Source organism: Roseomonas sp. SRI_022, from assembly GCF_057586215.1.
This window is the reverse complement of the sequence record NZ_JBYCZL010000034.1, coordinates 1-53,903: the sequence shown is the minus strand read 5'-3', so window position 1 is coordinate 53,903 and position 53,903 is coordinate 1. Positions and strand designations below refer to the sequence as shown.

Annotated in this window: 62 protein-coding genes and 3 tRNA genes (1 of these 65 running past the window's edge); 49 read left to right on the top strand and 16 right to left on the bottom strand. The window is 68.4% G+C overall.

All coding sequences use genetic code 11. The features are described 5' to 3' along the window. Positions 1–208: part of a TonB family protein coding region (locus tag AC2YHJ_RS24570; RefSeq protein ID WP_487398815.1), annotated on the top strand (this coding region is incomplete at its 5' end). The annotated region extends 500 nt beyond the left edge of the window; the window shows 208 of its 708 annotated nt. A 15-nt stretch (positions 209–223) separates the two neighbouring features. Here the strand turns inward: AC2YHJ_RS24570 and AC2YHJ_RS24565 are convergent. Further along, on the bottom strand, positions 224–472 hold the full coding sequence (locus tag AC2YHJ_RS24565) for a hypothetical protein (protein WP_487398814.1): 249 nt from the start codon (positions 470–472) through the stop codon (positions 224–226). A gap of 181 nt (positions 473–653) precedes the next feature. Here AC2YHJ_RS24565 and AC2YHJ_RS24560 point away from each other — a divergent pair, with 181 nt between their 5' ends. Beyond that, positions 654–938, top strand: coding sequence for a hypothetical protein (locus AC2YHJ_RS24560; protein WP_487398813.1), 285 nt, complete (start codon positions 654–656; stop codon positions 936–938). Between the two features lie 175 nt (positions 939–1,113). Then, on the top strand, positions 1,114–1,731 hold the full coding sequence (locus tag AC2YHJ_RS24555; protein WP_487398812.1) for a hypothetical protein: 618 nt from the start codon (positions 1,114–1,116) through the stop codon (positions 1,729–1,731). A 100-nt stretch (positions 1,732–1,831) separates the two neighbouring features. Here AC2YHJ_RS24555 and AC2YHJ_RS24550 read toward each other — a convergent pair whose 3' ends face one another. From AC2YHJ_RS24550 to AC2YHJ_RS24535, 4 genes are all read right to left on the bottom strand, one after another. Further along, on the bottom strand, positions 1,832–3,220 hold the full coding sequence (locus AC2YHJ_RS24550; RefSeq protein ID WP_487398811.1) for an L-serine ammonia-lyase: 1,389 nt from the start codon (positions 3,218–3,220) through the stop codon (positions 1,832–1,834). Positions 3,221–3,547: 327 nt separating this feature from the next. Further along, positions 3,548–4,315 (bottom strand): 2-keto-4-pentenoate hydratase, encoded by a 768-nt coding sequence (locus AC2YHJ_RS24545; RefSeq protein ID WP_487398810.1) that lies wholly within the window; start codon positions 4,313–4,315, stop codon positions 3,548–3,550. Positions 4,316–4,338: 23 nt separating this feature from the next. Then, on the bottom strand, positions 4,339–5,133 hold the full coding sequence (gene rlmB / locus AC2YHJ_RS24540) for a 23S rRNA (guanosine(2251)-2'-O)-methyltransferase RlmB (RefSeq protein WP_487398817.1): 795 nt from the start codon (positions 5,131–5,133) through the stop codon (positions 4,339–4,341). Between the two features lie 470 nt (positions 5,134–5,603). Further along, positions 5,604–8,336, bottom strand: coding sequence for a beta strand repeat-containing protein (locus AC2YHJ_RS24535; protein WP_487398809.1), 2,733 nt, complete (start codon positions 8,334–8,336; stop codon positions 5,604–5,606). 253 nt (positions 8,337–8,589) lie between these two features. Between AC2YHJ_RS24535 and AC2YHJ_RS24530 the strand changes: the two genes are divergently transcribed. The 3 genes from AC2YHJ_RS24530 (at position 8,590) to tuf (AC2YHJ_RS24520) (ending at position 10,060) form a co-directional block, all read left to right on the top strand. Continuing rightward, positions 8,590–8,672, top strand: a tRNA-Tyr gene (locus AC2YHJ_RS24530). Between the two features lie 78 nt (positions 8,673–8,750). After that, a tRNA-Gly gene (locus AC2YHJ_RS24525) sits at positions 8,751–8,824 on the top strand. 48 nt (positions 8,825–8,872) lie between these two features. Continuing rightward, on the top strand, positions 8,873–10,060 hold the full coding sequence (gene tuf / locus AC2YHJ_RS24520) for an elongation factor Tu (protein ID WP_487398793.1): 1,188 nt from the start codon (positions 8,873–8,875) through the stop codon (positions 10,058–10,060). Between the two features lie 81 nt (positions 10,061–10,141). On the opposite strand, the gene AC2YHJ_RS24515 is transcribed toward tuf (AC2YHJ_RS24520), so the two are convergent. Next, positions 10,142–11,134: a YihY/virulence factor BrkB family protein gene (locus AC2YHJ_RS24515; RefSeq protein WP_487398808.1), complete on the bottom strand. Its 993-nt coding sequence runs from the start codon at positions 11,132–11,134 to the stop codon at positions 10,142–10,144. Between the two features lie 130 nt (positions 11,135–11,264). Between AC2YHJ_RS24515 and AC2YHJ_RS24510 the strand changes: the two genes are divergently transcribed. The 3 genes from AC2YHJ_RS24510 (at position 11,265) to nusG (ending at position 12,168) form a co-directional block, all read left to right on the top strand. Then, positions 11,265–11,341, top strand: a tRNA-Trp gene (locus AC2YHJ_RS24510). 81 nt (positions 11,342–11,422) lie between these two features. Beyond that, the gene (secE, locus tag AC2YHJ_RS24505) at positions 11,423–11,617 is read left to right on the top strand and encodes a preprotein translocase subunit SecE (RefSeq protein ID WP_487398807.1); all 195 of its coding nucleotides are present in this window, start codon (positions 11,423–11,425) and stop codon (positions 11,615–11,617) included. Between the two features lie 14 nt (positions 11,618–11,631). After that, a complete protein-coding gene (nusG, locus tag AC2YHJ_RS24500; protein ID WP_487398806.1) occupies positions 11,632–12,168 on the top strand; it encodes a transcription termination/antitermination protein NusG in 537 nt (178 codons plus the stop codon). Positions 12,169–12,361: 193 nt separating this feature from the next. On the opposite strand, the gene AC2YHJ_RS24495 is transcribed toward nusG, so the two are convergent. Both AC2YHJ_RS24495 and AC2YHJ_RS24490 read right to left on the bottom strand, forming a co-directional pair. Beyond that, complete coding sequence (locus AC2YHJ_RS24495; RefSeq protein ID WP_487398805.1) at positions 12,362–12,571, bottom strand: hypothetical protein; 210 nt, start codon at positions 12,569–12,571, stop codon at positions 12,362–12,364. Positions 12,572–12,618: 47 nt separating this feature from the next. Continuing rightward, a complete protein-coding gene (locus tag AC2YHJ_RS24490) occupies positions 12,619–13,362 on the bottom strand; it encodes a TSUP family transporter (protein WP_487398804.1) in 744 nt (247 codons plus the stop codon). An 83-nt stretch (positions 13,363–13,445) separates the two neighbouring features. On the opposite strand from AC2YHJ_RS24490, the gene AC2YHJ_RS24485 reads away from it, so the two are divergent. Further along, entirely contained in the window at positions 13,446–14,324 is an 879-nt protein-coding gene (locus AC2YHJ_RS24485) for a LysR substrate-binding domain-containing protein (RefSeq protein WP_487398803.1), read from the top strand. A 13-nt stretch (positions 14,325–14,337) separates the two neighbouring features. On the opposite strand, the gene AC2YHJ_RS24480 is transcribed toward AC2YHJ_RS24485, so the two are convergent. Further along, positions 14,338–15,912: a calcium-binding protein gene (locus AC2YHJ_RS24480; RefSeq protein ID WP_487398802.1), complete on the bottom strand. Its 1,575-nt coding sequence runs from the start codon at positions 15,910–15,912 to the stop codon at positions 14,338–14,340. Positions 15,913–16,188: 276 nt separating this feature from the next. Next, positions 16,189–17,028, bottom strand: coding sequence for a protein-methionine-sulfoxide reductase heme-binding subunit MsrQ (locus AC2YHJ_RS24475; RefSeq protein ID WP_487398801.1), 840 nt, complete (start codon positions 17,026–17,028; stop codon positions 16,189–16,191). A 244-nt stretch (positions 17,029–17,272) separates the two neighbouring features. Between AC2YHJ_RS24475 and rplK the strand changes: the two genes are divergently transcribed. From rplK to rplQ, 36 genes are all read left to right on the top strand, one after another. Further along, positions 17,273–17,707: a 50S ribosomal protein L11 gene (rplK, locus tag AC2YHJ_RS24470; RefSeq protein ID WP_487398800.1), complete on the top strand. Its 435-nt coding sequence runs from the start codon at positions 17,273–17,275 to the stop codon at positions 17,705–17,707. A gap of 4 nt (positions 17,708–17,711) precedes the next feature. Beyond that, positions 17,712–18,413: a 50S ribosomal protein L1 gene (gene rplA, locus AC2YHJ_RS24465; RefSeq protein WP_487398799.1), complete on the top strand. Its 702-nt coding sequence runs from the start codon at positions 17,712–17,714 to the stop codon at positions 18,411–18,413. Between the two features lie 290 nt (positions 18,414–18,703). Continuing rightward, positions 18,704–19,228: a 50S ribosomal protein L10 gene (gene rplJ, locus AC2YHJ_RS24460; protein ID WP_487398798.1), complete on the top strand. Its 525-nt coding sequence runs from the start codon at positions 18,704–18,706 to the stop codon at positions 19,226–19,228. A gap of 112 nt (positions 19,229–19,340) precedes the next feature. Next, the gene (gene rplL, locus AC2YHJ_RS24455) at positions 19,341–19,718 is read left to right on the top strand and encodes a 50S ribosomal protein L7/L12 (RefSeq protein ID WP_487398797.1); all 378 of its coding nucleotides are present in this window, start codon (positions 19,341–19,343) and stop codon (positions 19,716–19,718) included. A 184-nt stretch (positions 19,719–19,902) separates the two neighbouring features. Then, positions 19,903–24,087: a DNA-directed RNA polymerase subunit beta gene (gene rpoB / locus AC2YHJ_RS24450; protein WP_487398796.1), complete on the top strand. Its 4,185-nt coding sequence runs from the start codon at positions 19,903–19,905 to the stop codon at positions 24,085–24,087. A gap of 79 nt (positions 24,088–24,166) precedes the next feature. Continuing rightward, positions 24,167–28,339 carry a DNA-directed RNA polymerase subunit beta' gene (gene rpoC, locus AC2YHJ_RS24445; RefSeq protein ID WP_487398795.1) on the top strand — a complete coding sequence of 1,391 codons (4,173 nt, stop codon included), beginning with the start codon at positions 24,167–24,169 and terminating at the stop codon, positions 28,337–28,339. 350 nt (positions 28,340–28,689) lie between these two features. Continuing rightward, positions 28,690–29,061, top strand: a complete 372-nt coding sequence (rpsL, locus tag AC2YHJ_RS24440; protein WP_211870923.1) for a 30S ribosomal protein S12 — start codon at positions 28,690–28,692, stop codon at positions 29,059–29,061. An 11-nt stretch (positions 29,062–29,072) separates the two neighbouring features. Next, positions 29,073–29,549, top strand: coding sequence for a 30S ribosomal protein S7 (gene rpsG / locus AC2YHJ_RS24435; protein WP_487398794.1), 477 nt, complete (start codon positions 29,073–29,075; stop codon positions 29,547–29,549). 27 nt (positions 29,550–29,576) lie between these two features. Beyond that, positions 29,577–30,764 carry an elongation factor Tu gene (tuf, locus tag AC2YHJ_RS24430; protein ID WP_487398793.1) on the top strand — a complete coding sequence of 396 codons (1,188 nt, stop codon included), beginning with the start codon at positions 29,577–29,579 and terminating at the stop codon, positions 30,762–30,764. A gap of 25 nt (positions 30,765–30,789) precedes the next feature. Further along, complete coding sequence (gene rpsJ, locus AC2YHJ_RS24425; RefSeq protein ID WP_137127378.1) at positions 30,790–31,098, top strand: 30S ribosomal protein S10; 309 nt, start codon at positions 30,790–30,792, stop codon at positions 31,096–31,098. A gap of 20 nt (positions 31,099–31,118) precedes the next feature. Then, positions 31,119–31,805, top strand: coding sequence for a 50S ribosomal protein L3 (rplC, locus tag AC2YHJ_RS24420; protein ID WP_487398792.1), 687 nt, complete (start codon positions 31,119–31,121; stop codon positions 31,803–31,805). An 11-nt stretch (positions 31,806–31,816) separates the two neighbouring features. Continuing rightward, a complete protein-coding gene (gene rplD, locus AC2YHJ_RS24415; protein WP_487398791.1) occupies positions 31,817–32,437 on the top strand; it encodes a 50S ribosomal protein L4 in 621 nt (206 codons plus the stop codon). Between the two features lie 29 nt (positions 32,438–32,466). Then, positions 32,467–32,763, top strand: a complete 297-nt coding sequence (locus AC2YHJ_RS24410; RefSeq protein WP_487398816.1) for a 50S ribosomal protein L23 — start codon at positions 32,467–32,469, stop codon at positions 32,761–32,763. Between the two features lie 3 nt (positions 32,764–32,766). Next, the gene (gene rplB, locus AC2YHJ_RS24405; protein ID WP_487398790.1) at positions 32,767–33,603 is read left to right on the top strand and encodes a 50S ribosomal protein L2; all 837 of its coding nucleotides are present in this window, start codon (positions 32,767–32,769) and stop codon (positions 33,601–33,603) included. 5 nt (positions 33,604–33,608) lie between these two features. Beyond that, on the top strand, positions 33,609–33,887 hold the full coding sequence (rpsS, locus tag AC2YHJ_RS24400) for a 30S ribosomal protein S19 (protein ID WP_198370885.1): 279 nt from the start codon (positions 33,609–33,611) through the stop codon (positions 33,885–33,887). A 4-nt stretch (positions 33,888–33,891) separates the two neighbouring features. After that, on the top strand, positions 33,892–34,293 hold the full coding sequence (gene rplV / locus AC2YHJ_RS24395; RefSeq protein ID WP_487398789.1) for a 50S ribosomal protein L22: 402 nt from the start codon (positions 33,892–33,894) through the stop codon (positions 34,291–34,293). A gap of 1 nt (position 34,294) precedes the next feature. Beyond that, positions 34,295–34,972, top strand: a complete 678-nt coding sequence (gene rpsC / locus AC2YHJ_RS24390) for a 30S ribosomal protein S3 (RefSeq protein WP_487398788.1) — start codon at positions 34,295–34,297, stop codon at positions 34,970–34,972. A gap of 12 nt (positions 34,973–34,984) precedes the next feature. Continuing rightward, positions 34,985–35,404, top strand: a complete 420-nt coding sequence (rplP, locus tag AC2YHJ_RS24385; protein WP_487398787.1) for a 50S ribosomal protein L16 — start codon at positions 34,985–34,987, stop codon at positions 35,402–35,404. A 1-nt stretch (position 35,405) separates the two neighbouring features. Further along, on the top strand, positions 35,406–35,621 hold the full coding sequence (gene rpmC, locus AC2YHJ_RS24380) for a 50S ribosomal protein L29 (protein ID WP_487398786.1): 216 nt from the start codon (positions 35,406–35,408) through the stop codon (positions 35,619–35,621). A gap of 16 nt (positions 35,622–35,637) precedes the next feature. Beyond that, a complete protein-coding gene (gene rpsQ / locus AC2YHJ_RS24375; protein ID WP_487398785.1) occupies positions 35,638–35,919 on the top strand; it encodes a 30S ribosomal protein S17 in 282 nt (93 codons plus the stop codon). A 3-nt stretch (positions 35,920–35,922) separates the two neighbouring features. Next, positions 35,923–36,291, top strand: coding sequence for a 50S ribosomal protein L14 (rplN, locus tag AC2YHJ_RS24370; protein ID WP_347545893.1), 369 nt, complete (start codon positions 35,923–35,925; stop codon positions 36,289–36,291). A gap of 2 nt (positions 36,292–36,293) precedes the next feature. Further along, positions 36,294–36,614, top strand: a complete 321-nt coding sequence (rplX, locus tag AC2YHJ_RS24365) for a 50S ribosomal protein L24 (protein WP_487398784.1) — start codon at positions 36,294–36,296, stop codon at positions 36,612–36,614. Further along, the gene (rplE, locus tag AC2YHJ_RS24360) at positions 36,611–37,171 is read left to right on the top strand and encodes a 50S ribosomal protein L5 (RefSeq protein ID WP_487398783.1); all 561 of its coding nucleotides are present in this window, start codon (positions 36,611–36,613) and stop codon (positions 37,169–37,171) included. The genes rplX and rplE overlap by 4 nt, the downstream gene beginning before the upstream one ends. Positions 37,172–37,225: 54 nt before the next feature. Beyond that, complete coding sequence (gene rpsN, locus AC2YHJ_RS24355; RefSeq protein WP_244408363.1) at positions 37,226–37,531, top strand: 30S ribosomal protein S14; 306 nt, start codon at positions 37,226–37,228, stop codon at positions 37,529–37,531. A gap of 13 nt (positions 37,532–37,544) precedes the next feature. After that, positions 37,545–37,943 carry a 30S ribosomal protein S8 gene (rpsH, locus tag AC2YHJ_RS24350; RefSeq protein WP_487398782.1) on the top strand — a complete coding sequence of 133 codons (399 nt, stop codon included), beginning with the start codon at positions 37,545–37,547 and terminating at the stop codon, positions 37,941–37,943. Positions 37,944–37,957: 14 nt separating this feature from the next. Continuing rightward, a complete protein-coding gene (rplF, locus tag AC2YHJ_RS24345; RefSeq protein ID WP_487398781.1) occupies positions 37,958–38,491 on the top strand; it encodes a 50S ribosomal protein L6 in 534 nt (177 codons plus the stop codon). After that, positions 38,491–38,853: a 50S ribosomal protein L18 gene (gene rplR / locus AC2YHJ_RS24340; RefSeq protein WP_487398780.1), complete on the top strand. Its 363-nt coding sequence runs from the start codon at positions 38,491–38,493 to the stop codon at positions 38,851–38,853. Before rplF ends, rplR begins: the two co-directional genes overlap by 1 nt. A 13-nt stretch (positions 38,854–38,866) precedes the next feature. Continuing rightward, positions 38,867–39,499, top strand: coding sequence for a 30S ribosomal protein S5 (gene rpsE, locus AC2YHJ_RS24335; protein ID WP_487398779.1), 633 nt, complete (start codon positions 38,867–38,869; stop codon positions 39,497–39,499). Then, the gene (gene rpmD, locus AC2YHJ_RS24330) at positions 39,492–39,680 is read left to right on the top strand and encodes a 50S ribosomal protein L30 (protein WP_487398778.1); all 189 of its coding nucleotides are present in this window, start codon (positions 39,492–39,494) and stop codon (positions 39,678–39,680) included. Before rpsE ends, rpmD begins: the two co-directional genes overlap by 8 nt. Before the next feature lie 3 nt (positions 39,681–39,683). After that, entirely contained in the window at positions 39,684–40,172 is a 489-nt protein-coding gene (rplO, locus tag AC2YHJ_RS24325) for a 50S ribosomal protein L15 (protein WP_487398777.1), read from the top strand. A gap of 97 nt (positions 40,173–40,269) precedes the next feature. Continuing rightward, the gene (gene secY / locus AC2YHJ_RS24320) at positions 40,270–41,628 is read left to right on the top strand and encodes a preprotein translocase subunit SecY (RefSeq protein WP_487398776.1); all 1,359 of its coding nucleotides are present in this window, start codon (positions 40,270–40,272) and stop codon (positions 41,626–41,628) included. Between the two features lie 17 nt (positions 41,629–41,645). Next, positions 41,646–42,299: an adenylate kinase gene (locus AC2YHJ_RS24315; protein ID WP_487398775.1), complete on the top strand. Its 654-nt coding sequence runs from the start codon at positions 41,646–41,648 to the stop codon at positions 42,297–42,299. Positions 42,300–42,445: 146 nt separating this feature from the next. Continuing rightward, the gene (gene rpsM / locus AC2YHJ_RS24310) at positions 42,446–42,823 is read left to right on the top strand and encodes a 30S ribosomal protein S13 (protein WP_487398774.1); all 378 of its coding nucleotides are present in this window, start codon (positions 42,446–42,448) and stop codon (positions 42,821–42,823) included. A 1-nt stretch (position 42,824) separates the two neighbouring features. After that, the gene (gene rpsK / locus AC2YHJ_RS24305) at positions 42,825–43,229 is read left to right on the top strand and encodes a 30S ribosomal protein S11 (protein WP_487398773.1); all 405 of its coding nucleotides are present in this window, start codon (positions 42,825–42,827) and stop codon (positions 43,227–43,229) included. 46 nt (positions 43,230–43,275) lie between these two features. Further along, positions 43,276–44,289: a DNA-directed RNA polymerase subunit alpha gene (locus AC2YHJ_RS24300; RefSeq protein ID WP_487398772.1), complete on the top strand. Its 1,014-nt coding sequence runs from the start codon at positions 43,276–43,278 to the stop codon at positions 44,287–44,289. Between the two features lie 26 nt (positions 44,290–44,315). Continuing rightward, positions 44,316–44,738 carry a 50S ribosomal protein L17 gene (gene rplQ, locus AC2YHJ_RS24295; protein ID WP_487398771.1) on the top strand — a complete coding sequence of 141 codons (423 nt, stop codon included), beginning with the start codon at positions 44,316–44,318 and terminating at the stop codon, positions 44,736–44,738. Positions 44,739–44,820: 82 nt separating this feature from the next. Here the strand turns inward: rplQ and AC2YHJ_RS24290 are convergent, their stop codons facing one another. From AC2YHJ_RS24290 to AC2YHJ_RS24280, 3 genes are read right to left on the bottom strand one after another with little or no spacing between them, the layout of a single operon-like run. Further along, positions 44,821–45,291: an Ivy family c-type lysozyme inhibitor gene (locus tag AC2YHJ_RS24290; RefSeq protein WP_487398770.1), complete on the bottom strand. Its 471-nt coding sequence runs from the start codon at positions 45,289–45,291 to the stop codon at positions 44,821–44,823. 2 nt (positions 45,292–45,293) lie between these two features. Continuing rightward, positions 45,294–45,923 (bottom strand): hypothetical protein, encoded by a 630-nt coding sequence (locus AC2YHJ_RS24285; protein ID WP_487398769.1) that lies wholly within the window; start codon positions 45,921–45,923, stop codon positions 45,294–45,296. A gap of 6 nt (positions 45,924–45,929) precedes the next feature. Then, entirely contained in the window at positions 45,930–46,898 is a 969-nt protein-coding gene (locus AC2YHJ_RS24280; RefSeq protein WP_487398768.1) for a Bug family tripartite tricarboxylate transporter substrate binding protein, read from the bottom strand. Between the two features lie 145 nt (positions 46,899–47,043). Here AC2YHJ_RS24280 and AC2YHJ_RS24275 point away from each other — a divergent pair, with 145 nt between their 5' ends. Together AC2YHJ_RS24275 and AC2YHJ_RS24270 are read left to right on the top strand one after the other, a co-directional pair. Next, positions 47,044–47,766, top strand: coding sequence for a carbonic anhydrase (locus tag AC2YHJ_RS24275; protein ID WP_487398767.1), 723 nt, complete (start codon positions 47,044–47,046; stop codon positions 47,764–47,766). 31 nt (positions 47,767–47,797) lie between these two features. Continuing rightward, positions 47,798–48,784, top strand: coding sequence for a cyclase family protein (locus AC2YHJ_RS24270; protein WP_487398766.1), 987 nt, complete (start codon positions 47,798–47,800; stop codon positions 48,782–48,784). A 6-nt stretch (positions 48,785–48,790) separates the two neighbouring features. Here the strand turns inward: AC2YHJ_RS24270 and AC2YHJ_RS24265 are convergent, their stop codons facing one another. The 3 genes from AC2YHJ_RS24265 to AC2YHJ_RS24255 are packed head-to-tail and all read right to left on the bottom strand — an operon-like array spanning position 48,791 to position 52,226. Beyond that, positions 48,791–49,528 (bottom strand): TSUP family transporter, encoded by a 738-nt coding sequence (locus AC2YHJ_RS24265; protein ID WP_487398765.1) that lies wholly within the window; start codon positions 49,526–49,528, stop codon positions 48,791–48,793. Further along, positions 49,492–50,886 (bottom strand): hypothetical protein, encoded by a 1,395-nt coding sequence (locus AC2YHJ_RS24260; protein ID WP_487398764.1) that lies wholly within the window; start codon positions 50,884–50,886, stop codon positions 49,492–49,494. The genes AC2YHJ_RS24265 and AC2YHJ_RS24260 overlap by 37 nt, the downstream gene beginning before the upstream one ends. Further along, positions 50,883–52,226, bottom strand: coding sequence for a hypothetical protein (locus AC2YHJ_RS24255; protein ID WP_487398763.1), 1,344 nt, complete (start codon positions 52,224–52,226; stop codon positions 50,883–50,885). Before AC2YHJ_RS24255 ends, AC2YHJ_RS24260 begins: the two co-directional genes overlap by 4 nt. Before the next feature lie 231 nt (positions 52,227–52,457). Here AC2YHJ_RS24255 and AC2YHJ_RS24250 point away from each other — a divergent pair. Next, positions 52,458–53,903: DUF3300 domain-containing protein (locus AC2YHJ_RS24250; protein ID WP_487398762.1), on the top strand; the 1,446-nt coding region annotated here is incomplete at its 3' end.

The following is a 53,903-nucleotide window of genomic DNA, read 5'->3' as shown; positions in this document are numbered from 1 at the left end:
ACAGGGGCCCGTCACGGTGCGCATCAATACCGGCCCGGATGGGCGCGTGCGCGGCGTGGAACTGCGCTCCGCGTCGCGGTCCATCTACCTGAACTTCTATTCGCAGAACGTGTTCCGCGGCGCGCAGCTGCCGCCCTTCCCGCCGGGTTCGGCGCAGGAACAGGTCACCATCGACCTGACGATCAACTACATCCTGTACGGGCGGTAGCGGCGCGGCACCGCGTCAGGCGTGCCCGACCTCACCGAACGCGTCGCGGTTGGTGCTGCGCACCACCGCCGCGAACAGGCGCAGCGCATCGGGCCCGCCGCGGTCGAGCAGGGCGCCATCCTCCATCTCCCGCGCCAGGATCTCGGCGTGGTCGGCGAGGGTTTCCGCCGCGCGGCGCAGGGCCTCTCGCGACAGGGTCAGTTGCAGGTCGTCGCTCAGGGTGTTCCAGCCGGCCGGCCGCATGGCGTTTCCCATCCGGGTCATCCGCCGTCCTGGCGATGGTCTCGGCTCCTCGTGCCGCACCGGCAGAATGCCCGCGACGGGTTAACCGCGCATGACGACCCGGCATCCGGCACCAGGTCCCGGCATTCCAAACGGCACGGCCTTGGGCGGGGTGGTCTGGAGGGCCCGGACCTTTCCATCCCGCGCCCGCCTTGGATCGGCGATGCCGGCATGGCGAAGTTGGCCGGTCGGCGTGCCCTGTTCGCAGAACGACGGCTTCAGGATGCGCGCCGCGAGCCCCGACGCCGCGATCACGCCGCGCACCAGGTGGCTGGTCCTGAACGTCCCGAGCAACCCGACCGCCCTGCCGCCGGGGAAGCAGGTGGCAGCAGTGCAGGGTTCCGCCTATGGCACGAGCCCCTGCTTTCGCGTTTCGTATGCGGCGGATACGGCGAACCTGCGCGAGGCCTGCGGACGGATGCAGCATTTCTGCAGCGAACCGTCCTGAGCAGGTCGAACATCCGAAGGCATCAGCGATGCCGGTGCGGCATGGGCGAGGTTCCCCTGCCGGCGAAGGCCCGCTGCCGATCTCCAGGCGGGGGCGGACGCGCAATCGAGCAATGCATGGTCCGTGCTTTGGGCTGTAGGGTTCGAAAACAAGCACCGTTCGGGAGGGCCGCGTCATGCACATCAACCTGCGTCGCTATCCGACCCTAGGCGTCGACCGCACCACGATCGAGGAGGCGGTGGAGAAGGAGCTCCTCCCCAGCCTGCAATCCGATCCGGGATTCGAGGCGTATTTCGCATTCTGGGACGAAGCAGGCGCGGGCGTCAGCGTGAGCAGCTTCGCGGACGCGGACGCAGCGCACGGTTCGACCAGCGTGGCGCGCCGCTGGCTGGCGAGCCACATGGACTTTTTCCCTGCGCGAGGCGAGGAGTTCTCGGGCGAGTGCTTCGTCCATCAGCAAGCACGGCGTGCGGCAGGCGCCGGAAGCCTTCCTTACGTTCTGATCCGCCTGCTCACCGGCGTCCCGGCGACGCAAGACACGCGGGCCTTTGTGGAGCAGCGGACGCTTCCGTTGATTGAGCGTTCGCCGGGCTTCCGTGCCGTCTGGATGGCGCGGAGTGATCGGGAGACCGGCGACGCCGCCGTCGCGACGTTCTTCGACAGCCCGAACGACGCCATGGCCTGCCACGAGGCGGCGGTGGCGCTGCTGCGCGAAGGCCTTCCCGGCGTATCGGTGACGCAGGTCGTGCAGGGCCGCGCGGTGATCGCCGGCGGTCCCAAGAAGGCAACTTGAAGACTCGCGGTTCTGCTGGTCGTCTCGCGACTTCAGAGCCAACGGCCGGGTGCGCGGAGACTGCCGCGCCGCGGTCGATCCGCCGCGCGCATCCGTCGCATCAACAGGCGATGACGTTCACCGCCAACCCGCCGAGGGATGTTTCCTTGTACTTGTGCGACATGTCGAGCCCAGTCTGCCGCATCGTGGCCACGGCCTGATCGAGGCTCACGAGGTGCCGGCCGTCGCCATGCAGCGCAAGGCGGGCCGCGTTGATCGCCTTCACCGCGCCAATGGCGTTGCGTTCGATGCACGGCACCTGGACGAGGCCGGCAACCGGATCGCAGGTCAGTCCAAGATTGTGCTCGAGCCCGATTTCCGCGGCGTTCTCGATCTGCGCGTTGCTGCCGCCCAAGGCGGCGGCCAGGCCCGCGGCCGCCATCGCACAGGCGGAACCGACCTCGCCCTGGCAGCCGACCTCGGCGCCGGAGATCGATGCGTTTCGCTTGATGATCGCGCCAATCGCGGCTGCGGTGAGCAGGAAGGTCTCCACCCCTGCCGCATCTGCGCCGGGCACGAAGCGTTCGTAGTATTGGAGAACGGCGGGGACGATGCCGGCCGCGCCATTGGTAGGCGCGGTGACGACACGGCCGCCAGCGGCGTTCTCCTCATTCACGGCCAGGGCCCAGAGGTTGACCCAATCCATCGCCTCGAGCGGATCGGCCTGATTGCGCTGCGCCTTTTCCTCGAGCCTGCGAAGCAGTGCGGGGGCGCGCCGTCGCACGCGCAGGCCTCCAGGGAGTTCCCCTGCGCCACGCAGGCCGCGTGCGATGCAGGCATGCATCGCCGCGCGGATCCGCGCGATGCCGTCAGAGAGATCGACCGCGCTGCGCAGGCTGGTCTCATTCGCGCGCATGAGGCCAGCGATGGACAGGCCCGCCGCGCCAGCGCGTTCGAGCAATTCCGCTCCGTCCCCGAAGGGGAAGGGCACTGCCGGCCGGCCCTCTTGCGCCGCGCCCGCCAGAGGCTCGCCGTTCTCGTCCACGACGAAACCGCCGCCGACCGAGTAGTAGATCCGGGTGAAATCGTCCTGCCCCATTGCCCTGGCCGACAGGCGTAGCGCGTTGGGATGGAACGGCAGCATCTCACGTGGCCGAAAGATGATGTCGACCGCCGGGTCGAAGGCGACGCGCCGTCCCGAGGGCAGGCTCAGTCTGCGAAGACGCCGAACCTGCTCGACGAGGATCGCCGCATCATCCGGGTCGACGGTATCGGGCTTGGCGCCGGCGAGGCCGAGAATGACTGCGGCGTCGGTGCCATGCCCCTTTCCTGTCAGGGCCAGCGATCCAAAGAGTTCCACGACCAAGCTGTCGGGCGGAAACAAGAGCTCCACCTGCTCCGCGAAATGCGCCGCGGCCAGCATGGGACCCACCGTGTGGGAACTCGAGGGACCAATCCCGATCCTGAACAGATCGAACAAACCGATCCAATGTGGCGCAGGTGGTGTCATGCGTCGAAGGCATCCGCGGCCGGTGGAGACGGCTGTGACGTGCATCTATCGGGAGACTGGTCCCCCGACACAATACTTCGTTGCCGGCACCCCATCGAGCGCCAGGCAAGCAGGTTTGGCAACGACATCAACCGCGACAAGGCGCCTCGGTTCTCACCTGATCACCGCAATCCCGCCAAGGACAGCCGGGTTGCGCGCGCACGGTGCGGAAAGAGCCATGAGAACATCCGTCTGGTGCGGCGGCGCCGGCCAGTGGCGATGGTCCTGGAGGCCCCGCGCGTCGACCGATGCTGCCGGGAACCGCGGCGCCCCTTCGTCCTGTCACGATCAGGTGAGCGTCAGTTCCACCCGCCCCAGCCTGTCGAACTCCACCACCGCCGTGCAGGGGCCATCGAGCCAGATCGGCGGCGTGACGGAACCAAGGAACACCACCTGCCCCGCCCGCAGCCCGCCAAAGGCCGCCGCGCAGGGCGACGCGGCGAGCCAGGCCAGCGCCTCGAAGGGGTGGCCGAGCAGGTCGGCGCCGACGCCTTCCCCGCGCACCTGCCCGTTCACCGACAGCCGCCCGCGCGTGGCGGCGAGATCGACCGCCCGCCAATCGGCGACCGACGTGCCGAGCACGCCCCCCGCATGGAACACCTGGTCGGCGATCAGCGTCGGCGTCCCGAGCACCGCGAGGTCGCCATAGCGGCGGTCCACGATCTCCATCGCCGCGAAGACCTCGCCGACCGCCTCTGCCGCCTGGTCGCGCGTGCAGGGGCCGGGGGCGATGTCGCGCGCGAGCCGCAGCCCGACCTCGCACTCCACGCCGGGGTCCACGTAGTCGGCATGGCGCGCGGTGGCCGAGCCGGTGCGGAGGCCGGCCTTCGGCACGAAGCCGCCGGCCGGCCCGGACAGGCCGAGATAGGTCTGCATCTGCTTCGTCGTCGCGCCGATCTTGAAGCCGGCCGGCGGGAGCCCGCCGAGGCGCAGCGCGATCTCCTTCTGCAGGGCGTAGCCGGCTTCCGTCGTCCGCGGTGCGATTGCGCCCAGCGGGGCCAGGATGCGCCGCGCGCGGCGCGCCTCGAGAATCGCCTCGGCGGCGTCGGATGCCATGGGTGTTTCCTTCCCTGCCTCGTTCAGCGGCGGATGATCTCGTAGAGCGCGACGGCCGCCGCCGCCGAGACGTTGAGGCTCTCCACGCCCTCGGCCATCGGCAGGCGCACCAGCTCGTCGCAGGTCTCGCGCTGCAGCCGGCGCAGGCCGGCATCCTCGGCGCCCAGCACAAGGGCGACCCGGCGGTCGCGCGGCACCGCCTCGGCGAGCGTCCGCTTCGCCTCGCCGGCCAGGCCCAGCACCCAGAAGCCGTGCTTCTGCAGCGTGGCGATGGCGCGGGACAGGTTCACCTCCCGCACCACGGGCACGATGTCGAGCGTGCCGGACGCGGCGCGGGCAAGCGTGCCGGTCTCATGCGGGGCGTGGCGGTCCTGCATGACCACCGCCGCCGCACCGAAGGCCGCCGCCGCGCGCAGCGCCGCGCCGACATTGCGCGGATCGGTCACCTGGTCGAGCAGTAGCACCGGCCCGTCGGACGCCTCGATCGCGTCCTCCAGGTCGACGGATTCGAGCGGTTCGGCGAGCAGCGCGATGCCCTGGTGCACCGCGTCCTCGGTCAGGAAGGTCTGGAAGCGGGCGCGGTCGGCGCGTTCGGGGGTGACGCGCCAGGGGCCGTCGAAATGGTCGCGCAACGCAATTTCAGCGTCGGTGGTGCAGAGCAGCCGGCGCGGCTTGCGGCGCGGATTGGACAGCGCCGCGAGCACCGCGTGCTGGCCATAGATCCAGTAGGCGCCGGACCCGGCACCGGCCCCGGGGCGCGGCGGCTCGGGGGTGGGATCGGGCAGGGGCGCCGGTTCCGGGCGGCCGCGGGCGGGCAGGCGTGGTTCCTCGCCCCGGCGGTCGGGGCGGTGGCCCTTCTTGGGCGCCGCGGCGCCCCGTTCGGGGTGCGACCGGCCGTGCTTCTGGTGCGGTTCGCCCATGCGCTCGGCCCGGCCGCGGGCCGGCTTGCGAGCGGCGTCGCCGGTCCGGGCGGCCTCACCGACATGCTCGGCGCGGCCGCGCGCCGGCCGGCGCGGTTCCTCGGCGTCGCGTTCGCCGCGTGCACGGGCGGGCTTGCGGGCGTCTTCGCGCTCGGCGCGCGGATGGCGTTCGCCCTCCGCGCGTGGGGTGCGGCCACGGGCTGGCGGGGTGCCGGAACTGCGGGCGGGGGGGCGGCCTGCGGGCCGCTTCGGGGGGCGTGGCATGGCGCGCATCCTGCCCGCTACCGCCCCGCAAGGAAACCGGCGGCCGTTGGGGCGGCCGCCGGTCGGTCGTTCCGGCCGGGGTTTGCCCGGCCGGTATCGGCGCGTCAGCCGAAGATGACGATGTTGTCGCCCGTCCCGCCATTGAGGACGTCCAGGCCGCCCCCGCCGATCAGGACGTCGTCGCCATTGCCGCCCAGCAGCACGTCGGCGCCGATGCTGCCGATCAGGACGTCGTCGCCATCCCCGCCATCGGCGGTGAGCTGCAGCAGCCCCGCGATGAGGCCGGAGGCCTCCACCACGTCGGCACCGCCCAGCCCGTTGATGACCAGCCGGTCGCCGGCATCGAAGTTGAAGATATGCACCTCTGCCGAAAGGCCGAGGACCGTCACGCCGCCATTGTTGTCCCCCACGACGAGGATGACGTCGTCGCCGCCGGTCGCATCGATGGTGATGGTGTCGGCCGCGCCGTCCCCGGCCGTGCCGCCGATCGTGCCGGCGAGGTTGATCCGCACGTCATGCACGTCGGTGCCGGAGAGGTCGCCGATGGTGATGTTGTCGGTGCCACCCAGGGCGTTGAAGTCGATGGCCTCGACCTCATTGAGGTCCATCGACACGCTGGCGATGTCGCGGGTGAAGAGGGCCCGCTCGCCATTGGCCGAGATGTTGATCCGCTCGGCGATGTTGGCGCCGTTGAACAGCATGGTGTCAGTGCCGGCCTGGCCCTCGAGGACGTCATTGTCGTCGCCGGGGTTCCAGACGAAGGTATCGTCACCCGCACCCATCACCGCCAGGTCGTTGCCGTCGCCGCCGTTGATGAGGTCGTCGCCGGCGGACCCATGGAAAGTGTCGGCGCCGAAGCCGCCATTCATGGTCAGCTTGACCACGCCGGCAGCGAGACCCGACGCATCGAGCACATCGTCGCCGCCGAGACCGTTGACCGTCAGGGCGTCATTCACCCCTTCGGCCCCGGTGATCTTGATCGCCGCCGCTGTCCCGGTGATGTCGACATTGCCGGCGCTGCCGGTCACCGACACCGTGTCCGCGCCGTTCGTGGCGTTGACGGTCACGCTGTCCGCCGCGCCATCGCCTTGCGGCGCGCCCGGGCCGGCAAGGTCGAGGATCACCGTCTTGACGTCGGTGCCGCTGAGATCGCCGACCACGATATTGTCGGCCCCGCCGAGCGCGTTGAACTCGATCGTCTCGACGTCGTCGAGGTCCATCGACACGCTGGCGACGTCGCGCGTGAAGAGGGCGTGGCCGCCATTGGCGAAGATGTTGATGGCCTCGCTGATGTTCGAGCCGTTGAAGAGCATCGTGTCGAGGCCGTCGCCGCCCTCGATGATGTCGTTGCCGTCGCCCGGGTCCCACTGGAAGGTATCGTTGCCCGCGCCGAGTTGGGCGACGTCGTTGCCGTTGTCGCCGAAGACGCTGTCGTTGCCGTCGCCGCCGAGCAGCGAGTCCGCGCCCTGCGAGCCGAGGATGGTGTCGTCACCCGCGCCGCCATCCAGCGTGAGCCTGGTGACGCCGGCCGGCAGCGTCGTGGCGGTCATGCGGTCGTTGCCGCCGAGGCCGCGGACCACGAGCTGATCGTTCGCACCCTCCGAATTCGTGACGGAGACGAGGGCGGGCAGCCCGATCACGGAGAGGCTGCTGCCCGCGCCCACCACGTCGATGACGTCATTGCCGTTGGTCGCGTTGACGCTGACCGTATCGGCGGCCGCGTCGCCGGTCGTCCCGCCGATCGTGCCGGCGAGGTTGATCTTCACCTCCTGGATGTCGGTCCCGGAGAGGTCGTTGACGACGACCGCGTCGGTGCCGCCGAGGGCGTTCAGATCGATCACCTCGACGTCGTTGAGGTCCATCACGATGCTGGCGATGTTGCGGGTGAAGAGAACGCGCTGGCCATTGGCCGAAACCTCGAAGGCCTCGTTGCCGGCCGAGCCGTTGAACAGCATGGTGTCGGTGCCGTCCTGGCCTTCGACCACGTCGTTGCCGTCGCCCGGGTCCCATTGGAAGACGTCGTTGCCCGCGCCGAGGAACGCCACGTCGCTGCCCTGCTGGCCGTCGATGAAGTCGTTGCCATCGCCACCCAGCAGGGTGTCGTTGCCGTTGGAGCCGAGGATGGTGTCGTTGCCGGCGCCGCCATCGACGATGAGCTTGATCAGCGGGGCGAGGTTGCCGGTGGCGCTGAACCGGTCGTCGCCGCCGTTCATGTTGACGACGGCATTCTCGGTGGTGCCGATATCGAGGGCGAAGGGCGCGGGGTCGAGCCGGTCGAAGCGGACGCGCGTGCCATTGGCCGTGACCGTGAAGATCTCGGTGCCGTTGCCGCCATTGACCTCGGCGGTGTCGGTGCCGGCGCCGCCCTCGAACAGGTCGGTGTCATCGCCGGGGTTCCAGATCAGGCGATCGTCGCCGCCCTCGCCGAACATCTGGTCGTCGCCGTCGCCACCGGTGATGATGTCGTTGCCGGCCCCGCCGAAGAGGAAGTCGGCGCCGCCCTTGCCGAGCAGCACGTCATTGCCGTCCTGGCCAAAGAGCATGTCGCCGCCCGAACCGCCGGTGATGGTGTCGTTGCCGCCGCCCCCGAACATGTTGGCCCGCGGCAGGGCGCCATTCGCCTCGTTCAGGGTCAGGACGTCGTTGCCGCCTTGGCCGAAGACCTGGATCAGCGCCGTGTTGGCGACGGTCGGCTTGCCGCCCTTGACGGCGACGGCGCCGCCATTGACGAGGATTTCGCCCGCCGCGTTGCGGCTGATGTCGATCGAATTGTTCAGGGCATCCCCGAAGGTGCTGAGGATCTGCGATCCGGGGATGAAGGTTGCGGTGACGGCCATGGACCTGCTCCGTGTCTGGTGGATGGCCGGACGCTATGGGCTCGTTATCTCATCGGAATGTCACCGGGCGGGCATTCAGGCCTCGTCCATGTCGCGGGGCGGGGGGAATGTTGCGTCCGTGTCGCGGGATGGGGGGGGAATGTTGCGTTCAGGCCGCGGCGCAGCGCCCGGGCCTGCCGTCTCCGTTGACAGTCGCGGTCCCATGCGGTTAACCCGCCGCGCTCCCGTCAGCCCTGATGGGGCGAGCGGCTGCGGAGGGGTGCCCGAGTGGCTAAAGGGGACGGACTGTAAATCCGTTGGCTTGCGCCTACGTTGGTTCGAATCCAACCCCCTCCATATCCGCCTGCCGCGGTCAGCGCGGCGTCACTCCCCCGGCCAGGCGGCGGGGACTTGGTTGGTTCGGCGCTTCGCGGCGCGGGTGTAGCTCAATGGTAGAGCCCCAGCCTTCCAAGCTGGTTGTGCGGGTTCGATTCCCGTCACCCGCTCCAGCGATGCGCGGGTGGCGTCAACAGGTCACGAGATAGCGGGACAGGACCATGGCGAAGGCGAAATTTGAGCGGAACAAGCCGCACTGCAACATTGGCACGATCGGGCACGTGGACCATGGCAAGACGTCGCTGACGGCGGCGATCACCAAGGTCCTGGCGAAGACGGGCGGTGCGTCGTTCACGGCGTATGACCAGATCGACAAGGCGCCGGAGGAGCGGGCGCGCGGCATCACGATCTCGACGGCGCATGTCGAGTACGAGACGCCGAACCGGCACTATGCGCATGTCGATTGCCCGGGCCATGCCGACTACGTGAAGAACATGATCACGGGTGCGGCGCAGATGGACGGCGCGATCCTGGTGGTGTCGGCGGCCGACGGCCCGATGCCGCAGACGCGCGAGCACATCCTGCTGGCGCGCCAGGTCGGTGTTCCGGCGCTGGTGGTGTTCCTGAACAAGTGCGACATGGCCGATCCCGACCTGCTGGAGCTGGTCGAGATGGAAGTGCGCGAGCTGCTGAGCAGCTACCAGTTCCCGGGCGATGACATTCCGATCATCAAGGGCTCGGCCCTGATGGCGCTGGAAGACAAGTCGCCGGAGCTGGGCGAGCAGGCGATCCTGCAGCTGATGGAGGCGGTGGACGCCTACATTCCGCAGCCGGCGCGCGAGGTCGACAAGCCGTTCCTGATGCCGGTCGAGGACGTGTTCTCGATCTCGGGCCGTGGCACGGTGGTGACGGGCCGCGTTGAGCGCGGGATCATCAAGGTGGGCGAGGAAGTCGAGATCGTTGGCCTGAAGGCGACGGTGAAGACGACGGTCACCGGGGTTGAGATGTTCCGCAAGCTGCTGGACCAGGGCCAGGCGGGCGACAACATCGGCGCGCTGCTGCGCGGCACGAAGCGTGAGGACGTGGAGCGCGGGCAGGTGCTGGCGGCTCCGGGTTCGATCACGCCGCACACGAAGTTCAAGGCGGAGGCGTATGTGCTGACGAAGGAGGAGGGTGGCCGTCACACGCCGTTCTTCACGAACTATCGTCCGCAGTTCTACTTCCGCACGACGGACGTGACGGGTGTGGTCTCCCTGCCGGAAGGCGTGGAGATGGTGATGCCGGGCGACAACGTGTCGATGGACGTGGAGCTGATTGCGCCGATCGCGATGGACGAGGGCCTGCGCTTCGCCATCCGCGAAGGCGGCCGCACCGTCGGCGCCGGCGTCGTCGCCAAGATCACGCAGTAAGGCTCTCGTCCCGCGAGGGACGGCTTGAAGGGCGGCGTCCGGGAGACCGGGCGCCGCCTTTTTGCGTTGGTGCGCCCCGAGTCAGGCCCGTGGCGAACGTCGTCGCAGCAGCAGCAGGCCGGCCACCGCGGCGAGCGTCCCGGCGACGGCCCCGAGCGGCGAGGGGGCCGGCTTCTCCACTACCACGATGCGCGGCGGTGGCGGCGGGGCCTTCGCGGGAACTGGCCTGGCCTGCCGCGACCCCTCGCGATTCGCCCAGGCGCGGGTGACCTCCGCCCCCAGCAGGAAGATCAGGGAGGAGTAGTAGATCCACACCAGCACCGCCGCGAGCGAGCCGGCCGCGCCGAAGCTGCCCGCGATGCCGGCCCCGCCGATGTACAGCCCGATCGCCGATTTCCCGACGGTGAACAGCATGGCGGTGATCAGCGCGCCCACTGCGACGTCGCCCCAGGCGATGCGCCGGTCCGGCAGGACCTTGTAGATCGCCCCGAACAGCACCGCGACCAGCAGCAGGGAGACCACCGCGTTCACCGCCTCGATCACCGCCGCACTGCCTGGCAGGCGGTCTTGCATCCAGGTGCCGGCCGCCGCGATCGCGGCGCTGGCGACCAGCGAGGTCAGCAGCAGGAAGCCGGTGGCCGCGACCAGCCCCATGGCGGCGGCCTTCGCCCGGAGCAACCGGGAGACGGTGCCGGTCCAGGGGACCTCGGTCTTCCACACGGCGTTCAAGGCGGATTGGATCTCCCCGAAGGTGCCGCTGGCAGTCAGCAGCAGCATCGCGACGCCGAACACCCCGGCGAGCGTGCCCGTGCCGACATCGGAGGCGCCGCGGATGGCAGCCTCGATCGCCGTGGCCGCATCCTGGCCCAGCAGGCCGCGCAGCTGGCCCTGCACCGCCCCGCGCGCCGCGTCCTCCCCGAAGACCGCGCCGGCCATGGCGACCGCGATGACCAGCAGGGGCGACAGCGAGAACAGCGTGAAGTAGGCGATGGAGGCCGCGCGGCTGAGGCATTCATCCGCGATGAAGCCGCGCAGCGCATCGAAGAACAGGGCCCGCAGGCGCCGGCCGGTCATGTCCGTCCCCATCCTGGTCCGTTACCGGCGTCAACGCCGGCCAGGGGGCGTGGTTTCTGTTGGCCGGCGAGCCTCGACAGGGCGGCACGGGTCAATTATAGACCGCCCCCTCCGCCGCGCGAGCGCGTCGAGGGGCGTAGCTCAATTGGCTAGAGCGCCGGTCTCCAAAACCGGAGGTTGGGGGTTCGAGACCCTCCGCCCCTGCCACGCATCGCGACGGCAGACCCGTCGCGGTGGAGGGTGGCCCTGCAGGGGCTGCGCTCCGCCATCGTTCCTGAGGAATCTGACTTGGCCAAGCTCGATCCGGCGCAGTTCGCCCGGGAGGTCCGACAGGAGGTTTCCAGGGTCACCTGGCCCTCCCGCAAGGAGACACTCGTCACCACGGGGCTGGTGCTGGGCATGTCCGCGCTCGCGGCGGTCTTCTTCCTGCTGGCGGACCAGCTGATCCAGCTGGTGATGCGCTTCGTGTTCAAGATCGGCTGAGGGGAGACGGCACCGTGGCCGACAAAAAGTGGTACGTCGTTCATGTCTACTCGGGCTTCGAGAAGAAGATCGCCGAGCAGATCAAGCAGCAGGCCGCGCAGAAGGGCCTTGCCGACAAGTTCGATGAAGTGCTGGTGCCGACCGAGCAGATCACCGAGGTCCGCCGCGGCCAGAAGGTCGATACCGACCGCAAGTTCTTCCCCGGCTACGTGCTGGTGAAGATGGAGATGACCGACGACGCGTGGCACCTCGTGAAGGACACGCCGAAGGTCACCGGCTTCCTCGGGTCGCGCAACAAGCCGCAGCCGGTCCCCGCACGGGAGGCCGAGCGCTTGCTGCAGCAGGTGCAGGAAGGTGTCGAGAAGCCGCGCAAGCCCGCCATCCTGTTCGAGGTGGGCGAGCAGGTCCGCGTCGCCGACGGTCCCTTCACGTCGTTCAACGGCGTGGTCGAGGAAGTGGACGAGGAGAAGGGCCGCGTGAAGGTCTCCGTCTCCATCTTCGGGCGCTCCACGCCGGTCGACCTGGAATACGGGCAGGTCGAGAAGCTCTGATCGCAATGGTCGCCAAGGGCGACCATTGCTGAGTCTTGGCTTTGTCCCTCAGACGCCGGGCGGCCCGCATCAGCGGGCCTTGGCTTCGCGCCACGCACTGGCGCATTGGTGGCTTCTGTTGGTCTGGGCGCGGTCGCGCCGTGCGCTCCCGGATCGAGGCACGGCCTCGATCCGCCCTTTGTGGCGGCTGGGTTCAGCGCCGCGCCAGCGCGCGGCGGCCCTCTGCCGTAGCCTCCACGATGCCGTCGCGCAGCGTGACCAGCCCCGCCTCCACCGCATCCTCCCACACCGTCAGGCGCGGGCAGGATGTGCGCCAGGCGTCCAGCACTTCGGCATAGGGGCGCGGCCGTTCCGCCACGAAGGCGACGAGGTCGAGGATCAGCGGTCGCAGCGTCTCGGACATTCCAACCTCCTCCAGACTGTCGTTCAGCGTGCGGTCGCCGCCGCGTGCTATTCCGTCAGCAGCAGCCAGCTTCCCTGGCCGATGTAGAAAGCCCCCAGCACCGTGACGATGCGCCCGGCCCAGAGCCGATAGGTGGTGTCGCTCATCGCATCCAGCAGGCGCTTCGCCAGCATCGTCCCGGTCATGGAGGCCAGTACCGCCATGACCGCCAGCACCGGGTCGATCTGGCCCGGATCGGCCACCATGGCGCCGAAATACAGCAGCTTCAGCGCGTGCCCGACCGTCTGGCAGGCCGCCTTGGTCGCCACGATCTCCCGCCGGTCCATCGCACCGCCGAGGAAATGCCGGTCGAGCAGCGGCCCCGATACCCCGGTCAGCACCATCAGCGACATCGAGATCGCACCGACGATCATACCATGCAGCGGCTTTTCCGGATTTGGGCGGATCCGCGCGGGCAGGGCCTGGGCCAGGAACGGGCTGGCCCCCAGCAGCAGAAGTGCTGCGCCGCGGCCCGGGACCAGCAGCACCAGCGACCAGGCCCCCAGTGCCAGGAGGCAGCCAAGGATGTGCGCGATCACCGGCACGGGCCGAATGCGCCGCCACCACAGCATCGCCCGCCAGCCATTGGAGGCGATCTGCGTCACCGCATGCAGCGCCATCGCATCGGGCACCGGCAGCAGCACCAGCAGCACGCCGACCAGCACAAGGCCCCCGGCCATGCCGAAGACGCCCGAGAGCAAGGATGTGCCGACCATCGTCAGGATCAGCGCGGCGGTGATCAGGGGTGACATTAGCTTGGCCTCCACCGCCCTTCTGCGCCCGTTGCGCGAACCCTGCAAACGGCGTTAGCTGAGCCTGAGGCCAAGTTTTCCTGATGCTCGAACCGCGCCGCCTGCCACCGCTGAACGGGGTCCGTGCCTTCGAGGCCGCGGCGCGCACCGGCGCCTTCACCGCCGCAGCCGCCGAGCTCAACGTCACTCCCGCCGCGGTCAGCCGCCTGGTCCGGCTGTTGGAGCAGCGGCTTGGCGTCGCCCTGTTCGACCGCCACGCCAATCGCCTGACGCCAACCCCGGCCGGGGAGGCCTTCCGCGCCGGGCTGACGCCGCTGCTCGACCGGCTGGCGCGGCTGACGACCGAGGTCGTGGCGGCATCCGGCGCCCAGGTCCTGACCATCGGCGTCGGGCCGAGCTTCGCCGTCCGCTGGCTGATCCCGCGCCTCGCCGATTTCACCCGCCGCCATCCGGGCATCGAGGTGCGGATCGCCACCGGCGGGGCGGCCGCGCCCTTCGCCAAGGGCTGGAGCTGCGGCATCCGCCTGGGCGACGGCGACTGGCCGGGGCTGCTGGCCGAGCCTCTGGTCGCGGCCGACCTGATCCCGGTCTGCACCCCGGCGGTCGCCGCAAGGCTGCGCAGCCCGGCGGAACTGCCCCCCGGGATGCTTCTGCGCGTTGCCCATGCGCCGGGGGACTGGTCGCGCTGGGCGGAGGCGGCGGGCGTGCCGGGGCTGCGCGCCGCCGGCCCGGTCTTCGATTTCTACGGCCAGGCGCAGCAGGCGGCGGCGGATGGCGTCGGCATCGCCATGGGCATCAGGCCCTATGTCGATGACGACCTCGCCGCGGGGCGGCTGGTCGCGCCCTTCGCGCTGTCGGTGCGGAAGGGGGGCGGGTGGTATCTGGTGCACCACCCGGATCGGGCGGGCGATCCGGCTCTGGTCGCCTTCCGCGGCTGGATCCTCGCGGCCGCGGCGGGGTGAAGCGCAAAGCCCGCTACAGGAAGAAGTCGCTCGCGGCGAAGGCCACGAGCCCCATGACCTTGATCTGGAAGTTCGCGCCGTTGACGCCGTCCGTGTCGCCCTCGACGAAGGTGTTGCCGCCCGACTGGAAGGTGCGGAGCTGGCCGGCGACGCCGGTAAAGGAACCGGCGATGAAGCTGAACGCCGTGTTGCCGGCCCCGGCGCCATTCGCATCGATCGTCGCGAGGTCGATGCGGTCGCCTTCCGCCTTGCTGAAGCCGTAGATCGCGTCGCGGCCGGACACCAGGGTCGTGGAATCGCCGATCGCGAGATAGCGGAAGCGGTCCGCGCCGAGGCCCCCGTTCAGGATATCGGCGCCGCCGTCGCCGGCCAGCGTGTCGTTCCCTGCATCACCGAGCATGCGATCGTTGCCTGAGCCGCCCCGCAGGCTGTCATTGCCGCCGCCGCCGAGCATGCGGTTCCCGGCGCCGTCGCCGGTCAGCACGTCGCCAGCGCTGCCGCCGCGCAGCCATTCGAAGCCGCTGAACTGGTCGCCCTCGGCATCGCCGCCGGCGGCATGCCCGGTCTCGAGATCCACCGTGACGGCAACGGCGGCGCCCGCATAATCGAGCATGTCGTTGCCCGCGCCGCCAATGAGCAGATCGGCGCCGGCACCGCCGATGATCCAGTCTTCGCCGTCGCCACCGTCGATCGTGTCTGCGTCAAGAAAGCCATTGAGCCGGTCCGCGCCGCCGTTGCCTTCGATGTAGTCTTCCCCGGTGCCTCCGTTCAGCACATTGGCATCGCGCCCGCCCAGGAGGGTGTCATTCCCCGCGACCCCGCTCACCAAATCGGAGACGATCCCTTCCCGACTATCGAAGTTGTCGTTGCCCTGACTCAGGTCGATTTTGCCAAAAATGGAGCCCGTATTGATAATGAGATCATCCACAGGGGATCCGAGGTATGCGTATTTCGAACTTATGATTGTCCCAGAATTAATTAAAGATAGAGGACTATTGGTTAATGTTGCGGCAATAGCGTATGCGCCGAAAGCGGCGGTTTCCCCAGATCTTCCTTCTATAATTCCGGTGTTTATTATTTGAGCATCCGAGCTGAGAACTTCGATACCAATATTTCCGACAATCATGCCGTCATTTAAAACTGATACTTGAGTGCCTTTCTCAATACGAATTCCGCATCCTGCTGCAGAAATCGTTCCGTCGTTGTGAAGGGACCGTCCGGACACCTCCTCCACCCACACACCGTGATAGCCGGTGACGCGGCCGGAGTTCTGGAAGTATTCCGGCCGGAACAGGTGGATCGCGGCCGATGCGTCGAAGCTGTCGACGGTGCCTGTGGCGCCGATCTCTACGCTATGCCCGCCGCCGGACGACGAGGTGCCCCACAGATTGATCGCGCTCGACTGCTCCGAGGCGACGGCGCCGTAGACCCGCACGATGTTGTTCGCGGCCCAATGCGCACCGTCGAACAACGACTCGATCGCAGAAGACGTTGTTGTCAGGAGGACGCCTTGGCCAACGTAGGCAAATTGGTAGTTTCCAAGGATGATCTGGGAGGTCCAATCAATGGTCAGGAAAGTCGAGGCCATGGCAGTTCCTTCCCCTCGGATCGGCGGAACGACACGCTGAAGCGGTCGCGAGGAACGCGACGCTTGCGATGAATTCATTCACGGGCCGCGACCATCGGAAGTGCCGTCGGATGGGCGACGGTACCGTCGCCGAAGGACCATCCGAATCCAGTGCCGACATTCTCCCGCGACGGGTCCGTCAGGCATCCGGGGAAGCCTAGGCGTCCGCCAAGTCGTTCTGCAATGGCAATCACAAGGCTGCGAGCCGGTGCGGCCGGATCGGGGAAGGGTCGTGCCCTACGCCGCCACCTGCCGCGGTGCCTTGCGGTGCTTGCCGGTCGGCAGCAGCCGGAGCGCCGCGGCGCCAAGCCCTGCAATGCCCACCCAGACCGCAGGCCGCGGCCCGAAGGCAATGTCGAGATTCGCCTCCAACACCCGCCAGGGATCGATCCCGGTGGCGAGGCGATACCAGGCAAACTCGATCCCGGCCGTTGCGGCCGCCGCCCCGGCCGCCAATCCCAGCAGCGCCAGCAACCCTGGCGCGCCGCCCTCCGGCGCGATCAGCCGGTAGCCCATCAGCCAAGTATAAAGCCCGGCCATCAGCATCGGCTCGGTCACATCCGCCTTGGATTGCAAGGTGAAATGCACCAGCGCCAGCACGGTGATCGGGTGGATCCACCAATGCAGCCGCCGCCAGGCGCGGCCACCCATCCACTTCAGCATCCCGTCCGTCGAGGTCGCCGTCAGCGCGGCAAGGCCGAGCAGCGCGACGAAGCCGATGGTCAGGTAGATGCGCCGGATGATCTCACTGGCCACCTTCGCCCAGTCGAAGGCGAGGTCGCCGGCATAGAGCCCGAGATGCAGCACGGCATAGGCGAAGCAAGCCACGCCGATCATCCGGCGCAGCTCGGCGATGCGCGGCTGGCGCAGCACCTGCCGCGCCGGGGTGACGGCCAGCGAGAGCAGCAGCAGCCGGATCGTCCAGGTCCCGATGTCGCGCTCCGCCGCCTGCCAGGGCTTGGGGCCGAGCGAGCCCTGCCAGGCCGCGACGGCCAGGAGGATGGCCGGGACGAACAGCGCGGCGAAGGTCAGGGCCTTGAGCGGGGCGAAGGCGCCGCTGCGGTCACGCCAGGGCATGCGGGTGGGCTCTCCGGTGGTTCCTGTCCTATACGTCGTGACGCGGCGGGAGGTTAGCATCGGGACGAGCATCCGATGGTGCCGGCGCATTCGCCCTGGACAAGTCGGGCCAACCCCGCTACACGCCCGCGCTCGCCGACCGGCCGGGGGTTGTTCCCCGGCCTTCGGCGTTTCAGGGAACGCGGGAGATCCTTCGGGATCGTTCGGACCGCGGGCCTCTGACTAGCAACAGAGGACTGCCACAGTGGCGAAGAAGATCGCAGGCTACATCAAGCTGCAGATCCCGGCCGGCAAGGCGAACCCGTCGCCGCCCGTCGGGCCCGCGCTCGGTCAGCGCGGCCTGAACATCATGCAGTTCGTGAAGGAATTCAACGCGGCGACGCAGCAGATGGAGCCCGGCACCCCGACGCCGGTCGTCATCACCGCGTATACCGACCGCACCTTCTCCTTCATCACGAAGACCCCGCCGAACACCTACTTCCTGCTCAAGGCCGCGAAGCTCGAGAAGGGCTCCACCGCGCCGGGCAAGGCGGCGTCGATCGGGCGCGTGACGAAGTCGCAGCTCGCCGAGATCGCCAAGACCAAGATGCAGCACATGAACGCGAACGACGTGGACGCGGCCGTGCGGATGCTCGCGGGTTCCGCGCGCTCCATGGGCCTCACCGTGGTGGAGGGCTGATCCCATGGCGAAGCAGGGCAAGCGTCTGAAGGCGGTCTATGCCGGTTTCGACCGGGACCAGTCCTATGCGCTGACGGAGGCGGTGAAGATCGCCAAGACCAACGCGAAGGCGAAGTTCGACGAGACGATCGAGATCTCGATGAACCTCGGTATCGACCCGCGCCACGCCGACCAGATGGTCCGCGGCGTGGTCGGCCTGCCGCACGGCACGGGCAAGACGGTGCGCGTGGGCGTCTTCGCCCGCGGCGCGAAGGCCGAGGAAGCCAAGGCCGCCGGAGCGGACGTGGTGGGTGCGGACGACCTCGCCGCGCTGGTGCAGGAAGGCAAGATCGAGTTCGATCGCTGCATCGCGACCCCGGACATGATGGCCCTGGTCGGTCGCCTCGGTAAGGTGCTCGGCCCGCGCGGCCTGATGCCGAACCCGAAGCTCGGCACCGTGACCATGGACGTGAAGGGCGCCGTGACGGCCGCCAAGGCCGGCCAGGTCGAGTTCCGCGCCGAGAAGGCGGGCATCGTGCATGCCGGCATCGGCAAGGCCTCCTTCGGCGAGGACCAGCTGCTGGCCAATGCGCGCGCCTTCGTGGACGCGATCCAGCGCGCCAAGCCCACGGGGGCGAAGGGCACCTATGTGAAGAAGGTGGCCGTCTCCTCCTCCATGGGCCCGGGCGTGAAGGTGGACGTGACCAGCCTTTCGGCTGGCGCCTGACGAGATACGCCTGCCCCTGACCGGGCGGGCGGGCAGGGAGCGGCCCTCGGGCCGGTCCCGAAACCTGTCGGAGACCTCCTGCGGCCCCTCGGGGCCTTGATTCGGCGACAGCCGGGCAGGGGAGAGACGGGGTGCCACAGTGATGTCCCCCAGGGGTACGCCCCTCGGGTGGCTTGACTTGGTGTTCCGGCCTGACAGGCGAACCGGGGTGAGCGGCAACCCGCCGCAAGCCCCCGTGTGAACCGGCCGGAGCCCTTCCAGAAGGTTTCGGCCACCGACGGAGACGTGGAGTGGACCGTACGGAGAAGCGTGAGTTCGTCGCTTCGCTGGCGACCGTCTTCGCAGAGACCTCCTTCGTGCTCGTGGCCCAGAACAAGGGTCTCACGGTCGCGGATGTGAGCGAACTGCGTCGCCGGATGCGCGCGGCGGGTGCGTCGTACAAGGTCGCGAAGAACCGCCTGGCCACCCTCGCCCTCGAAGGCACCCGTTTCGACGGCGTCAAGCCGCTGCTGAAGGGTCCGACGGCCATTGCATGGTCGACGGATCCGGTGGCGGTGGCGAAGACCGCGGTCGAGTTCGCCAAGACGAACGACAAGTTCGTTGTCCTGGGCGGCGCGCTCGGAACCCAGACGCTGAACGCCGAAGGCGTGAAGGCTCTGGCCGAGCTGCCGTCCCTGGAGACGCTGCGGGCGCAGCTGCTGGGTCTCATCCAGACCCCGGCGACGCGCATCGCGGGCATCCTCCAGGCCCCTGGTGGGCAGGTGGCACGGGTCCTTTCGGCTTACGCCAAGAAGGACGAGGCCCAGGCGGCCTGAGGGCCGCAGGAACCCTCCCTCGCAGCCGTTTCGCCTCAGGGTTGAGGAGCAAATGCGGCACGGGGGAGTTGCACAACCGAAGTCAAGCCATTAGATCGAGGAGCATTCAAACATGGCCGATCTCGCGAAGCTGGTGGACGAGCTGTCGTCCCTGACCGTTCTGGAGGCCGCCGAGCTCTCCAAGCTGCTTGAGGAGAAGTGGGGCGTTTCCGCCGCCGCGCCGGTGGCCGTTGCCGCCGCCGCCCCGGCTGCGGCCGCTGCCCCGGCAGCCGAGGCCCAGACCGAGTTCACCGTGATCCTTGCCGCCGCCGGCGACAAGAAGATCAACGTGATCAAGGAGATCCGCACCATCACCGGCCTCGGCCTCAAGGAAGCCAAGGACCTGGTCGAAGGCGCCCCGAAGACCGTCAAGGAAGGCGTGTCCAAGGACGAAGCGGACAAGATCAAGAAGGTGCTGGAAGAGAACGGCGCCAAGGTCGAGGTCAAGTGATCTCGCCCTCCGTCCCCGTCCGGCAACGGGCGGGGATGGGGGACCAGTACGATCGGGTGCGGGTGGGGTTGCCGGAAGGGTTCGGCAATGCCGCCCGTTCCTGCGTTGCCTGACCAGGGCAGCGCGAAGATGACCCCAGCCGGCCGGGGCGTATGGGCCGGGCATGAAGGGAAGCAGGACAGGCATGAACGCTATCACGAAGTCGTTCACGGGGCGCAAGCGGATCCGCAGGAGCTTCGGGCGTCTCCCCGAAGTGGCACCGATGCCGAACCTCATCGACGTGCAGAGGGCGTCCTACGAAGCCTTCCTGCAGATGGAGGTCAGCCCGGACAGCCGGATGCATGCCGGTCTCCAGGAAGTCTTCAAGTCCGTCTTCCCGATCGACGATTTCGCCGGGCGTGGCCGCCTGGAGTTCGTGCAGTACGAGCTCGAAGAGCCGAAGTATGATGTCGAGGAATGCATCCAGCGCGGGCTGACCTTCGCCGCGCCGCTGAAGGTGCGCCTGCGCTTGATCGTGTGGGACGTGGATGAGGACACCGGGTCCCGCTCCGTCCGCGATATCAAGGAGCAGGACGTCTACATGGGCGACATGCCCCTGATGACGGACAACGGCACCTTCATCATCAACGGCACCGAGCGCGTCATCGTCTCCCAGATGCACCGTTCGCCCGGCGTGTTCTTCGACCACGACAAGGGCAAGACCCATTCGTCGGGCAAGTACCTGTTCGCCGCGCGCGTGATCCCCTATCGCGGCTCCTGGCTCGACTTCGAGTTCGACGCCAAGGACATCTGCTACGTCCGCATCGACCGCAAGCGCAAGCTGCCGACCACGACGCTGCTGCTGGCCCTGGACGGCCTGCGCACCGAGGGGCTGCGCGCCGATGCCGTCGCCGCCGGCCGCGAGCTGGAGCCGAGCGAGATCCGCGGCATGGATGCCGAGGAGATCCTGAATTCCTTCTACGGCCAGGTCGTGTTCAGCCGCAGCCCGAAGGGCTGGAGCCGCGCCTTCGACCCCGACGCCTTCCGTGGCGTGAAGCTGATCGAGCCGCTGGTGGACGCCAAGACCGGCCTGGTGGTGGCCGAGAAGGACGCCAAGCTGACCCCGCGCACCGCGCGCAAGATCGCCGAGGCCGGGACGACCGAGGTGCTGGTCGGCCGCGCCGACCTGCTCGGCCGCTTCGTCGCCGAGGACCTGGTGGACACCGCCACCGGCGAGATCTGGGCGGAGGCCGGCGACGAGCTGACCGAGCCGCGCCTTGCGGCGATCGAGGGGGCGGGGCTGGATCGCCTGCCGACGCTCGCCATCGACCAGTCGGTCGGCCCGTGGATCCGCAACACGCTCGCGGTGGACAAGAACACCAACCGCGACGAAGCGCTGATGGACATCTACCGGGTGATGCGCCCGGGCGAGCCGCCGACGCCGGAGACCGCCGAGACCCTGTTCAAGGGCCTGTTCTTCGACGGCGAGCGCTATGACCTGTCCGCGGTCGGCCGCGTGAAGATGAACATGCGCCTCGGCTTCTCCGCCGAGGAAGTACCAGACCACGTCCGCACGCTGCGCAAGCAGGACATCGTGGCGACGCTGCGCGTGCTGCTCGACCTGAAGGACGGGCGCGGCCAGATCGACGACATCGACAATCTCGGCAATCGCCGCGTGCGTTCGGTCGGCGAGCTGATGGAGAACCAGTACCGCGTCGGCCTGCTGCGCATGGAGCGCGCGATCAAGGAGCGCATGGGGTCGGTCGATATCGACACCGTCATGCCGCATGACCTGATCAACGCGAAGCCGGCCGCCGCCGCGGTGCGCGAGTTCTTCGGCTCGTCCCAGCTGTCGCAGTTCATGGACCAGACCAACCCGCTGTCCGAGGTGACGCACAAGCGCCGCCTCTCGGCGCTTGGCCCGGGTGGCCTGACGCGCGAGCGTGCCGGCTTCGAGGTGCGCGACGTGCACCCGACGCATTACGGCCGCATCTGCCCGATCGAGACGCCGGAAGGCCCGAACATCGGCCTGATCAACTCGCTCGCCACCTTCGCCAAGGTGAACAAGTACGGCTTCATCGAGACGCCGTACCGCCTGGTGAAGGACGGCAAGATCGTGGGTGATCCGCGCTACCTCTCCGCCATGGAGGAGGAGCGTCTGGTCGTCGCGCAGGCCGACGCGAATGTGGACGAGGGCGGCGCCTTCAAGGACGAGCTGGTTTCGGTCCGCCAGGGTGGCGACTTCCGCCTGGTGAAGCCGGAGGAAGTGACGGCGATCGACGTGTCGCCGAAGCAGCTCGTCTCCGTCGCCGCGGCGCTGATCCCGTTCCTTGAGAACGACGACGCGAACCGCGCGCTGATGGGCTCGAACATGATGCGTCAGGCGGTGCCGCTGGTCCGCGCCGATGCGCCGCTGGTCGGCACCGGCATGGAAGCCGCGGTGGCGCGTGACTCGGGTGCGACCATCGTCGCCAAGCGCGACGGCGTGATCGACAGCATCGACGGCGCACGCATCGTGGTGCGTGCGTCGGGTGATGACGGCACGACGCGCGGCGTCGACATCTACCGGCTGCGCAAGTTCATGCGCTCCAACCAGTCGACCTGCATCAACCAGCGCCCGCTGGTGAAGGTGGGCGACAAGGTGATCGCCGGCGACATCATCGCCGACGGTCCCTCGACGGAGCTGGGTGAGCTGGCGCTGGGACGGAACGTGCTCGTCGCGTTCATGCCCTGGAACGGCTACAACTTCGAGGACTCGATCCTGATCAGCGAGCGCATCGCGAAGGACGACGTCTTCACCTCGATCCACATCGAGGAATTCGAGGTGATGGCCCGCGACACCAAGCTGGGCCAGGAAGAAATCACCCGCGACATCCCGAATGTCGGTGAGGAGGCGCTGCGCAACCTCGACGAGGCTGGCATCGTCTACATCGGCGCCGAGGTGAACCCGGGCGACATCCTGGTCGGCAAGGTGACGCCGAAGGGCGAAAGCCCGATGACGCCGGAGGAGAAGCTGCTCCGCGCCATCTTCGGCGAGAAGGCGTCCGACGTGCGCGACACCTCGCTGAAGCTGCCGCCGGGTGTGGCGGGGACCATCGTCGACGTTCGCGTCTTCTCCCGCCGCGGCGTGGACAAGGACGAGCGCGCCATGGCGATCGAGCGCGCCGAGATCGAGCGGCTCGCCAAGGACCGCGACGACGAGAAGGCGATCCAGGAGCGTTCCTTCTATTCCCGTCTGCGCGAGCGGATGCTGAACAAGAAGGCCTCGGGCGGCTTCAAGGGCGTGAAGTCCGGCACGCCGATCACCGATGAGGTGCTGGACCAGTTCGCCAAGGCGACCTGGCGCCAGATCGGTGTCGCCGACGATGCGGCGATGGCCGAGATCGAGGCGCTGAAGCGCGAATTCGACGCCGCGGTGGAGAAGTTGCAGAAGCGCTTCGAATCCAAGGTCGAGAAGCTGCAGCGCGGCGACGAGCTGCCGCCCGGCGTGATGAAGATGGTCAAGGTCTTCGTCGCGGTGAAGCGCAAGCTGCAGCCGGGCGACAAGATGGCCGGCCGCCATGGCAACAAGGGTGTCGTGTCCCGCGTCGTGCCGATCGAGGACATGCCGTTCCTCGAGGACGGCAGCCATGTCGACCTGGTGCTGAACCCGCTCGGCGTGCCGTCGCGCATGAATGTCGGCCAGATCCTCGAGACCCATCTGGGTTGGGCCTGCGCGTCGCTCGGCAAGCAGGTCGGCGAGATGGTGGAGGAGTACCGCCATCGTGGTGCCCGGCGTTCGGAGCTCGAGGCCAAGCTGAAGGATGTCTATGGCGAGGAGATCTTCGCCCGCGACATCGCGCCGATGAGCGACGAGCAGCTCGTCGAGCTCGGCGAGAACCTGCGCAAGGGCATCCCCATCGCGACGCCGGTCTTCGACGGCGCGCGCATGGGCGATATCGAGGGCATGCTGACCAAGGCGGGCCTCGACACCTCGGGCCAGGTCTGGCTGCATGACGGGCGCACCGGCGAGAAGTTCGAGCGCAAGGTGACGGTCGGCTACATCTACATGCTGAAGCTGCATCACCTGGTGGACGACAAGATCCACGCGCGTTCGATCGGGCCCTACTCGCTCGTCACCCAGCAGCCGCTGGGCGGCAAGGCGCAGTTCGGTGGTCAGCGCTTCGGCGAAATGGAGGTCTGGGCGCTCGAAGCCTATGGCGCCGCCTACACCCTGCAGGAGATGCTGACGGTGAAGTCGGACGACGTGTCGGGCCGCACCAAGGTCTACGAGGCGATCGTCCGCGACCAGGACAATTTCGAGGCCGGCATTCCGGAATCCTTCAACGTGTTGGTGAAGGAGCTGAAGTCGCTCGGCCTCAACGTCGATCTGGAGAACCGCCCGAGCTGATGCGCGGGCGCTCCACCTTTTTCGAAACGCTCAGCCGCCGTGGGGCGTCCACGGCGGCGGCCTCATTCACGAGGACCGCATGAACGAGCTGATGAAGATCCTGGGCCAGACCGGCCAGGCGATGACCTTCGACCAGATCAAGATCACGATCGCTTCCCCCGAGCAGATCCGGTCTTGGTCCTATGGCGAGATCAAGAAGCCCGAGACCATCAACTACCGCACCTTCAAGCCGGAGCGGGACGGGCTGTTCTGCGCGCGCATCTTTGGTCCGATCAAGGACTACGAGTGCCTGTGCGGCAAGTACAAGCGGATGAAGTTCCGCGGCATCATCTGCGAGAAGTGCGGCGTCGAGGTCACCCTCGCGAAGGTGCGCCGTGAGCGGATGGGCCATATCGAGCTGGCCTCCCCGGTCGCGCATATCTGGTTCCTGAAGTCCCTTCCGAGCCGCGTCGGCCTGATGGTCGATATGACGCTGAAGGAGCTGGAAAAGGTCCTGTACTTCGAGTCCTACGTGGTGCTCGAACCCGGCCTGACGGATCTCAAGCTCCATCAGCTGCTGAACGAGGACCAGTACCAGCAGAAGATGGACGAGTTCGGCGAGGACGCCTTCTCGGTCGGCATCGGCGCTGAAGCGGTCAAGCAGATGCTCGGCGGCATCGACCTCGGCGCCGAGGGCGTGAAGCTGCGCGGCGAGCTGAAGGAGACGACCTCCGAAGCGAAGCGCAAGAAGCTCGTGAAGCGGCTGAAGCTGATCGAGTCCTTTGCCGAGTCCGGTGCGCATCCGCAGTGGATGATCCTCGACGTCGTGCCGGTCATCCCGCCCGAGCTGCGCCCGCTGGTGCCGCTCGACGGTGGCCGCTTCGCGACCTCGGACCTGAACGATCTCTATCGTCGCGTCATCAACCGCAACAACCGCCTGAAGCGGCTGATCGAACTCCGCGCGCCCGACATCATCGTGCGCAACGAGAAGCGCATGCTGCAGGAGTCGGTGGACGCGCTGTTCGACAACGGCCGTCGCGGCCGCGCCATCACGGGTGCCAACAAGCGCCCGCTGAAGTCGCTGTCCGACATGCTGAAGGGCAAGCAGGGCCGCTTCCGCCAGAACCTGCTCGGCAAGCGCGTCGACTATTCCGGCCGTTCGGTGATCGTCGTCGGTCCCGAGCTGAAGCTGCACCAGTGCGGCCTGCCGAAGAAAATGGCGCTCGAGCTGTTCAAGCCGTTCATCTACTCGAAGCTCGAGAAGTACGGTCACGCCACCACCATCAAGGCCGCGAAGCGGATGGTGGAGAAGGAGCGTCCCGAGGTGTGGGACATCCTCGAGGAGGTGATCCGCGAGCACCCGGTCATGCTGAACCGGGCGCCGACGCTGCACCGCCTTGGCATCCAGGCTTTCGAGCCGGTGCTGATCGAAGGCAAGGCGATCCAGCTGCATCCGCTGGTCTGCACCGCCTTCAACGCGGACTTCGACGGCGATCAGATGGCCGTGCACGTCCCGCTGTCGCTTGAAGCGCAGCTGGAAGCGCGCGTGCTGATGATGTCGACCAACAACATCCTCAGCCCCGCGAACGGCAAGCCGATCATCGTGCCGTCGCAGGACATCGTGCTCGGGCTGTACTACCTCAGCCTCGAGACGCCGGAGTTCCTCGTCACCGAGGAGAAGGACACGCCGATCTTCGCCTCGGTGGGTGAGATCGAGCAAGCCCTGGAAGCCGGCGCGATCACGCTGCACAGCAAGATTCGCGCGCGCCGTCGGGTGATGAATGCAGAAGGCGTCGTGATCACCGAACGCCCGGTGACCACTGCCGGTCGCATGATGATCGGCGCCTTGCTGCCGCTGCATCCGCAGCTCCAGTACAGCCTGGTCAACCGGATGCTGACGAAGAAGAACGTCTCCGACGTGATCGACGCGGTGTATCGTCACTGCGGTCAGAAGGAGAGCGTGATCTTCGCCGACCGGCTGATGGGCCTCGGCTTCCGCCAGGCGGCCAAGGCCGGCATCTCCTTCGGCAAGAACGACATGGTCGTGCCCGACACCAAGGCCGCCCTGATCGCCAAGACCAAGGCCGAGGTGAAGGAGTTCGAGCAGCAGTACCTCGACGGCCTCATCACCGCCGGCGAGCGCTACAACAAGGTGGTCGACGCCTGGTCGCGCTGCACCGACGAAGTTGCCGGCGCGATGATGAAGGAGATCCAGAAGCAGGAGATCGGTCGTCCGACCAACTCCGTCTGGATGATGTCGCATTCCGGTGCGCGTGGTTCGCCCGCGCAGATGCGTCAGCTCGCCGGCATGCGCGGCCTGATGGCCAAGCCCTCGGGCGAGATCATCGAGCAGCCGATCATCGCGAACTTCAAGGAAGGCCTGTCCGTCCTTGAGTACTTCAACTCCACCCACGGCGCCCGCAAGGGTCTCGCGGACACGGCGCTGAAGACCGCGAACTCGGGTTACCTCACGCGTCGTCTCGTCGACGTGGCGCAGGACTGCATCATCGTCGAGCAGGATTGCGGCACCGAGCGCGGCCTGACCGTGGGTGCGGCGATGGATGGGGCGGAGGTCGTCTCCTCGCTGTCCGAGCGCATCCTGGGCCGGACCTCGCAGGAAGACGTGGCGGACCCGGCGACGGGCGAGCTCATCGTCGGCCGCAACGAGCTGATCGACGAGGTCGCTGCGGAGCGTGTCGAGAAGTCGGGCGTGGAGCAGGTGAAGATCCGCTCCGTGCTGACCTGCGATGCGCGTCAGGGCGTGTGCGGCCGCTGCTATGGCCGTGACCTCGCGCGCGGCACGCCGGTGAACATCGGTGAGGCTGTCGGCGTCATCGCCGCCCAGTCGATCGGTGAACCCGGCACGCAGCTGACCATGCGTACCTTCCACATCGGCGGTGCGGCGCAGCGTGGCGCCGAGCAGTCGGCGGTCGAGGCCTCGGGCGACGGCACCATCAAGGTGCTGAACCGCGTGGTGGTCACGAACAGCCAGAACCAGCCGATCGTCATGTCGCGTAACTGCGAGATCGTGCTGGTCGATGCGCAGGGCCGCGAGCGTGCCCGCCAGCGTGTGCCCTACGGCGCGCGCCTGATCGGTGAGGACGGCATGACCGTGACCCGCGGCCAGAAGCTGGCCGAATGGGATCCGTTCACCCTGCCGATCATTACCGAGAAGCTGGGCAAGGTCGAATTCGCCGACCTGATCGAGAACGTCACCCTGGTCGATCGCCAGGACGACGTGACCGGTCTCTCCTTCAAGGAGGTCGTCGAGTACAAGGCTCCGGGCAAGGCCGCCGACCTGCGGCCGCGCCTGATCCTGCGCGACGAGAAGAACAACGTCGTCAAGCGCGACAACGGGACGGAGGCGATCTACTTCCTCACCCCCGGCACGATTCTCTCGATCGACAACGGCGCCCAGGTGGCGGCCGGTGACGTGCTCGCCCGCCTGCCGCGCGAATCGTCCAAGACCCGCGACATCACCGGCGGTCTGCCGCGAGTCGCGGAGCTGTTCGAGGCGCGGCGCCCGAAGGACCACGCGATCATCAGCGAGATCGACGGTCGCGTGGAGTTCGGCAAGGACTACAAGGCGAAGCGTCGCATCCTCGTGGTGCCGGAGCAGGTCGGCGACGAGACCCCGGTCGCGCGCGAGTACCTGGTGCCGAAGGGCAAGCACGTGTCCGTGCAGGAAGGCGACTACGTGAAGCGCGGCGACCCGTTGGTCGACGGGCCGCGTGTGCCGCACGACATCCTGCGCGTCCTCGGCGTGGAGAAGCTGGCCGACTACCTCGTCGAGCAGATCCAGGAGGTCTATCGACTCCAGGGCGTGAAGATCAACGACAAGCACATCGAGGTCATCGTCCGGCAGATGCTGCAGAAGGTGGAGGTCACCGACCCCGGCGACACCACCTATCTGATCGGCGAGCAGGTCGACCGCATCGAGTTCGAGATCGAGAACGAGAAGCGGGTCGAGGCCAAGGAACGCCCAGCGGTGGCCGAGCCGGTCCTGCAGGGCATCACCAAGGCCTCGCTGCAGACCACCTCCTTCATCTCCGCCGCCTCCTTCCAGGAGACGACGCGGGTGCTGACGGAGGCCGCCACGGCGGGCAAGGTTGACTACCTGGCGGGCCTCAAGGAGAACGTGATCGTCGGGCGCCTGATCCCGGCTGGCACGGGTTCCGTGATGAACCGCCTGCGGGCGCTCGCGGCGCAGCGGGACAAGGGGCGGCTGCCGTCCAATGCCCCGGCGCTGCCGGAACCGCACGCGGCGGAGTAAAGGCGCAGTCCGCGCAAGCCTTTGGGGGCCGGCCTTCAGAAGGGCCGGCCCTTCGTTTTTGTGGCGGTTTCGCAGGCGCGAAAGACACATGCGTGCGCTTCGCATGAATCGGGTCTTGATGCGCTTGACTCACCGGGGGGTGCCGCGTAGAAGCCCCCCCTCGGCAGGGCCCCGGCAACGGTGCCCTGTCAGGTTTTGGTCCACAACGCTGCGCCGCCGGCGCCGCCCCATTTATCGGGGCTGAGGCCGGCAGCGAGACGTAAGCCTGGAAGGCACGCGAAAGCGTGCCCGCCGGGCGGTCGCTCTTTGCAAGGGCAGGGCTGGGGACAGGAAGGTTTTGAAGGGGCGTCATGCCGACGATCAACCAGCTCATCGCCCAGGGGCGTGAGACCAAGCCGGCCCGGAACAAGGTTCCGGCACTGAAGGGCAGCCCGCAGAAGCGCGGCGTCTGCACGCGCGTCTATACGACCACGCCGAAGAAGCCGAACTCGGCGCTTCGCAAGGTCGCCAAGGTGCGCCTGACCAACGGCTTCGAAGTCGTGAGCTACATCCCTGGCGAGGGCCACAATCTGCAGGAGCACTCGGTCGTTCTGATCCGCGGTGGCCGCGTGAAGGACCTTCCGGGCGTTCGCTACCACATCCTGCGCGGCGTGCTCGACACCCAGGGCATCGCCAAGCGCCGCCAGCGCCGTTCGCTCTACGGCGCGAAGCGTCCGAAGTGAGGCACTGAGAGATGTCCCGTCGCCACAGCGCCGAGAAGCGCGAAGTCCTGCCTGATCCGAAGTTCGGTGACCTCGTGCTGAGCCGTTTCATGAACGTGCTCATGTATGACGGCAAGAAGAGCACCGCCGAGCGGATCGTCTATGCCGCCATGGACACGCTGAAGAAGCGTGGCGGGCCGAACAGCGATCCGCTGCGCCTGTTCCATGAGGCGATGGACAATGTGAAGCCGGCCGTCGAGGTCCGCAGCCGCCGCGTCGGCGGTGCGACCTACCAGGTGCCGGTTGAGGTTCGCCCCGAGCGCCGCCAGGCGCTGGCGATCCGCTGGCTCATCGAGTCCGCCCGCAAGCGTGGCGAGCACACGATGGAAGAACGCCTCTCCGGCGAGCTGATGGACGCGGCGAACAACCGCGGCTCGGCCGTCAAGAAGCGCGAAGACACGCACCGGATGGCCGAAGCCAACAAGGCTTTCAGCCACTACCGCTGGTAACGAAACCCCCGATCGGGAACGACGACGATGGCGAAGGCGAAATTTGAGCGGAACAAGCCGCACTGCAACATTGGCACGATCGGGCACGTGGACCATGGCAAGACGTCGCTGACGGCGGCGATCACCAAGGTCCTGGCGAAGACGGGCGGTGCGTCGTTCACGGCGTATGACCAGATCGACAAGGCGCCGGAGGAGCGGGCGCGCGGCATCACGATCTCGACGGCGCATGTCGAGTACGAGACGCCGAACCGGCACTATGCGCATGTCGATTGCCCGGGCCATGCCGACTACGTGAAGAACATGATCACGGGTGCGGCGCAGATGGACGGCGCGATCCTGGTGGTGTCGGCGGCCGACGGCCCGATGCCGCAGACGCGCGAGCACATCCTGCTGGCGCGCCAGGTCGGTGTTCCGGCGCTGGTGGTGTTCCTGAACAAGTGCGACATGGCCGATCCCGACCTGCTGGAGCTGGTCGAGATGGAAGTGCGCGAGCTGCTGAGCAGCTACCAGTTCCCGGGCGATGACATTCCGATCATCAAGGGCTCGGCCCTGATGGCGCTGGAAGACAAGTCGCCGGAGCTGGGCGAGCAGGCGATCCTGCAGCTGATGGAGGCGGTGGACGCCTACATTCCGCAGCCGGCGCGCGAGGTCGACAAGCCGTTCCTGATGCCGGTCGAGGACGTGTTCTCGATCTCGGGCCGTGGCACGGTGGTGACGGGCCGCGTTGAGCGCGGGATCATCAAGGTGGGCGAGGAAGTCGAGATCGTTGGCCTGAAGGCGACGGTGAAGACGACGGTCACCGGGGTTGAGATGTTCCGCAAGCTGCTGGACCAGGGCCAGGCGGGCGACAACATCGGCGCGCTGCTGCGCGGCACGAAGCGTGAGGACGTGGAGCGCGGGCAGGTGCTGGCGGCTCCGGGTTCGATCACGCCGCACACGAAGTTCAAGGCGGAGGCGTATGTGCTGACGAAGGAGGAGGGTGGCCGTCACACGCCGTTCTTCACGAACTATCGTCCGCAGTTCTACTTCCGCACGACGGACGTGACGGGTGTGGTCTCCCTGCCGGAAGGCGTGGAGATGGTGATGCCGGGCGACAACGTGTCGATGGACGTGGAGCTGATTGCGCCGATCGCGATGGACGAGGGCCTGCGCTTCGCCATCCGCGAAGGCGGCCGCACCGTCGGCGCCGGCGTCGTCGCCAAGATCACGCAGTAAGAACGGCAGGAACGCGGGTCCCACCATGGACAACCAGAACATCCGCATCCGCCTCAAGGCGTTCGATCACCGCGTGCTGGATGGCAGCACGCGGGAGATCGTGAACACCGCGAAGCGGACCGGTGCGCGCGTGCGGGGCCCGATCCCTCTGCCGACGCATATCGAGCGTTTCACGGTGAACCGCTCTCCGCATGTCGACAAGAAGTCGCGCGAGCAGTTCGAGATCCGGACTCATCGTCGTCTTCTCGACATCGTCGATCCGACCCCGCAGACGGTAGACGCGCTGATGAAGCTCGACCTCGCCGCCGGCGTGGACGTCGAGATCAAGATCTAAGGCCAGAGGGAAATAGAGCCATGGCCGCGAAGAAGGGCCGCACCGGCCTGATCGCGAAGAAGCTGGGTATGTCCCGGCTGTTCAACGAGGACGGTTCGACCGTTCCCGTGACGCTGCTCCATGTGGACCAGGTCCGCGTGGTGGCGAAGCGCACCGTGGAGAAGGACGGCTACGACGCCGTCCAGCTCGGCATCGGTATTGCGAAGCCCAAGAACGTCTCCAAGGCGAACAAGGGTCACTTCGCGAAGGCCGGTGTGGAAGCGCCGAGGAAGGTGGTCGAGTTCCGCGTCGGCACCGACGCTGCGCTCGAGCCCGGCACGGTTCTCTCCTCCGCGCATTTCGTGAAGGGCCAGAAGGTCGATGTCACCGGCGTGACGGTCGGCAAGGGCTTCGCCGGCGCGATGAAGCGCTGGAACTTCGCGGGTCTTGAAGCGTCCCACGGCGTGTCCGTCAGCCATCGTTCGCATGGTTCGACCGGCAACCGCCAGGATCCGGGCAAGACCTTCAAGAACAAGAAGATGGCCGGCCATCTCGGCGTCGAGCGTGTGACGACCCAGAACCTGGAAGTCGCCGCCGTCGATGCGGAGAAGGGCCTGCTGCTGATCAAGGGCGCCGTGCCCGGTTCGAAGGGTGGCTACGTGATGATCCGCGACGCTGAGAAGCGCGCGCGTCACGCCGATGCGCCCTTCCCGGCGGCCGTGGCCTGAGGACGTAGAAGATGCAGGTCAACGTCATCACCCTCGACAACGGCGCCGCCGGTGAGATCGAGCTGCCGGAGGCGCTGTTCGGCGCCGCCCCGCGCGCCGACATCATGGCGCGCGTCGTGCACTGGCAGCTCGCCAAGCGCCGCGCCGGCACCCACAAGGCGAAGGGCATGGGCGAGGTCTCCGGGACCACGAAGAAGCCCTATCGCCAGAAGGGCACGGGTAACGCCCGCCAGGGCTCGCTGCGCGCCCCGCAGTACCGCAAGGGCGGCGTGGTGCATGGCCCGGTCGTGCGCGACCACGGCTACAGCCTGAACAAGAAGGTCCGTCGCCTGGGCCTGATCTCCGCGCTCAGCCAGAAGGCGGCCGAGGGCAAGCTCGTGGTGCTCGACACCGCGGCGCTGCCGGCGGATGCCAAGACCGGCGCGGTGGCCAAGCAACTGAAGGCGCTCGGCTGGACCAGCGCGCTGGTGGTGGACGCCGCGGCGGACGAGAACTTCGCCCGCGTCGTGCGCAACCTGCCGAAGGTGCAGGTGCTTCCGACGGTCGGCGCGAATGTGTACGACATCCTCAAGCACGACGTCCTCGCGGTCACCCGCGCCGGCGTCGAGGCGCTGAAGGAGCGGCTGGCATGAGCGACGCCCCGAAGAAGAAGCGCCCGGTCATCGGCCGGGAGCGCATGTACCAGACCATCCTGTCGCCGCTGGTGACGGAGAAGGCGACGCTGAACAGCGAGCGCGGCCAGGTCACCTTCAAGGTGGCGACGGACGCGACGAAGCCGCAGATTAAGGCGGCGGTCGAAGGTCTGTTCGGTGTGACGGTCGTCGCGGTCAACACGATCGTGGTGAAGGGCAAGGCCAAGCAGTTCAAGAACCGCCCTGGCCAGCGCTCGGACTGGAAGAAGGCGATGGTGCGCCTGGCCGAAGGCCAGAGCATCGACCTCACGACGGGGCTCGCGTAAGTCATGGCGTTGAAGAATTTCAACCCGGTCACGCCGTCGCTGCGCGGGACGATCCTCATCGATCGTTCCGAGCTGTGGAAGGGTGCGCCGGTCAAGGGTCTGACCGAGGGCAAGCATTCCTCGGGCGGGCGCAATCAGCACGGCCGCATCACCGTCCGCTTCCGTGGCGGCGGACACAAGCGCGCCTATCGTCTGGTCGACTTCAAGCGTCGCGCGAAGTTCGGCGTGCCGGGCCTCGTCGAGCGCCTGGAATACGATCCGAACCGCACGGCCTTCATCGCGCTGGTGAAGTACCAGGATGGGGAGCTGTCCTACATCCTGGCGCCGCAGCGCCTGAAGGCGGGCGACCCGGTGATCGCGGCCGAGAAGGCCGACATCAAGCCGGGCAACGCGATGCCGATGGCCGCGATCCCGGTGGGCACGATCATCCACAACATCGAGCTGAAGCCCGGTGCTGGTGGGAAGCTCGCGCGTTCGGCCGGAACCTTCGCGCAGCTGGTCGGCAAGGACCAGGGCTACGCGCAGGTGAAGCTGCAGTCCGGCGAACTCCGCCTGATCCGGTCCGAGTGCATGGCCTCGATCGGCGCGGTGTCGAACCCAGACAACAGCAACCAGCAGCTCGGCAAGGCCGGGCGCAATCGCTGGCTGGGCAAGAAGCCGCATAACCGCGGCGTCGTGATGAACCCGGTTGACCATCCGCATGGCGGTGGTGAAGGCCGTACCTCGGGTGGCCGGCATCCGGTCACCCCGTGGGGCAAGCCCACGAAGGGTGCGAAGACCCGTAACAACAAGCGGACCGACGGGCTCATTGTCCGCCGCCGCAACGCGACGAAGGGCTGATCGCGATGTCGCGCAGCGTCTGGAAGGGGCCGTTCGTCGACGGCTACCTGCTGAACAAGGCCGAAGCGGCCCGTGCGTCCACGCGCAACGAGATCATCAAGATCTGGTCGCGTCGCAGCACGATCCTGCCGCAGTTCGTCGGCCTGACCTTCGGCGTCTACAACGGCAAGAAGTTCCTGCCGGTGCAGGTGACGGAGAACATGGTCGGCCACAAGTTCGGCGAGTTCTCGCCGACGCGGACCTTCACCGGTCACGCGGCCGACAAGAAGGCGAAGCGGGGCTGATCCGATGAGCAAGCCGAAGCATCCCCGCCTGCTGGAAGACAGCGAGGCCCAGGCCGTGACGTGGAACATCCGCGTCTCGCCGCGCAAGCTGAACCTGGTTGCCGGCCTGATCCGCGGCAAGCGGGCGCAGGACGCGGTCGCCGAGCTGACCTTCAGCAAGCGCCGCATCGCCGTCACGGTGAAGAAGACGCTCGAGAGCGCGATCGCCAACGCCGAGAACAACCACAGCCTCGATGTCGACCGCCTGGTCGTCTCGAAGGCCGAGGTTGGCCGCGCCTCGGTGATGAAGCGCTTCCATGCGCGTGGCCGCGGCCGCTCCTCCCGCGTGGAGAAGTGGTTCAGCCACCTCAAGATCGTGGTGGCGGAACAGCAGCTGGCTGCCACCGCCGAGCAGGAGGCCGCGTAATATGGGCCACAAAGTCAATCCGATCGGGCTTCGTCTCGGCATCAACCGCACGTGGGACAGCCGCTGGTACGCCGGCGACGACTACGCGAAGCTGTTGCATGAGGATTTCCGCCTGCGCGAGAAGCTGGCCAAGCGCCTCAAGGGTGCGGGCGTGTCGCGCATCGTGATCGAGCGTCCGGCGAAGAAGCCCCGCGTGACGATCCACGCCGCCCGTCCGGGCGTCGTGATCGGCAAGAAGGGCGCGGACATCGAGGTGCTGCGCAAGGATCTGATGAAGATGGCCGGCGCGGAAGTCGCGCTGAACATCGTCGAGATCCGCAAGCCCGAGATCGATGCGACGCTGGTGGCCGAGAACATCGCGCAGCAGCTGGAGCGCCGCGTGGCCTTCCGCCGTGCGATGAAGCGTGCGGTGCAGTCCGCCATGCGCCTCGGCGCCGGCGGCATCCGCATCAACTGCTCCGGCCGTCTGGGCGGCGCCGAGATCGCGCGCATGGAATGGTACCGCGAGGGCCGCGTGCCCCTGCATACCCTCCGTGCCGATATCGACTACGGCGTGGCGACGGCGAAGACCACCTACGGCACCTGCGGTGTGAAGGTGTGGATCTTCAAGGGCGAGATCATGGGGCACGATCCGATGGCGCAGGACAAGCGCGCCGCGGAACAGGCGCCTCAGCGCTGAAGGTGAAGGACAATGCTGCAGCCTAAGCGCACCAAGTTCCGCAAGGCCCATAAGGGCCGCATCCATGGCCTGGCGAAGGGTGGCTTCACGCTGTCCTTCGGCGGGTTCGGCCTGAAGGCCCTCGAGCCGGAGCGCGTGACCGCGCGCCAGATCGAGGCCGCCCGTCGTGCCATCACCCGCGCGATGAAGCGTCAGGGCCGCGTGTGGATCCGCATCTTCCCGGACGTGCCGGTTTCGACCAAGCCGGCGGAAGTCCGCATGGGCTCCGGCAAGGGCGCACCTGAATACTGGGTGGCCCGCGTGAAGCCGGGCCGTGTGATGTTCGAGATCGACGGCGTCACCGCCGAGACGGCGCGCGAAGCGCTGACCCTCGGTGCGGCGAAGCTGCCGATCAAGACCAAGTTCGTCACCCGTCTGGGTGCGGAGGCCTGATATGGCTGCGACCAAGATCGGCGATGTCCGCGCGAAGAGCGCGGACGAGCTGTCCACCATGCTGCTCGACCTGCGCAAAGAGCAGTTCAACCTGCGTTTCCAGCGTGCGACCGGCCAGCTTGAGGCGCTTTCGCGCATCAAGCAGGTCCGCCGCGACATCGCGCGGGTGAAGACCATCATCGGCGAGCGTGCGCGCAGCGCCGCCAACAAGGCCTGAGAGGAGACCGACGGCAATGCCGAAGCGCGTCCTCACCGGGCGGGTCACCAGCGACAAGACGGACAAGACCATCACGGTCCTGGTCGAGCGTCGCGTGATGCATCCGCTCTACAAGAAGTTCATCCGGCGCTCGAAGAAGTATGCCGCGCATGACGACGCCAACCTGTGCAAGGAAGGCGACGTCGTGTCGATCGAGGAGTGCCGCCCGATCTCCAAGTCGAAGTCCTGGGTGGTGATCGAGCGCAATGGCGCCGCGATCGACCGTCCGGCCTTCCTTGCCGTGGCGGCGGAGGCCTGATCCATGATCCAGGTCGAATCCAACCTCGAGGTCGCGGACAATTCCGGCGCGCGGCGCGTCCAGTGCATCAAGGTGCTGGGCGGGTCCAAGCGGAAGACCGCGGGCGTGGGCGACATCATCGTCGTCTCCGTCAAGGAAGCGATTCCGCGCGGCAAGGTGAAGAAGGGGACGGTGGAGCGCGCGGTGATCGTGCGTACCGCCTATCCGGTGCGCCGCGCCGACGGGACGGTGATCCGCTTCGACCGCAACGCGGCCGTGCTGATCAACAAGCAGAATGAGCCGATCGGCACGCGCATCTTCGGGCCGGTGGTCCGTGAGCTGCGCGCCAAGAAGTTCATGAAGATCATCTCCCTGGCTCCGGAGGTGCTGTAATCATGGCTGCGAAGATCCGTAAGGGTGATCGCGTCCAGGTCCTCACGGGCAAGGACAAGGGTCGCCAGGGTGAAGTGCTCCGGGTGAACCCGACCGAAGGCCGCGCCTTCGTGCAGGGCATCAACCTGGCGAAGCGGCATCAGAAGCCGCAGGGCATGGGCCGCCCCGGCGGCATCATCGAGAAGGAGGCGTCGATCGACCTCTCCAACCTCGCCCTGCTGGATCCGAAGTCGGGCAAGCCGACCCGGGTCGGCTTCAAGGTGCTCGAGGACGGCAAGAAGGTCCGGGTGGCGAAGGCCTCCGGCGAGGTGCTCGACGCATGAGCGACGTGAACGAACAGCCGCGGCTGCGCAAGCACTACGATGAGGTGATCCGCAAGGCCCTCGTCGAGGAATTCGGGTACAAGAACCCGATGGAAGTGCCGAAGCTGACGAAGATCGTGATCAACATGGGCGTCGGCGAAGCCGCCGGCGACCAAAAGAAGCTCGACGCCGCTGTCGCCGAGCTGACCGCGATCTCCGGCCAGAAGCCGGTGAAGACGAAGGCGAAGAAGGCCATCGCGGGCTTCAAGATCCGCGAAGGCATGGCGATCGGCACCAAGGTGACGCTCCGCCAGCAGCGGATGTACGAGTTCCTTGACCGGCTCGTCACCATCGCGCTGCCGCGCCAGCGTGACTTCCGTGGCCTGCCGGGCAGCAAGGGCTTCGACGGCCGGGGAAATTTCTCCCTTGGCCTGAAGGAGCAGATCGTGTTCCCCGAGATCAGCTACGACAAGGTGGACGCGATTCGCGGCATGGACATCGTCTTCGTCACGACGGCGAAGACGGACAAGGAAGCGAAGGCCCTGCTCAAGGCCTTCCAGCTTCCCTTCCAGAACTGATTTTTGGAAAACCGCCGGGGGCAGCCCCGGCAGGTTCCGGAGGACCTAGACGGTATGGCCAAGACCTCGTCTGTCGAGAAGAACAAGCGTCGTGAGAAGCTGTCGAAGCTTCACGCGCCGAAGCGCGCCGCCCTGAAGGCCGTGATCATGGATCGCGAGCTGCCGGTGGAGGAGCGCTTCGAGGCGACGCTGAAGCTCGCACAGTTCCCTCGCAACGGCGCGAAGAACCGCGTCCGCCTGCGCTGTGAAGTGACCGGCCGCCCACGCGGCAATTACCGCAAGTTCAAGCTGTGCCGTAACCAGCTGCGGGAACTGGCCTCGAAGGGCCAGATCCCCGGTGTGGTCAAGGCGAGCTGGTAAGGAAGGACCGGCCATGTCCATGTCCGATCCGCTGGGTGATATGCTCACCCGCATCCGCAATGCCCAGTCGGCGCGCCAGTCGCGCTGCAAGGCTCCGGCGTCGAAGCTGCGTGAGAACGTGCTCGAGGTGCTGAAGCGCGAGGGCTACATCCGCGCCTGGCGCACCGAGGAACTTCGTCCCGGTATCCGCTTCATCGATATCGAGCTGAAGTATTCGGAAGGCGAGCCCGCCATCAAGGAGATCACCCGCGTCTCCAAGCCTGGCCGGCGCGTCTATTCGAAGATCGCGGAGCTGCCGAAGTTCTACAACGGGCTCGGCACGTCGATCCTCTCCACGCCGCGCGGCGTGATGAGCGAGAATGAGGCCCGCGCCGCCAATGTCGGCGGCGAAGTCCTCTGCCGCGTGTTCTGACGGGGGCTGCACAGATGTCTCGCGTTGGGAAGTATCCTGTGCCGGTGCCCGCGGGCGTTACGCTCGCGCTGGCCGGCCGCACGCTGACTGCCAAGGGCAAGCTCGGCGAGTTGAAGCTCGACCTCACGGATGACGTGGATGTCGAGATCAAGTCGAACGAGGTCGCCGTCTCTCCCCGTCGCACGGACCGCCGCGCGCGGACCATGTGGGGGACGACGCGCAGCCTGATCAACTCGATGGTGACGGGCGTTTCCGCCGGCTTTTCGAAGTCGATGGAGATCAACGGCACCGGCTACCGCGCCGCGGTGCAGGGTTCCGATCTGGTGCTGAACCTCGGCTACAGCCACGAGATCCGCTACCCGATCCCTCAGGGGATCAAGATCACCTGCGAGAAGCCGACCGCCGTGAAGGTGGAAGGCACGGACAAGCGCCAGGTCGGTCAGGTTGCGGCCGAGATCCGCGCGTATCGTGGCCCCGAGCCCTACAAGGGCAAGGGCGTCAAGTACGACAACGAGACCATCCTCCGGAAGGAGGGTAAGAAGAAGTAATGGCCAGCAAGCTCGATCTCGAGGCGCGCCGCCGGCGTCGCCTCCGCTTCCAGCTCCGGCAGAAGTCCGGCGGGCGCGTGCGTCTGTCGGTGTTCCGCTCGGGCAAGCACATCTACGCGCAGATCATCGACGACAAGCTGGGCCGCACGCTCGCGGCCGCTTCCTCGATCGAGAAGACGATGCGCGAAGGGATGAAGACCGGCGCCGACAAGGACGCGGCGACCGCGGTCGGCAAGCTGGTGGCCGAACGTGCGATCGCGGCCGGGGTGACGGAAGTCGTCTTCGACCGTGGTCCCTACCTGTATCATGGGCGCGTCAAGGCGCTCGCGGACGGCGCCCGCGAGGGCGGGCTGTCGTTCTGAGAGGCTGACACACATGGCATATGCACCGAGGTCCGGTGGCGAAGGTGGCGGCGAGGGCGGTCGCGAGCGCCGTGGCCGTCGCCGCGACGGCGGCGGCGAACAGCGCCAGGAACGCCAGGACGGCGACGAGCTGAAGGACAAGCTCGTCACCATCAACCGCGTCGCCAAGGTGGTGAAGGGTGGCCGTCGCTTCTCCTTCGCCGCGCTGGTCGTGGTTGGCGATGAGAAGGGCCGCGTCGGCTGGGGTGCCGGCAAGGCGCGCGAGGTGCCGGAGGCGATCCGCAAGGCGACGGAACGTGCGAAGCGCACGATGATCCGCGTGCCGATGCGCGAGGGCCGTACCCTGCATCACGACGTGATCGGCGAGTTCGGCGCCGGGCGCGTCATCCTGCGGGCCGCGCCCGCGGGCACCGGCATCATCGCCGGCGGCCCGATGCGCGCGGTGTTCGAGACGCTGGGCATGGGCGACGTCGTCGCGAAGTGCACCGGGTCCGCGAACCCGCACAACATGGTGAAGGCCACCTTCGCGGCGCTGTCGCGCTGCACGTCCCCGCGTGCCGTTGCGGCCCGCCGTGGCAAGAAGGTCGCCGACATGCTCGGCCAGAAGAAGGACGCCGCCGAGGCGACGGAGGCCGCGAATGGCTGACGAGAAGAAGACCGTGAAGGTGACCCAGCTTGGGTCGCCGATCGGCCGCAAGCCTGGCCAGAAGGAGACCCTCATCGGTCTCGGCCTGAACAAGCGTCACCGCTCGCGCGAGCTGGAGGATACTCCGGCCGTGCGTGGCATGATCCGCAAGGTCGCGCACCTGGTGCGCGTCGAGGACTGAGCCATGAAGCTCAATGAAATCCGCGACAACGAGGGCGCTCGCCCGAAGTTCAAGCGCATCGGCCGCGGCATCGGCTCCGGCAAGGGCAAGACCGGCGGCCGCGGCGTGAAGGGCCAGAAGGCGCGCACCGGCGTGTCGCTGAACGGGTTCGAGGGCGGCCAGCTCCCGATCTACCGGCGCGTGCCGAAGCGCGGCTTCGTGAACATCTTCCGCAAGGATTACGCGGTGCTGAACCTCGGCACGCTCGACGCGGCGATCGAGGCGGGCCGCCTTCCGGCCGGCCAGCCGATCGACGAGGCGGCGCTGCGCGCGGCGGGCGTCGTGCGCTCCTCGGCCAAGCTCGCGGGCGTGCGCCTGCTGGCGAAGGGCGAGATCAAGCGCGCCGTGACCATCGCGGTCTCCGGTGCCTCCGCTGCCGCGGTCGCGGCGATCGAGGCCGCCGGCGGTTCCGTCACCGTCACCGCGGCGCCGGCGGAAGCCGCGTCCGAGTGACCCTTGCCCCTGGCCGCCTGCGTGGCTAGGTCAGGGTCCGGTCTTCGCTGCGGCGCGCGGGGGAACCTGTGCGCCGCAGTGCCTTAGGAGGATAGGCATGGCGTCGGCGGCTGAGCAGGCGATGGCGAACCTGAATTTCGGGGTTCTGGCCAAGGCGACCGAGCTCAAGAAGCGCATCTGGTTTACCCTGGGCGCCCTGATTGTCTACCGCATCGGCACCTATATCCCGGTCCCCGGCGTCGATGCCGCGGTGATGGGGGAGATCCTGGCCCAGCATGGGGGCGGGATCCTTGGCATGTTCGACATGTTCACGGGCGGCGCGCTTGGGCGCATGACCGTCTTTGCGCTGAACATCATGCCCTACATCAGCGCATCCATCATCGTACAGCTGATGACCGCGGCGATTCCCTCCTGGGAAGCGCTGAAGAAGGAAGGCGAGGCGGGGCGCAAGAAGCTCAACCAGTATACCCGGTACCTGACCGTGCTGATCGCGGTGTTCCAGGCCTGGGGCATCGCGGTGGGGCTCGAATCGATGCGCGGGCAGTTCGGTGCCGCGGTCTATGACCCCGGGATGTTCTTCCGGCTGTCCTGCGTCATCACGCTGGTCGGCGGCACCATGTTCCTGATGTGGCTGGGCGAGCAGATCACCGCGCGCGGCGTTGGCAACGGCATCAGCCTGATCATCTTCGCGGGCATCGTCGCAAACCTGCCGCATGCGTTGATCACCACGCTGGAACTCGGCCGCACCGGCGCGCTGTCCACCATCTTCATCATCATCTTCCTGTTTGTCGCGCTGGCGGTGATCGCCTTCGTGGTCTTCGTGGAACGTGCCCAGCGGCGCATCCCGGTGCAGTATCCGAAGCGCCAGGTCGGCAACCGCATGTTCAGCGGGGAAGCGACGCATCTGCCGCTCAAGCTGAACACGGCGGGCGTGATCCCGCCGATCTTCGCCTCCTCCCTGCTGCTGCTGCCGGCGACGGTGGCGGGTTTCTCGACTGACCCAACGCAGGAAGGCTGGCTGCAGACGATCACCGGGTTGGTGGCCCATGGGCGCCCGCTCTACATGATCCTGTACATGGCGCTGATCATCTTCTTCGCCTTCTTCTACACCGCCGTCGTGTTCAACCCGACCGAGACGGCGGACAATCTCAAGAAGTATGGCGGCTTCGTGCCGGGTATCCGTCCGGGGCAGAACACGGCGGATTATCTCGACCGGGTGCTGACCAGGCTGACGGTGATCGGTGCGCTCTACCTTGTCGTCGTCTGCCTCATCCCCGAGATCCTGATCAGCCAATACGGCGTGCCTTTCTACTTCGGCGGCACTTCCCTGCTGATCATCGTCTCTGTCACCATGGACACGGTGGCGCAGGTGCAGTCGCATCTCTTCGCCCACCAGTACGAAGGCCTGATCAAGAAGGCCCGGCTGGGTGGGCGCGGCATGCCGCGACCGCGCTGAGCGAAGGGGGAGAGTGCATGAACCTGATCCTGCTGGGTCCGCCGGGGGCGGGGAAGGGGACGCAGGCCAAGCGGCTTGAAGACCAGTATGGGATCGCCCAGATCTCGACCGGCGACATGCTGCGCGCCGAGGTGAAGTCGGGCAGCGAGATCGGCCTGCGTGCCAAGGCCATCATGGAGCGTGGAGAACTCGTCCCGGACGAGGTCATCACCGCCATGCTGGCGGCCCGGGTGTCCCGGCCTGACTGCGCCAAGGGCTTCATCCTGGACGGCTTCCCGCGCACGGAACCGCAGGCCGCGGCCCTCGACCGGATGCTGGCAGAAAAGGGCCTGCGGCTGGATCACGTGATCGAGCTGAAGGTGGACGACTCGGCCCTGGTCGAACGCATCGCCGGGCGCTTCACCTGCGCCAAATGCGGTGCGGGCTACCACGATACCTTCAAGCCCACGGCGAAGCCGGGGGTTTGCGATGTCTGTGGCGGGACGGAATTCACCCGCCGCGCCGACGACAAGGCCGAGACGGTAGCGGCGAGGCTTGAGGCCTACCACCGCCAGACGGCACCGTTGCTGCCGTATTACGAAGCGCAGGGAAAGCTGCGCGGCGTGGACGGGATGGCGGCGATGGACGAGGTGGCCCGGCAGATCGGCGCCATCCTGTCCGGGAAGGGTTGACTCTATGGGGGACGAGGTCTAGATCGCCCCCTCCCGCGACCGGGCGTGCCCGGCCGCCGTTCTCTGTTGCATGGATTTGTTCACTGCGCCGAAGGGGCATAGGCCCTGGACGGCAATTATCGGGGCCGAGCCCCAGGAGAGGCACTGTGGCGCGCATCGCCGGCGTGAACATCCCGACCAACAAGCGGGTGCTCATTTCGCTTCGCTACATCTTCGGCATCGGGCCGCAGAATGCGAAGGATATCTGCGGAAAGCTCGGCATCCCCGACGATCGTCGGGTGAACCAGCTGACCGACGACGAGGTCCTGAAGATCCGCGAACTCATCGACCGCGATTATCGCGTCGAGGGCGACCTGCGGCGTGAACAGGCGATGAATATCAAGCGGCTGATGGATCTCGGCTGCTACCGCGGTCTGCGTCACCGCAAGGGTCTGCCGACCCGCGGCCAGCGCACCCACACCAACGCTCGTACCCGCAAGGGCAAGGCGGTGGCGATCGCCGGCAAGAAGAAGGTGACGAAGTAAGATGGCCCGCGAACCCCGCGGCGGCGCCCGTGGCCCCGTCAAGCGCAAGGAACGGAAGAACATCAGCGCGGGCGTTGCCCATGTGCTGGCGTCCTTCAACAACACGATCGTGACCATCACGGACGCCCAGGGCAACGCGATCGCCTGGTCGTCCTCCGGCTCCCAGGGCTTCAAGGGCAGCCGCAAGTCCACGCCGTATGCCGCGCAGGTCGCGGCCGAGGACGCCGGCCGCAAGGCCCGCGAACACGGCATGGAAACGCTCGAAATCATGGTGTCCGGCCCCGGTTCGGGCCGCGAATCGGCGCTGCGCGCCCTTCAGGCGGTGGGCTTCTACGTCACGGCCATCAAGGACGTGACGCCCATCCCGCACAACGGCTGCCGCCCGCGGAAGCGCCGCCGCGTCTGATTGAGACGCGCCGCTTCACCGCCTGGACAGCCGAAGGAGAGAGAGAGTGCTCGAGAGGAATTGGCGTTCGCTGATCGAGACGCAGAAGTCCGTCGAAATGGGGGCGGACCCGCTGCGCACGGCGACCGTTGTGCTGGAACCGCTGGAGCGCGGCTTCGGCATGACGCTGGGCAACGCGCTGCGGCGCGTGCTGCTGTCGTCGCTGCAGGGTGCGTCCGTCACCGCCATCCGCATCGACGGCGTGCTGCATGAATTCAGCAGCATCCAGGGCGTGCGCGAGGACGTGACGGACATCGTCCTGAACGTGAAGCAGCTGGCCATCCGCATGCAGGGCGATGGCCCGAAGCGGCTGGCGCTGACCGCGACCGGCCCCGGCGAAGTCACCGCCGGCCAGATCCAGACCACCGGCGACATCGAGATCGCGAACCCCGAGCTCGTGCTCTGCACGCTCGACGACGGGGCGAAGCTGTCGATGGAACTGACGGTCGACATCGGCAAGGGCTATGTCCCGGCGTCGGAGAACCGGCCCGAGGACGCGCCGATTGGCCTGATCCCGGTCGATGCGATCTATTCCCCGGTGCGCCGCGTGGCCTATCGCGTGGAGCCGACCCGCGTCGGCCAGCGCACCGACTTCGACAAGCTGATCCTGACGGTCGAGACGGACGGCACGCTGGCCCCCGAGGATGCCGTCGGCGTTGCCGCCCGCATCCTGCAGGAACAGCTGCAGATCCTGATCAACTTCGACGAGCCGCGCGCGCGGGTCGAGGAGGAGATCCGCGACGACCTGCCGTTCAACCGCAACCTGCTGCGGAAGGTGGACGAGCTGGAACTGTCGGTCCGTTCGGCGAACTGCCTGAAGAACGACAACATCGTCTACATCGGCGACCTGGTTCAGAAGACCGAGCAGGAAATGCTCCGCACCCCGAATTTCGGGCGCAAGTCGCTGAACGAGATCAAGGAAGTGCTCGCCTCCATGGGCCTCGGCCTCGGCATGACCGTCACCGGTTGGCCGCCCGAGAACATCGAGGAACTCGCGAAGAAGGTCGAGGAGCCCTTCTGAGGGCTGCCCGGTAAGGATACAGAACCATGCGTCACGGAATGGCCGGGCGTAAGCTCAGCGTCACCTCGTCCCACCGCGTTGCGATGTTCCGCAACATGGCGACCTCGCTGCTGAAGCACGAGCAGATCACCACCACCCTGCCGAAGGCCAAGGAACTGCGCCCGTATGTCGAGCGCATCATCACCCTTGGCAAGCGTGGCGGCCTGCATGCCCGCCGCCAGGCGCTGGCGCAGATCCGCGACGAGAAGATCGTCGCGAAGCTCTTCACCGAGATCGCCGACCGCTACAAGACGCGTTCGGGCGGCTATTGCCGCGTGCTGAAGGCCGGCGTGCGCTACGGCGACGCCGCGACCATGGCGGTGATCGAACTGGTGGACCGCAACGTCGCCGCGAAGGGCCAGGACAGCGGCCCGAAGCCGGAAGTGGCGGAAGAAGCCACCGAGGCCTGATCCGCGCGATCGGCACGACATGCGAAGGGGCGGATGGGCAACCATCCGCCCCTTTGGCGTTTCCGGGCCGTGCGGGATGCGCTCACGGCCGCGTCCCGATCGCCCCCGCCAGCGCCGGGATGAAGTCCGCCACCCCCGCCCGCAGTTCCTCCGGCCAGCCGCGCGGATCGGGCGGGACCGACAGTCGCACCGCGCCGTTTTCCGTCAGCATCAGGTAGATCCGTTCATCCCGGCGGTCATAGGCCAGGAACACCCCGCCATCGCGGCAGCCCGAGGGCTGGCAGGCCCAGCCCTGCAGGAAATGCTCCGCCACCTGCGCCACCGGCGGGCCAGGGGCGCGCAGCCTGGCGGCCAGCGCGCTGCGGTGCCCGCCACTGTTGAAGCGCAGACCGGTCGTCAGTTCCGGCCGCTGCGCCAGCGCCAGCACGGGTCGGCCGACGACGCTGAGGATGTCGAGATCCTGCGCCGCCGCCGTGCCGCCGCACAGCAACGCCAGCGCCACGGCGCAGCGCCGCACGGAGGCACGGGGGGCGGTAGTGGTCGTCCGGTTCATGCTCACACCCGCAGCATGTGCCCCAGCGCGGCCGCCACGGCCAGCGCCGACAGCACGCGGCCCGGCGGCGACCACCGTTCCGGCGCCCTCGCCAGGATCGACACCGCCCAGCCGCCAAGCAGCAGGACGAATACACCGGCGATCATCCCGGCGCCCACGCCGATGCCCATCGCCAGCGCCTCGAAGGCCGTGTCTTCCCACAGGATCGGCACCAGCGCCCGGCCGTAGCCGCCGATTCGCGTCGTCGCCACCACCGCGGCGATCAACGGTCCAGTGAGGCGCGGCATCACGCCACGCCAGGCCAGCACCGCGACGACTGCCAGCCAGCCGATGTCGCACAGCGTCTCCGCAGGGCTGGTGACCTCGCCCGGGATCGCTCCGCCCGCCGCCGGAAAGCCCGTCGCGTCGCGCAGCAGCACGGCGGCAGCCGCGCCCAGCAGCGCCCAGCCCGCCGCCGCGGGTAATGCGCCCGGCCCGCGCAACAGCACCAGCAGCGCCACCGCGGCCAGCGCGGCCGGCGCACGCCGAAGCTCGGCCGCCGCCAGCGTCCCGCCGAACACCGCGCCCCCAGGGGCCAGCGCCATCACCGCGACCAGCGCGCCGATGGACAGGCCGGTCAGCGGCAGCCGCACCCGGTGCTACTCGATGCGGATGTTCGCCTCGCGCACCAGCACCGTCATGGCTGCGCGGCCATCGGTGATGAAGCGTGCGAAGGCCGCCGGCGTGCTGCCGACCGGCAGGGCGCCGAGTCGCTCCAGTCGCGCGCGCACCTCCTCCTCGGCCAGGGTGGCGGCGAGCGCCTCCTGCAGCCGGTCCGCGATCGCTCCCGGCGTGCCGGCAGGCGCGAAGATCCCGACCCATTCGCTGACGTCGAAACCGACGAGGCCGGCCTCGGCCAAGGTCGGGACATCCGGCAGGCCGGGCAGGCGCTGCGCCGTGGCGACGGCGAGGAAGCGCGCCCGCCCGCTCTCCACCACCGGCCGCGCCGACAGCGCGGTGATGAGCACCCCGTCCAGCGTCCCGGCCGCGAGGTCGCGCGCCGCATCCGCCCCGCCGCGATAGGGCACGTGCGTCACCTCGATCCCCGCTTCGCGGGCGAATCGGGCGAGGCCGAGATGCCCCGCCGTCGCATTGCCCTGGGTGCCCATGTTGATGGTGTTCGGCCGTGCCTTGGCCATGGCGATGAAGGCGGCGATGTCGCGTGCCGCGAAATCGGCCTTCACCGCGACCACCTGCGGGAAGGTGCAGACCTGGCTGACCGGCAGGAAGGCGGTCGTGTAGTCGAAGGTCAGCCCGCGCAGCAGCGCGTGGTTCACGATGTGGGACGACGCATCCCACAGCAGGGTGAAGCCGTCGGGTGCTGCGCGCGCCACCTCCGCCCCGCCGATCGACCCGCCGGCGCCGGTGCGGTTCTCGACGATGAAGGTGGTGGACAGGCGCTCGCCCATCCGCGGCAGGATGGTGCGCGCGGCGGAATCGGCCGCGCCGCCGGGGGCGAAGGGGACCAGCACGCGGATCGGCCGGCCGGGCCAGGGCTGGGCGAGCGCCGGGGCCGCGACCGGCAGGACGGCGGCGGCGGCAAGGGCGGCGCGGCGGGTGATCGGCATGGGCTGCCTCCGGGCTGGTGCGCGTCCTGTGCGGCGGGCCCTGATGCGCGTCAAGCAGTGGTCGTATCCGCTCTTGAAGCGCGGATCGGCGCCGCGCAAACGTCGCGCCGCCGCCCCGGCTGCGGGGCACGGATGCTGGGAAGTCATGACCGAGACCCTGGACCACCTGTTCGACCGGAACCTGGAATGGGCCGAGCGCAAGACGCGGGAGGATCCGACCTTCTTCCGCCGCCAGTCGGAACAGCAGACGCCGAACTACCTGTGGATCGGCTGCTCCGACAGCCGCGTGACGGCGAACGACGTGCTGGGCCTCGACCCGGGCGAGGTCTTCGTCCATCGCAACATCGCGAATGTCGTGCACACCAGCGACCTCAACATCCTCTCGGTGCTGGAATACGCGATCGATGCGCTCGGCGTGCGGCACGTGATCGTGGCGGGGCATTACGGCTGCGGCGGGGTGCAGCGGGCGATGGTGGACCGGCGCGGGGCGCTGGTGGACCATTGGCTGCAGCCGCTGTCGATGTTCTTCCGCAAGCATCGCGCGGTCTTCGATGCGATGCCGGATGACGCGCATCGCTTCGAACGGCTCTGCGAGATCAACATCGAGATGCAGGTCCGCCGCGTGGCGGCGACGCCGATCGTCGAGAATGCCTGGGCGCGCGGCGCGGAGCTGCACCTGCATGGCTGGATCTACGGCATGCATGACGGGTTGCTGCGCGACCTCGGCCCGCATGTCTCCTCGATCGCCGGGCGCGATGCGCTGCCCTCTATCGACAGTTGCGTGCATCAGCGTCCGGAACCGACGACCGCGATCCGCCGCCACGCCATCTCGGCCTTTACGGCCACGCCCTGTTGCGAGGGCGGGTGACGCGCGCCGCGGCGGCGCTACGATCAGGGCCATGACGAACCCGCCCCGCTACGACGACCTGCCACGCCCGACCGACGACCCGACCGGCCTGCCGCTGTCCTGGGGCATCTGGGGACCGGATGACCAGATCGGCACGCTGAACCGCATCACCGAGGGCACGGTCGCCGCGGCGCGTGAGGAGATCCGCACCGGTCGCCGCTTCAACCTGAACCTGCCGCTGGACGAACCCTTCGGCCTGGCATTGGAAGGTGCCCATCGCCGCCGCGCCGCCCCGCATCCGGTGATGGTGGCCGAGGAACATCCCGGCCGCGTGACGCGCGATGACCGCCTCGACGGCTTCTGGCTGCAGGCCAGCACGCAATGGGACGGCCTCAGCCATTTCGCCGACCCGACGCATGGCTTCTACAACCACGCGCCGCTCTCCTCGATCGTGCATGGGCCGGACAGCCGCAACGGCATCGACAAGGCGCTCGCGCATGGCATCGCCGGGCGCTGCGTGCTGGCGGACCTCGCCCGGCACTTCGCGCGGACTGGGCGGGGCTGGACGCCGATGGGCGGGCAGCGCGCCACGGCCGAGGATCTCGCCGCCTGCCTCGACGCGCAGGGCGTGGCGCTGCGGCCGGGCGACATCCTGTTGGTGCGCACCGGATGGCTCGAAGCCTTCCGCGCCGCGCCCGATGCGCCGGCGCGGCATTTGATGCTCCAGGGTGTGAACGGGGCACGGGACTATTCGGGCCTGGATGGCAACGAACCGATGTGGCGCTTCCTATGGGATGCCGGCATCGCCGCGGTCGCCGCCGATAACCCGACGGTCGAGGCCTGGCCGATCTTTCCCTGGAAGCCGGCGCTGCACCTCGCCATCGCGCGGCTCGGCCTGTGCCTGGGCGAGTTCTTCGACCTCGAGGCCCTGGCCGAGGACAGCGCGGCGACCGGCCGCTTCACCGCCTTCATGACGGCCGCGCCGCTCAACCTGCGTGGCGGCATCGGCTCGCCGGGGAATGCGCTGGCGATCCGCTGAACAGGGCTACAGAAACGCCCGCACCGCCAGCCAAACCCCCAGCAACCCCAGCGCGACCTGCACCACCTTGCGGAAGGTCGCCTCGTTCAGCCGTTGCCGCAGCCTTCGCCCGGCCTCCATCCCCGCGAGCGCCGGCAGCAGCCCGACGCAGGACGCCAGCCCCAGCCCCACCGGCAGCAACCCGCCCCCGGCCAACCCCGCCGCCATCGCCCCGTTCACCATCACCACGCCGAGCCCGAAGCCCTGCACGAACTGGTCGCGCGGCAGCCGGATCGCCTGCAGCCAGGGTGCCGCCGGCACCAGGTAGCTGCCGGTCAGCCCGGCAATGGCGCCGGAGGCGATGCCCATCGGCGGCCCCAGCCAGATCTCGGTGCGCGGCGCCGGTGCCGGCAGGCTCGGCGCTATCAGCGCCACCGATGCCGAACCCACCAGGCACAGCCCGAGCAGCCCCGACAGAAGTGCGGCATCCGCCCGCGCCAACTGCCCCGCCGCGAGGAATGCCGCGACCGCCGAGCAGACCAGGAACACGCCGATCCGTGGCGCCACCTCCCGCAGCGTCCTGCCGGCCACAGCCTGCCAGACATTGGTGGCGAGCGAGGGCACCAGCATCAGCGCCATCGCCTCGGGCAGCGGCCGGAACAGCGCGAGCAGCGCGATGGACACCGTCGGCAGGCCGAAGCCCGCCACGCCCTTCACCAGGCCAGCGATCAGGAAGACGGGGAGGATGAGGAGGATGTCTGCCATGTGGCCATCCTGGCACGGACCTTCTCCGCATCCGTTAGGCCTATGCCGAAGCGTGGAGCGAGGCCGAGCGCGGCGGCGAGCGGCAGCAGCCAGACGATCCGCGCCTGGTATCGGTCCACCGGGGCGGACAGCGCCCCGGTCGCGAAGGCATTGACCGCGACCGCCACCAGCAACCCGACCAGCAGCCCGGACACCGCGCGGTCGTGCCGCCACACCGCGCGCAGCAGCGCCACCAGCATCAGGCCGAGCGAGGCGAGCACCACCGGCACCTGCGGCACCAGGAAGGGGGCCGCCATCATCGGCAGCTCGCCGCGCATCTGCGCCCCGGCGTCGAACGCCTCGAGCTCGGACAGCGGCATCCGCGCCACCGCCCGCCGCGCCGAGGCGGCGAGATGCCGCGCGCCGAGCGTGTCACCGACCTCGAACATGCGGGCCTGAAGCAGGGTGTTGCGGATCATCGCCTCGGCGACCTCGCCGGGGCGCTCGCGCAGCGTCGTCTCGACGATGGCGGCGGCCTCGGGCGCCAGGCGCATGCCGCCCATCGGGATCGGCCGCCCCTCCGGCGTGCGGTTGGGCGGTGACTGCGGGTCCCACAGGAAGGTGTCGGACGCCATCGGCAGCCGGTCGGCGAAGGCGCAGAGATGCCAGCCGGCGCGCGGGCAATGGGCGCGGATGGTCGCGGTCGCCGGCCCATCCGCCTGCAGCCGCGCCAGCAGGAAGACGGCGCCATGCGGCGACAGCGTCGGCCGCCCGGTCGCCCAGGCATTGGCGCCGACCAGCCCGGCGATCGCCAGCGCCACGGGCAACCCCGCGTGCAGCGCCGGGGCGATGCCGCGCGCCGCGAAGGCGATGAAGCCAACCAGCGCCAGCGCCGTGGGCAGATGCGACAGATGCGAGGCGATCGCCACGGCGCCGAGCAGCGTCAGCCATAGCGCCTCCACAAGGTTCAGCCGGTCCCGTGCGAAGCCGAGCAGGACGAGGCAGAGCGGCCCGATGCCGGCGAAGACGTCCGGCATCAGCGTCACCGCGAACCAAGGGGCGGAGGTCAGCGCGGCCAGCCCCACACACAGCAGCAGATGGCCCAGCACCGTCGCTTCCCCGCGCACGCCGCGCTGCGCCAGCCAGAGCAGATGCGACAGGATCAGCACCTGCGCCACGACCGGCGGCCAAAGCGACCAGCCCCAGTGGAACAGGTGCAGGAAGGCGCCATAGACCGGCGTCTTGTCCCAGGGCCATTCGGGAAACAGCGTCTGGCCGAGGTAGGAGACGCTGTCGATGAAGACCAGCGGATAGCCGTTCAGCAGCGCCGGCCAGAGGAACAGGGCGGCGCCGGCCAGGATGGCGAGGATCGGGATCACGCGCGCTTCCTTGATGAAGGCACCGCCAGCACCAGCAGCGCCGCGACCGGCAGAAGCCAGGCGATGCGCGCCTGGTAGCGCGGGAAGACGCCGGACAGCCCGCCCGTCGCCGCCGCATTGGCCAGCACGCCGCCCAGGATGAAGGCGAGGAAGGCGAGCGCCATCCCGTCGCCGGCCCGCCAGGCGCGCCAGCCGGCCAGGCCGAGCAACGGCAGCGCCAGCAGCAGCACCGCCCCCTGGACCGGTGCCAGCCACGCCACCGCCCCGCCCAGCAGGCCGCGCGACTGCAGCCCGGCATCGAAAGCGGCGACCTCGCGCGGCGGGAAGCCCTCGGCGAGGCGCGGCGTGAACGTGGCGGCGAGATGGTCCGGCCCCAGCGTGTCGCCCGCCTCGGCCGTGACGAGCTGGCGCAGCGTGTTGCGCAGCATCGCCCCGATCACCGCGAGGGGATGCGCGCGCAGCGTCTCGCCCACGATCTGCCCGGCCTCGGCGGAGAGCAGCGCGCCGCCGAGGAAGCGTGGCCGCCCGTCCGCGTCGCGGTTCACCGGGCTGTCGGGGCTCCAGAGGAAGTCGTTGGCGTCCATCGGCAGCCGGTCGGCGAAGGCGCAGAGATACCAGCCCGCCGCCGGGCAGCGGGCGCGGATCACCGCCGCGGCCGGGCCATCCGCCTGCAGCCGTGCCAGCATGAAGGTGGCGCCGTGCGGCGACAGCGCGGCGCGGCCATGGCCGATGGCGTTGGTTCCCAGCACCAGCGCCACCGCCGCGGCGAGCGGCAGCGCCAAGCGCAGCGCATCGGCGATGGCGCGGCCGCGCGGCAGCCCCGCGAGGACGGCCATCGCCACCATCGCCGCCGCCAGCGGCAGATGCGACAGATGCGCGGCGATCGCGACGGTGGCGAGCAGCAGCAGCCAGGCGACTTCCCCGCCGGCCAGCCCGTCGCGTCCCGGACCGAGCAGGAACAGCGTCAGCACCACGACCGGGGCGAACAGGTCCGGCATCAGCATGGCGATGGTGAAGGGCGCGCTGGTCAGCACCGCGGCGGTGAGGCAGACGCCGAGATGCAGGCCCGGTGAGACACCACCCCGCAACACCCGCTGCGTGAGCCACAGCAGGTGAGACACCAGCAGCCCCTGCGCCGCCAGCGGCAACCAGAGCGACACCCGCCAGTGGAAGGCGTGCAGCAGCGGCCCGTAGATCCAAGGCTTGTCCCACAGCATCAGCGGCCCGAGCGTCTGGTGCAGGAAGCCGCCGGTGTCGCTGAACACCAGCGGATAGCCGTTGAGCAGCGCCGGCCAGACCAGCATCGCGGCGCCGGCGACGATCGCGGCAGCCGCCATCATGCGCGGCCGTGCCGCGCCCGGTTGGCCCGCCGATCGCAGTCCCGAATTGGGGGGATCATCGCGGAAACCTCACACTCGCGTCGGAGTCTGGCAATTCATGCGGGCGTGATGCCGCATTTGTCACGACCACCATGTGGCGGATCGGAAGCGAAAACCACTCTACGCGCGGCGCTAAGCGGGCGTAGGCTGTGGCATGCGTTCGGCGCCGCGGCGCGCCCGAGGGAGGAAGGCATGGACTGGCTCGGATGGCCTGCGCGCAAGGGTGGCCGGCGGCACAGCCTGCTCGCGTCGAGTTCCCTGCTGGCCGGCGCGGTCGCGATGCTCGCGGTGATGGCGCTGCCGCCGCGCGACGCGCTGGGCCAGGCGGCGCCCGCACCGGCCCCGGCCGCCAGGCCGCAGGCCGTGGCCACGACGGGGCAGCAGGGTCAGTTGACCCAGGCGCAACTGGAACAACTGCTCGCGCCCATCGCGCTCTATCCCGACGACCTCCTGATGCAGATTCTGATGGCTGCGACCTATCCGCTGGAGATCGTGCAGGCGAAGCGCTGGCTCGGGCAGGGGCAGAACGCGGCGCTGCGCGGCGACGCGCTGGCGCAGGCGCTGGTCGCGCAGCCCTGGGATCCGTCGGTGAAGTCGCTGGTGCCGTTCCCCGACGTGCTGACCATGATGAACGAGCAGTTGGAATGGACACAGCAGGTCGGCGACGCGGTGCTGGCGCAGCAGCAGGATGTGATGAATTCCATCCAAGTGCTGCGCGGCCGCGCGCAGGCGGCCGGCACGCTGCAATCGGGACCGCAGCAGACGGTGAACGTGACGCAGACGGTCAACGTCCCGCCGGCCGCGCCGGGCGCGGCCGCGCCGGTGGTGGCGCCGCCGCCGCAGGTCATCACCATCGCGCCGACCCAGCCGGACACCGTCTATGTGCCCGCCTACGATCCCAACGTCGTCTATGGCTCCTGGCCCTATCCGCAGAGCCCACCGGCCTACTACCCACCGCCGGTCGGCTGGGGCCTGGGCAGCGCGCTGCTGACCGGCATGGCCTTCGCGGGCGGCGCGGCGATCGTCGGTTCGCTGTGGGGTTGGGGCAGCCCCAACTGGGGCGGCGGCGACATCAACGTCAACGCCAACCGCTACAACAACATCAACGCCAACCGGGGCCAGATCAGCGGCAACACCTGGCGGCACGATTCCAGCCACCGGGGCGGCGTCGCGTACAGCAGCAACGATGTGCGCAACCGCTTCGCGGACAACCGGCCCGCCGGCGGCGGGGACCGCGCGCAGGCGCGCGACCAGATGCGCGGCCGCATCGACCAGGCGCAGCGCGGGGAAGGGATCGGCGGGCGCGGTGGCGTTGGAGATCGCGGCGGTCCGGGCGATCGCGGCGGGATCGGTGATCGGGGTGGCCCAGGCGGCGCCGGTGGTCGCGGCGGCCCGGGCGATCGTGGTGGCATTGGTGACCGGGGCGGCCCGGGCGGCGCGGGTGGCGTCGGTGGTCGCGGCGGTCCGGGCGACCGCGGTGGGATTGGTGACCGGGGTGGCCCAGGCGGCCGGGGTGGCGTTGCCGACCGCGGGCCTGGCGGCGGGGCCGCCCTCGGGGATCGTGGCGGCGCGGCGCGTCCGGGAGGCGGTGGCGCCGCCCAGCGCCCTGCCATCGGCCAAAGCCCGAGCGGGCGCCCG

Excerpts from the sequence above, each read along its gene's own strand:
- rpoC (WP_487398795.1), top strand. The coding sequence starts at position 24,167 with ATGAACGAGCTGATGAAGATCCTGGGCCAGACCGGCCAGGCGATGACC.
- rplV (WP_487398789.1), top strand. The coding sequence starts at position 33,892 with ATGAGCAAGCCGAAGCATCCCCGCCTGCTGGAAGACAGCGAGGCCCAG.
- AC2YHJ_RS24280 (WP_487398768.1), bottom strand. The coding sequence starts at position 46,898 with ATGCCGATCACCCGCCGCGCCGCCCTTGCCGCCGCCGCCGTCCTGCCG.
- AC2YHJ_RS24495 (WP_487398805.1), bottom strand. The coding sequence starts at position 12,571 with ATGTCCGAGACGCTGCGACCGCTGATCCTCGACCTCGTCGCCTTCGTG.
- tuf (WP_487398793.1), top strand. The coding sequence starts at position 8,873 with ATGGCGAAGGCGAAATTTGAGCGGAACAAGCCGCACTGCAACATTGGC.
- AC2YHJ_RS24545 (WP_487398810.1), bottom strand. The coding sequence starts at position 4,315 with ATGGCATCCGACGCCGCCGAGGCGATTCTCGAGGCGCGCCGCGCGCGG.
- rplX (WP_487398784.1), top strand. The coding sequence starts at position 36,294 with ATGGCTGCGAAGATCCGTAAGGGTGATCGCGTCCAGGTCCTCACGGGC.
- AC2YHJ_RS24480 (WP_487398802.1), bottom strand. The coding sequence starts at position 15,912 with ATGGCCTCGACTTTCCTGACCATTGATTGGACCTCCCAGATCATCCTT.
- rplO (WP_487398777.1), top strand. The coding sequence starts at position 39,684 with ATGAAGCTCAATGAAATCCGCGACAACGAGGGCGCTCGCCCGAAGTTC.
- AC2YHJ_RS24555 (WP_487398812.1), top strand. The coding sequence starts at position 1,114 with ATGCACATCAACCTGCGTCGCTATCCGACCCTAGGCGTCGACCGCACC.
- rpsQ (WP_487398785.1), top strand. The coding sequence starts at position 35,638 with ATGCCGAAGCGCGTCCTCACCGGGCGGGTCACCAGCGACAAGACGGAC.
- rplN (WP_347545893.1), top strand. The coding sequence starts at position 35,923 with ATGATCCAGGTCGAATCCAACCTCGAGGTCGCGGACAATTCCGGCGCG.
- rpmD (WP_487398778.1), top strand. The coding sequence starts at position 39,492 with ATGGCTGACGAGAAGAAGACCGTGAAGGTGACCCAGCTTGGGTCGCCG.
- rpoB (WP_487398796.1), top strand. The coding sequence starts at position 19,903 with ATGAACGCTATCACGAAGTCGTTCACGGGGCGCAAGCGGATCCGCAGG.
- AC2YHJ_RS24290 (WP_487398770.1), bottom strand. The coding sequence starts at position 45,291 with ATGAACCGGACGACCACTACCGCCCCCCGTGCCTCCGTGCGGCGCTGC.
- AC2YHJ_RS24265 (WP_487398765.1), bottom strand. The coding sequence starts at position 49,528 with ATGGCAGACATCCTCCTCATCCTCCCCGTCTTCCTGATCGCTGGCCTG.
- rplF (WP_487398781.1), top strand. The coding sequence starts at position 37,958 with ATGTCTCGCGTTGGGAAGTATCCTGTGCCGGTGCCCGCGGGCGTTACG.
- AC2YHJ_RS24490 (WP_487398804.1), bottom strand. The coding sequence starts at position 13,362 with ATGTCACCCCTGATCACCGCCGCGCTGATCCTGACGATGGTCGGCACA.
- secY (WP_487398776.1), top strand. The coding sequence starts at position 40,270 with ATGGCGTCGGCGGCTGAGCAGGCGATGGCGAACCTGAATTTCGGGGTT.
- rpsE (WP_487398779.1), top strand. The coding sequence starts at position 38,867 with ATGGCATATGCACCGAGGTCCGGTGGCGAAGGTGGCGGCGAGGGCGGT.
- rplP (WP_487398787.1), top strand. The coding sequence starts at position 34,985 with ATGCTGCAGCCTAAGCGCACCAAGTTCCGCAAGGCCCATAAGGGCCGC.
- AC2YHJ_RS24275 (WP_487398767.1), top strand. The coding sequence starts at position 47,044 with ATGACCGAGACCCTGGACCACCTGTTCGACCGGAACCTGGAATGGGCC.
- AC2YHJ_RS24270 (WP_487398766.1), top strand. The coding sequence starts at position 47,798 with ATGACGAACCCGCCCCGCTACGACGACCTGCCACGCCCGACCGACGAC.
- rpsN (WP_244408363.1), top strand. The coding sequence starts at position 37,226 with ATGGCCAAGACCTCGTCTGTCGAGAAGAACAAGCGTCGTGAGAAGCTG.
- AC2YHJ_RS24515 (WP_487398808.1), bottom strand. The coding sequence starts at position 11,134 with ATGACCGGCCGGCGCCTGCGGGCCCTGTTCTTCGATGCGCTGCGCGGC.
- rpmC (WP_487398786.1), top strand. The coding sequence starts at position 35,406 with ATGGCTGCGACCAAGATCGGCGATGTCCGCGCGAAGAGCGCGGACGAG.
- AC2YHJ_RS24485 (WP_487398803.1), top strand. The coding sequence starts at position 13,446 with ATGCTCGAACCGCGCCGCCTGCCACCGCTGAACGGGGTCCGTGCCTTC.
- rplE (WP_487398783.1), top strand. The coding sequence starts at position 36,611 with ATGAGCGACGTGAACGAACAGCCGCGGCTGCGCAAGCACTACGATGAG.
- rpsH (WP_487398782.1), top strand. The coding sequence starts at position 37,545 with ATGTCCATGTCCGATCCGCTGGGTGATATGCTCACCCGCATCCGCAAT.
- AC2YHJ_RS24565 (WP_487398814.1), bottom strand. The coding sequence starts at position 472 with ATGACCCGGATGGGAAACGCCATGCGGCCGGCCGGCTGGAACACCCTG.
- AC2YHJ_RS24550 (WP_487398811.1), bottom strand. The coding sequence starts at position 3,220 with ATGACACCACCTGCGCCACATTGGATCGGTTTGTTCGATCTGTTCAGG.
- AC2YHJ_RS24535 (WP_487398809.1), bottom strand. The coding sequence starts at position 8,336 with ATGGCCGTCACCGCAACCTTCATCCCCGGATCGCAGATCCTCAGCACC.
- AC2YHJ_RS24475 (WP_487398801.1), bottom strand. The coding sequence starts at position 17,028 with ATGCCCTGGCGTGACCGCAGCGGCGCCTTCGCCCCGCTCAAGGCCCTG.
- rplL (WP_487398797.1), top strand. The coding sequence starts at position 19,341 with ATGGCCGATCTCGCGAAGCTGGTGGACGAGCTGTCGTCCCTGACCGTT.
- rpsS (WP_198370885.1), top strand. The coding sequence starts at position 33,609 with ATGTCGCGCAGCGTCTGGAAGGGGCCGTTCGTCGACGGCTACCTGCTG.
- rpsK (WP_487398773.1), top strand. The coding sequence starts at position 42,825 with ATGGCCCGCGAACCCCGCGGCGGCGCCCGTGGCCCCGTCAAGCGCAAG.
- rplA (WP_487398799.1), top strand. The coding sequence starts at position 17,712 with ATGGCGAAGCAGGGCAAGCGTCTGAAGGCGGTCTATGCCGGTTTCGAC.
- AC2YHJ_RS24315 (WP_487398775.1), top strand. The coding sequence starts at position 41,646 with ATGAACCTGATCCTGCTGGGTCCGCCGGGGGCGGGGAAGGGGACGCAG.
- rplQ (WP_487398771.1), top strand. The coding sequence starts at position 44,316 with ATGCGTCACGGAATGGCCGGGCGTAAGCTCAGCGTCACCTCGTCCCAC.
- rpsJ (WP_137127378.1), top strand. The coding sequence starts at position 30,790 with ATGGACAACCAGAACATCCGCATCCGCCTCAAGGCGTTCGATCACCGC.
- rpsC (WP_487398788.1), top strand. The coding sequence starts at position 34,295 with ATGGGCCACAAAGTCAATCCGATCGGGCTTCGTCTCGGCATCAACCGC.
- rplD (WP_487398791.1), top strand. The coding sequence starts at position 31,817 with ATGCAGGTCAACGTCATCACCCTCGACAACGGCGCCGCCGGTGAGATC.
- rplB (WP_487398790.1), top strand. The coding sequence starts at position 32,767 with ATGGCGTTGAAGAATTTCAACCCGGTCACGCCGTCGCTGCGCGGGACG.
- AC2YHJ_RS24560 (WP_487398813.1), top strand. The coding sequence starts at position 654 with ATGCCGGCATGGCGAAGTTGGCCGGTCGGCGTGCCCTGTTCGCAGAAC.
- AC2YHJ_RS24255 (WP_487398763.1), bottom strand. The coding sequence starts at position 52,226 with ATGATGGCGGCTGCCGCGATCGTCGCCGGCGCCGCGATGCTGGTCTGG.
- rplR (WP_487398780.1), top strand. The coding sequence starts at position 38,491 with ATGGCCAGCAAGCTCGATCTCGAGGCGCGCCGCCGGCGTCGCCTCCGC.
- rpsG (WP_487398794.1), top strand. The coding sequence starts at position 29,073 with ATGTCCCGTCGCCACAGCGCCGAGAAGCGCGAAGTCCTGCCTGATCCG.
- tuf (WP_487398793.1), top strand. The coding sequence starts at position 29,577 with ATGGCGAAGGCGAAATTTGAGCGGAACAAGCCGCACTGCAACATTGGC.
- rplC (WP_487398792.1), top strand. The coding sequence starts at position 31,119 with ATGGCCGCGAAGAAGGGCCGCACCGGCCTGATCGCGAAGAAGCTGGGT.
- rpsL (WP_211870923.1), top strand. The coding sequence starts at position 28,690 with ATGCCGACGATCAACCAGCTCATCGCCCAGGGGCGTGAGACCAAGCCG.